Below are 57,671 nucleotides of genomic sequence, written 5' to 3'. Positions count from 1 at the left end.
AGGTGTTTTTTGACCGTCATTGGGTAGTACGTGCCGCCTTTTACCGTGGCATCATTACAGACAATCATACACTCAGTGCCGTTAATGCGGCCGATACCTGCAATCACGCCAGCCGCCGGAATCTCTTCGCCATACATATCATGTGCAGCCATCGGTGCCACTTCTAGGAACGGCGTGCCTACATCCAATAAACGCTCAACACGCTCACGTGGTAACAGCTTACCACGCGCTAGATGCTTGGCTCGTGCGCGCTCTGAGCCACCTTGGGCAACTTTACGCAAGTGTACATACAGGTCATCGACTATCTCTTGCATCGCGGCACTGTTTTGCTGAAAATCGCTTGAGTTTGGACTCAGTTTACTGGTTATGATAGCGCTCATGATATCCCTTTTTTTCTTATACATAGATAGATACGTAGATGTGAGTAGCTTTTTATATAAATCATACTAACTACTATTTTTAAGCGTTGCTCACATATAGTCGATTCAATTTAAAAGTAGTACAAGGCAACCGAGTGCAGATGTATGTGTGATACTTCAAGCGAGGTTAACGCTGTAATACTTTTATAGTGAAATGAATATGGTTAGTCTTTTGTTTTTTAGAGCAGATAAGTAAGCTTACTACAAACCCAACTCTTCTTTCATTTGCTCAATGATTTTATATTTTTGAATTTTACCAGTGATGGTCATTGGATATTCAGTCACAAAACGATAGTAGGTCGGCACTTTATAATGAGCGATATGCTCACTACAGAACTCGCGTACTTCTTGTTCAGTCAAGCAGCCAGGCTCTTTCGGAATAATCCACGCCGCGAGTACCTCACCATAACGCTCATCTGGTATACCCACGATTTGTACATCACGAATCTTTGGATGACGATAGAGGTAATTTTCAATTTCTACCGGATAGATATTCTCGCCGCCGCGAATCACCATGTCTTTACTACGGCCGACGATTTTTACGTAGCCATCTTCATCCATTGTGGCCAAGTCACCCGTATGCATCCAACCATCTTGGATAGCTTCACGCGTTTTAAAGCGGCTGCCCCAATAGCCTTTCATCACTGAATAGCCTCGTGTAAGCAACTCACCTGTCTCGCCTAGCGGTACAATTTCACCTGTTTCTGTATCGACGACTTTCACCTCAAGCGCAGGCTGTACCAATCCCACGGTTGATACTTGCTTATCAAGTGGCGTGTGCTCATTGGTCTGGCAAGATACAGGACTGGTCTCTGTCATACCATAAGCAATAGTAACTTCGCTCATGTGCATCTTATCGATGACGCGGCGCATAACCTCAATCGGACAGCTAGACCCAGCCATGATACCCGTGCGCAAGGTCGATAAATCAAAGTTTTCAAACTCAGGATGGTCAAGCTCAGCGATAAACATCGTTGGCACGCCGTGCAGACCTGTACACTTTTCTTCTTCGACTGCCTGCAATACGGTCAATGGCTCAAAGCCGTCGTTTGGATATACGATACAACCGCCATGCGTGAGAATCGCTAGATTACCAAGCACCATACCAAAGCAATGGTACAGAGGTACTGGAATACACAGTTTGTCCTCTTCAGTGAGGTTCATGGCTTCACCGATAAAGTAGCCATTATTTAAGATATTACGATGGCTTAAGGTTGCACCTTTTGGTGTACCTGTCGTACCACTGGTGAACTGTACATTGATAGCATCGGTGTTTTTAAGCTGAGCTTGACGCTCAGCAACACGCGGATCGTTGGCATCGCCCTCGCTCATCCACGCAGAGAACTTTTGCATAAAACCGAAGGTCTCATCCGACTCTGGCTCATCAATCCAAATGATACGTTCAATCGTCGGAATCTCAACCAAATCAAGCTGAGTGTAGTCTTTGTGGTAAATCTCAGGACATAGCTCACGAATTAAACTGGCATAGTCACTGGTTTTGAAATGACGCATCAGTACGAGCGCTGAACAGCCCAGTTTATTTAAGGCATATTGCAACTCAAAGGTGCGGTAGGCAGGATTGATATTAACGAGGATAACGCCGACTTTTGCCGTGGCTAATTGCATGAGCAACCATTCAGCATTATTGTGTGACCAAATACCAATACGATCGCCAATCTCTAGTCCCATCTCAATCATACTACTGGCTAGCTGATTCACTTGCTGCTGTAGCTCACGATATGTCCAGCGGATATTTTGATGACGGACGACCAGTGCTTCGCGCTCAGGATATTTGGAGACAATAGCATCAAAAAAGTCACCGATTGTCGCTTCAATCAGTGGTACATCAGGACCCTTGTCATAGCTTTTGGTAAGGGGTGCATTGGCTGAGCATGCGCCCATATTAATACTAGGAATGTTGTTTAAAATAGTGTCGCAGTCAATGCGAGTCGAATCGAAATCAGGAGTTTGAGTCATAACGAGTCCTTTCGTTTTACTTTTTATATTATTTATAAATAGCACTTATTGATAGCCTGCGTGCAAACCTTCTTCCTTGGGCAGGTCTTACATAGCATTCAGCTACTATAACGCCATCAATGAAAACCTGTCAACAATATCAATACAGTATGTATCATTTAATTAGACAGTCTGCCTTTCTACTTAGTAAAAGGTAGCATAGAATTATGGCAAATATTTGACACAAAAAAGCCAGCCACATCATAAATAATGGGCTGGCTCAATCATCGATACTGTCTTTTAACTGAATCTTATTGAAAGGAATCTAATAAAGGACATTACTTATAAATGATGTGCTTTCATTAGTTTTTCAAAAGACGGTATTGCAATCATTATGCCTTAGGAACTGCAGGCGCTTTAATCGTTACTGTTGCGCTAACGGCTTCATTATCATCGATCAAATCCATGACTAGCTCATCATCACTCTCAGTCTTTACTTGCCAATTACCCGCTGCTTGCGGTACGCCCGTCACCATCACAGAGATGGCTTTGTTCTTAAGGCGAATCATTGGCGGCTTATGATCATAGCCACTATGCTCATGACCTAAAATATCGTCAGCGATGGTCGCAGCCTGCGCGCGTAATGGCGCAACATAACGACAAGCAACCCCATTGATAGACATACAGTCGCCGATGGCATAGATATTCGCTGCATTGGTACGCAACGTCGCTGCATCCACCACGATACCCGTACGGCGATCGAATTCTACACCAGCCGCAGCAGGTAATTGCTCATCGACTGTCAGACCTGTACTGGCAATCACATGATCTACAATCAGTGGTTCGAGCGGCTGAGTATCAGTACTATCTGCATCCGATGATAATGGGGCATAGTCTACTTGTAGTTTCTCGCCATCTTCGCTGTCATTGTCATCGTCATTAACACGAGTGACAGCTGATACTTGATAACCACCTAAGAATTGAATGCCCTGCGACTCGATCGCTTTGGCGATACGTGCGGTCGCTGTGGCTGGTAGCATCTGTGAAAGCGGTGCATCGTTTAAGTCAATAAGCGTTACTTTATGACCAGCTTTAAGCAGGTCTTCTGCGATTTCTGTACCCACCATACCAGCACCAACGATCGCAACGTGCTGGCTACCTGTTGCTAGCTTTTCTTGTAGCTGACTAAAACGCTCGATATGATTGACATGCCAGACCAAATCTTGCGGCAGACTTTTAGGGAAGATAGGATGCGCGCCCATCGCTAGTACCATTTTCTCATAGCCAATAGTCGTCAGTGCGTCATCTGACTGCGCAGTAGAGCGCACCTGTACAGTTTGGCTCACTGGATCAATATCTGTCACTTGCGTATTGGCTAACAACGTCACTTCTGCTGTCTTAGCCGCTTCGCTACCAGATGCCCGTACCAAATCTGATGCTCGTTTGTTTTGGCTGATTGCCATTGTCAGCATTGGCTTATGATAACGGTCGGCACTATCAGCCGTGATTAATGTGATTGGAATCTCTGTGTCTTTGGCACGAATGGCATCAATGACATGCCAGCCTGCCAGTCCTGCACCAATAATGACCACACCTTTTTTTGATGCTGTGCTCGTTGCTACAGATGGATTTTCTACGCTCATATAAACTCCAAGATGGTTTATGAATTATTTTAATTATCAAAAATATTGACCGCTATTGTATCAGTAAACAGCCATTCACTCACCTATCTAGCAATTCACTTAGTCAATATCGAACTCCATGCGATGTGCTGTTGCACGCATGGTTTCACTATCTATTAATTTTTCTATACAGTATAGACTTGCATGGATGCCTGCACTTATCCCCGCTGATGTGATGATATTACCAGTATCATCACTGGCATCTACAAAACGCGTATGCGAGATCACATCGATATCAGGATAGGATGCTAAATTATCTAAATCCATCCAGTGCGTGGTTGCTGACTTACCAGTTAATAAACCTGCCTTAGCCAATAGCAATGCTCCTGTACACACTGAAAGCGTCAGATCTACCAAACTTGCTTGAGTGATAATCCAATCAATTACCACCTTATTATATATTTCTGTTTTTTCGGCACCGTACCCACCGGGAACGATTAATACATCAATGTCTGGATGATTGGCAAAACTATAGTCAGGAATGACTTGCAGACCATTCCTAGCGGATATTGGAGCTTGGTTCTCGGCAATAGTGATAACCTTAAAGTGCTTATTATCACTAACACTGGCAGCATTTTCAGCCAACGAAAACACCTCAAAAGGTCCTGCAAAATCCAATACTTCTACTTCATTGAACAGTAGTACGCCGACGGTTCGTTTTAGGGTCATAGTCAATCCTAATTAAGTTGATAGCGTTAAATTAAATTAAACTCATCTATATTATGACTACTATCTTTTCAAACTTTTTTGATTAATCAGATGAGCCATTTCATCTACCTTTGCCGTTTGCAACCTCTCTAATCCTGCGACTATTCCCGCTCTATTTTCAGCAGCTTTATAGTCTCAAAGATCTCTTCTTTAAATACCTTGAGAGTAAATATCATAGGCTCCAAATTGTTTTTCAAATAGCTATATAAAAAAAGCTCAATACAAAGCGCCCTATTAAAGATAGCGTTTAACTGTCTTTAATAGGGCGCTTTATATAATCATTAGCAGTAGAAAGAAAAATAAGCTTTAGAACATGTCTTTATCTTAGAAATACTGCTATAAACAATCGTAAATCAAAGTGTATTTAATGATTTAAAATCTTCGATAAAAACATCTGCGCACGGTCACTTTTTGCCCCTTCAAAAAACTCATCCTTACTACAGTTTTCTACGATATGCCCTTCATCCATAAAGATAATACGATTGGCCACCTGACTGGCAAAGCCCATCTCATGCGTCACGCACATCATGGTCATACCATCGCGAGTCAGCTCGACCATCACATCTAGCACCTCTTGAATCATCTCAGGATCAAGCGCCGAGGTTGGTTCATCGAATAGCATTGCCACTGGATCCATGGCCAACGCTCGTGCAATCGCAACACGCTGCTGCTGACCACCAGAGAGTTCTGCCGGATATTTCGTCGCTTGTACCGTCAGACCAACACGGTCTAGATAGGCCATTGCTTTTTGTTTGGCCTCAGACTCTTTACGGCCCAACACTTTGATTTGTGCCACGGTCAAATTATCGATAATAGTCAAATGTGGAAACAACTCAAAATGCTGAAACACCATACCGACACGGCTGCGTAACTTGGGCAAGTTGGTCTTTGGGTCACCGACAGAGATACCATTGACCATGATGTCACCTTTTTGAAAAGGCTCAAGTCCATTCACTGTCTTAATCAAAGTTGATTTACCACTGCCCGATGGACCACAAATAACAACGACATCACCTTTATGTACATGCGCCGTACAGTCAGTCAGTACTTGAAAGTCTCCATACCACTTACTGACATTAGATATCTCGATGACCATCTCATCACTAGCATGACCACTATTGGTAACCAGCCCGCCAAAGGCATTTAAGTACGTATCAGCATTGTTCATCACTGGCTCCTAACCACATTGTTTTCGATAATCGTTATTTAAAAAAGGTAAATCAAACGCTCAATCCAAGCTCTCAACACTCAAAATCGCAAGCGATAGCTCTATTAGAATACGCTCAATTAAAACCGCAAACGCTTTTGTAATTGTTGCACGCCGATAGAAGCACTTAAGCTAATCACAAAATAGACAGCACCAGCACCTAAGATATACGGCGTTAGTAAGCCCATTAGCTCACCGCGTACATAGGCTGCACGGAAAAAGTCTGTCAAACCAATGGCAAATACCAGTGTCGTATCTTGGAATAAAATAATACATTGCTGCAAAATCAGTGGCAGCATCTTACGAAAGGCTTGTGGCAAGATGACCAGACGCATGGTCTGCCCATAAGTCATGCCGAGCGCTTTTGCCGCATTGACCTGCCCGCTACCAATCGATTGAATACCAGCACGTACCACTTCTGAGAAATAAGCGGCCTCAAACATCATAAATGCGACCACACAAGAGGCAAACGCAGCATCGAGTTGCAGGTACTTACCCGCTACCCAAAGATAAATCATCGGTACGGCGAAATAAAACCATAGCAGTACTAGTAGCAGTGGCACAGAGCGGAAGTAATTGACGTATAGCTTGGCTGGAATCTCAAGCGCTTTGATACCTGACAAACGCATCAATGCCAGTACAGTTCCTAAACTAATACCGCCCAAAATAGCCAAAAACAGTACTTTTAAAGTGGTAAGCATGCCACCCATTAAACCAGGATAGGCTGTTGCCAATTCGGTCATATTCATTTCTGACCTCCCGCAATAAGCCCAGGCACACGCAGTTTACGTTCAATCAACCCCATAATAGCGATCAAGGATAGATTGAAAACCAAATAAATAATCGTTGCATAAGTATATATCTCGATACTATTTTGAGTGTATTCGCTGATGGTTTTGGTTTGGCTAATCAGCTCCATTACCCCCACTAGCGAGGCCACAGAGGCGTTTTTGAAGCAGTTAGTCAGCTCAGAGCTGAGCGGTGGCAAGATAATACGAAATGCTTGCGGTAGCAGTACTTCTTTATAGACTTGTGGAATGCTAAACCCTAATGCATAGGCCGCATTAATCTGTCCATCTGGTAATGACTCAATACCTGTCCGTACCTGTTCCACGATACGAGCAGCGGTAAATAGGCCAAGACCAATACTGGCTGATAGCATGGCTGAAGTATTCGGAGATAAATCCTTATACCACCATTCTTGTATCGTCGGCGTGAGCCAGCCAGGCGCGATATAAAACCAAAAGAACAGTTGAACAAGCAGTGGAATATTACGAAAAAATGTCACATAAGCCGTACCGATTGCACGAGCGGTCTTGTTGGGCAATGTACGCATGATACCGAAGATAGTACCGACGACCATCGCGATAACCCATGCGATACTACCAATCAATAGCAGCCAGCCAAGACCAGTGATCATCCAATGGATGTAGAGCTCGTTGCCAATACCAGTCTGCTCAAAGAGCACACCCCAGTTCCAGCTATAATTCATGGTTGTCTCTCCGAGCAACGATTGATAAGCCTATACGTCAAATAAAATACTGGCTATCTGAACGTATAGGCAAGCTATGTTGAGGGACAATGAGCGTTACTGCGCTGCTGCTTCTTTAGGCTGAGCGCTGTCATGCGGATTGGCAATCAAGGCCTTTAAGTTGTCTGACATCTCAAAGTTTAGATTGACGTTCTTTGGTGGGATTGGGTTCAAGAACCACTTGTCATAAATGCTATTGATTTCGCCTGAGCTAAACACATTGGCAAGGGCTTCATCGACCACAGCTTTGAATTCAGGGTCATCTTTGCGCATCATACAACCATAGATTTCAAACGATTGCGGTGTACCGACAATGACCCACTCATCAGGATTTTTTGCTTTGGCTTTTTCGCCTGCGAGCAATACATCATCCATCATAAAGGCATCAGCGCGACCATTCTCTAGCATTAGGAAGCCTTCGCCATGATCTTTGGCTGAGATGATGTTGGTATCCATTTTATTATCATCGTTGTACTGACGGATATAACGCTCTGAAGTCGTGCCTGCTGTCGTTACCAGAGTTTTACCTTTTAGGTCTTCAAAATCTTGAATACCAGAATCTTTTTTGGTCAACAGACGCGTACCGATTTCAAAGAAACCGTTTGAGAAAGCGACTTGCTTTTGACGTTCTTCGTTATTGGTTGTTGAGCCACACTCAAAATCTACTGTGCCGTTTTGTACCAATGGGATACGAGTTTGCGAAGTAATTAGGTTATAGCGAACGTTAAGGTCTGGCATGTTTAGCTTTTGCTTAACGGCTTCAACCACTTTCATTTCCAAGTCGTGTGCATAGCCAATCGGTTGGTTAGGATCATCAGCGATATAAGAGAAAGGAATAGAGGAATCACGATGACCGACGACAATAGTGCCAGAGTCTTTGATTTTCTGTAGCGTACCGTTAGTCGTGGTTTCTGTCGTCGCTGCATCATCTGCTGGCGCATCGGTGCTGGTCTGGCTGCTGTTATTACATCCGGCTAAGCCTAATGCCATAACAGCAGCTAAAGTCAACGGTTTGGAAAATGAGTATGTCATGAAATACATCCTTTTATCGCAAGATTGAGTGAGTGCTTGGACGACATAGGTCTGATTGACCAGAATGCCCCGCATCCGTACGGTTGTTGCTGTTGTTTATCACAATGCAACTTAATGTTACTGTACAACAAATTTGCAGTAGAGGGTGAATTTTTTTTGAGAGAGTACATATTTATGAATATATTTATATTCTAACTACAAGATGTTGGCTCATAGCGGTTATCTACTCAGAGTTTTGTACAAACAGCTGTTTGGGTGTTTAAGCTAATTATTAACCTTTACTGCTTATAATCGTCAAAACAGCCTACTAAGTGAGATTGATAAATCGGCAGTAATCCCCATAAAGCAAACAACTTCTCTATACTACAAATGACTTATGACTCAAGATATCCAAGTCCCAAATACGGACAGCCAAACTACTGGCAACCATGGCAGCAACGACATTCGCCAACGTTTCTTTGTTGAAGATTCTCCCGTGCGCGGTGATGTGGTACGCCTATCACGCAGCTATGCGAGCACGATTGCACAAAAGCCCTACCCTGAAGCCATCAAACGCTTATTGGGTGAGATGCTGACGGCAGCGAGTTTGCTAATCAGTACGGTAAAAATCAACGGCCGCCTATCTATTCAGTTGCAATCATCAGACAGTGACAGCTTACTAAACTGGGCGATGGCAGAATGCGATCAAGACGGTATCATTCGTGCGCTTGCTAGCTGGAAAGGCGAGACGGATGAGCAAGTACAAGCGTGGGACAATATGATCCATGCCAAAGAAGCGTTTGCTGAACTTGGTGCGATGGGACAAGGCGTATTGTTTATCAATATTCAGCCTGATGGCGGTGAACCATACCAAGGTATCGTTGAGCGTAGCCACGACAATCTAGCGGACTGCTTAGCACATTATCAAAAGCAATCAGCCCAGATTCCAACGTTGATTAACTTGGCATCTGACGGCCTGCAAGCCGGTGGTATCTTGGTACAAATGCTACCGCGTACTGCTGAAGAAACGTCTGAAGTTGAGCAAAACCAAGATGCGGGTATCGATGATGATTTATGGACACGCTTGTCTGTATTGACGCGTACGGTAAAAGCAGAAGAGCTAACGACACTGGATGCTAACGAAATACTCTATCGCTTGTATCACGAAGAAAACATTGTTGCCCCTGAGCCTGCGCCTCTATCATTTGGTTGCACTTGCTCACGCGAGAAGTGCGAGATGGCAATCGAGCAAATCGGCGAAGCGGAAGCGTTAGATATCGTCGAAGAGCAAGGCGGGACGTTTGAGATGGATTGTGGATTCTGCGGTGAAGTCTATAAGTTCAATAAAGATGATGTAGCAGCAATATTTTCTGAGTAAGTTTTCTTACTTACTATAAGTCAATGTTTATAAAAAAAACCCTCAAGCGTCATGCTTGAGGGTTTTTTTTATAAACATTAAATCACTACACCGCTACATCTAAACTTCTAGGATAAGAATGTATGCGCGGACGTCCGGCATAGTCGCTTCTACCATTATCAAGTAGCCATTCAACGACTTGCTCACGCACTCGTCTACTATGGATTAAGTTCATATGATTGACGCCATAAAATATGGCTTTGTGACCATCTGGCACAAACAAGGCATGCTCAGCGTCATCCTCACCCAACGCTGAAGCTACTGATACCAAGCTGTCTCCTAGCAGATCTGTCACCTTAGAATCATAATGCGTCTCGAGCAAAGCACTGGCGACAAAGTAAGTTTTAATACCACTTGGCAACCGTGCAGGGTGGCGAAAGTCTTGTGGTAGGACACTACGTCCTTCTAGTGCTTTCCAATCTGCATCACGAATACTGCCATGACGTAGATCAATGATACCGGCACTGCGCATATCACCGAGCTTGGCCAGTGAACCTGCAAACGGCAGCTTGGCGATGATGTCTTGCACATAATTACCGATACGCTCAAGCACTGCCCCATGATGCGGCGAACCTAGCGTGATGAGATTGCCCACGCGCTTGATCCAGTCTAGGCGATCTTGCTTACCATAGAACAGTGCACTGCGAGAGACCAAACCGCCCATACTATGTCCAACCAGATCTATCTGACTGATATTTGGGTTGTCATCGACCAGCGCTTGTAGTAATTGAGAGAACTTACGGCCGCTACGAGAGATACGGCGACCTGTGTTGTAATCCAAATACAGCACCGTGGTATCAGGCTGGCTGGTATGAATGGCCGCGCCTAAGTCATTATCCACTTGGGCTTGCCAGCTCAAATGACTCATACATAGACCATGGCACAAAATAACGATGCGACCTGATAGTACCTCACTTTGCGGCTTACCGTCTTGAGTGTATAGTATCATCGGAATGGCGAGCGCATTTTGATTATTGACCAGATGATCACCCATGACGCCATTTAAGACGTTGACCAGTTTTTTCAGTGAGTCTGGTAGTGGCTGCACTGACTTTTGGAGAATCAGGTTTTTATATATGCGTAGTACAGACGCCAGATTATTACCAACCATCTGCATGACATGACGTATCGTGCCATAGATACGTCCAGTAAATCCGCGCGACCATTTATTTAAATGTTTGTCATTGAAGCGGCCTAGCGGACGCAAGATAATTTCACGGTGAATGGCTTCTACGATTTCTGTAATCTCAACCACACCCATGGTGGCAAGCTGAGCCAATCCTTCAAAAAAATCAGCCAAAGACACAGGTGTTTTGTTGATTTCATCACTGTCATCCGAATCTGCTAGTAGCTTAACCAATTCATCCATGTCGATGGCTTCGAGTTGGTCGATTTGCTCATATAGATGACTGTGTAGCGGTACACTCGCATCTGGGACAAAATGCGCATCGAGCTCATGATGAGTACGAGTATAGCTGCTATCATTTTGAGCGTCGCTGTCACTAACACCGTCGTTATAAAACACCTTTGGACTGCTCATAATATTTGCACATTCAGCGAAAAAAGTAATGGTCTATATTATCCTGTAACGGCAGCAAATAGAAGTAAATGGTTTGACTTTAGAGCGGGATGACGACTAGCAGAGCCAAATGAGTGATAGACGGTCTCTTTAACCATCAAATCATTATTAAAATAAAAAATCCCAAGCCTTAACTTGGGATTTTTATGGTTGTGAGCATTTTGGTTGTGCCTAATATACGCCTACAGCTTATCTATCTATGTCGTGCTATCAGCTGTATCAAATGATTCTGCCAGTATGACATCACCATCCTCGCGAGTAATCATCACAGTCGCTGAGCGAGGAATACTACCACCAGCGACAGCGCCCCATGTATTGCCGGGATGCTGAATGTTGATAAACAGTGTCTTAAAATCTGGTGCCATGGTGATACCTGTTACTTCGCATCCTTCAGGACCAACAAAGAATCGTTTGATATTATCATTGCTAGCAGATGTGCCGACTCGGGTTGACTGCCCTGCCGATGTGGTCGTCATCGACCCATCACTGACTTTGCCTGGTAGAGCCGCGAGCAACATGCAGCTACTGGTATCGGTGTAAGCGCCGTCATCTGTCTGAATCCATAAGACACCGCGCGGGTCAAAATATAGCCCATCAGGTGAAGAGAAGTCATTATTGTCATTTAGCTGAGATAAGTTTTCTGCTGATAAATCACTTGGCGCACCAAACAGATAGATATCCCACTCAAAGCTCGTTGCAGCATGGTCGCCGCCCATTTCTGCCCAGCGAATAATGTGACCATTGTCATTACCAAGCGCTTTTCCGTTTGATTGATAGCTACGCGGATTGGAGGCTGAGACAGGCTGGTCGTCACGTACGCCGCGATATTTGTTATTGGTCAATGTCACATAGACATCACCCGTCATAGGGCTGACCGATACCCATTCAGGTCGATCCATCTTAGTAGCACCAGCAGCATCGGCAGCTGCACGAGCAAAGACCAATACCTCATCTTGTCCATTGAATGGCAATACGCTGTTGAAAGCATCTAATCCGTTTTGACCGTGGACGAGAGCTTTCCACTCGCCGCTACCATCTTCGTTAAATACCGCCACGTATAGCGTGCCGTCATTCAGATATTTGTCACCTGCTTTTAGTCCGCCGCCGATGTCCGAGTTTGACCACATCGCTTTGGAGACAAACTTATAAATGTACTCACCTCGGGCGTCATCACCCATGTAGAACACCACTGGCTTACCTTGCTCAACAGGAGCATACGCACAGTTTTCATGAGCAAATCGGCCCAGTGCGGTACGTTTTTGCGGTATAGAATTTTGGTCAAATGGGTCAATCTCAGTAATATAACCAAAAGTGTTGAAGCCGTAGCGATAATCTTCCGCAGCACTGGCACCGACTGCGGTCATATCCCAACGTGAGAACTCGTCTGCTATCTTGGCATCCTTTGCCTCTGGGGTATGCCATAAATACTCCCAACCTGGGAAGTCCTCCACCGCACCGTAGCGCTCGCGAGCATAGTTATCACCAGCGCTCAATTGACTGGCATCTTGACCACGGGCAAACACACCCAAAAAGTTCTCTTCGGTAGTCAGATAAGTACCCCACGGTGAAAGACCTGCGCCGCAATTGTTATTGATACCGCGAGTCTGATAGCCTGTCGGGTCAAACTTGGTCTTAACCAGAGCAGAGCCTGCCACAGGGCCAGCCAATTGTGCTGTTGTACTACTGGTAATACGGCGATTGTATTTAGAGTCAGGTACCATCTCATAACCCATACCATCTGCGCGGCGAGTTAATTCAACCACCGAGACGCCATGACAATTGACTTCACGGCGGACGTCGCTTGCGAGACGACGGTTTTGAAAAATAGGCGCAGCGTCGTTATCTTGAGTGACGTAATAGCCAAATGGGCTAAGCTCACTGCTATTAACGTATTCATGATTCATGACTAGCAAGCTGTTTTCTGACGCTTTGGCATCGTAAGCGTTACCGTTTTTGCCAAAGAACCACATCCCATCATGGTTGTCACCCATACGCCATTCAAATGACTCTGCTGATTGCTCGCGATTGTCTTTCCAATCCTCGATACCAGAGTTCAGCGGTGTACCCAGTGGTAATATCATCTCTGCCTTGTAGCCTGCTGCTACGGTCATCGTATCCGCTGTTGAATGCGCAACTGCTTCAAACTTTAAGGTATCAGGACGCTTCAAATCACCTTGTGCAGGGATAGCGGCATTATCGTCATTACCAACAATACTGCTATCGTCGTCTTCACTACAACCGACCAAAGGTAATGCGCCAAAAAATGCAGCAGCCGTCAACCCTGTGCCACCTTTTAGGATACTACGGCGGTTCAATCGACAATTGATAATCGTCTGAAAGTCAGTATTATTAGTAGGATTTGAGTCTTCAACCACTTCGTGGGCAAGCGTTCGCTCATTGTTCAATAATGTCATTATCAGTCACCTTGCTATTAGGCTAGATTGGCAGAGAGTTGATCGCGGCTTTATAATTACGACCACAAAAATACGAATTCCGCTTAAGTCTACTCAACCTTTATGACAGCACGCTGAACAATAGGTGACAAACTGATGACAATCGACAGTACTGATGATTCTTGAAAAATAGAATGATTAGATAGTTAGAGTTGTTTGGCAGTTAGCAAAGTCAAAAAGTAAATATAAAGGCTTAAAAGCAAAAACCCCAAGCAATTGCTCGGGGTTTTTAATATGCGTTTGTTATTGCAATCAAGCTTACTGTACTTGCGACACCCACTCATGAGCACCCAGTTTTAGTTTAAGCTGATCGCCTGCTTGCAACACACCAACGCCGCTTGGCGTACCAGTCATAATTACATCCCCTGCTTGCAAGCTAAAGGCGTGACTGATATTGACCAGCAATTCATAGACAGGAAATAGCATTAAGGCACTATCGCCATCTTGCGTTAATTTATCATTGATAAATAGCTGATACTGTACACTCTGCAGATTACCAAACGCTTGCGGGTCGAGCCAATCAGCAAGTACACAAGCTCCGTCAAAACACTTAGCACGCTCCCACGGATGACCTTTTTCTTTTAGCTTGCTTTGCAAATCACGCAAGGTCAAATCCAGTCCCAATGTCACGCCACCAATCGCTTGCTGAGCTTGCTCAATCGTCGCCATAGATAAATCAGCTGATAGCTGAATACATAGCTCGGCCTCGTAGTGAGTCTCGCCGAATAACTCTGGACTTGGGCGAACCACATCACCACGGATAGAGACCACTGAAGACGCAGGCTTCATAAACAGTATCGGCGTGGTTGGCACTTCATTGCCCAACTCTGCAGCATGTGACGCATAGTTGCGACCAACACAGACGACTTTACCAATAGAGGTACGTAATCTTTCATTATGATTGATAGCGCCCTGCTCGGCATTGACACCGGCTGCAATGGCATTCGCTAATGACTCGTGTGGCGATTGGCTCATACTAAACTCTCCCTGTAAATGATGGCTATTTTATCAGCAGTCCATACTATGTTGTCTACAGTGACTTTGACGATTTTTAGTTGCTAACTGCTAACTGCTAACTGCTAACTGCTAACTATGGAATCGTATTGGTCACAACGTCTGGCGGTACATAACTGGCATGACGGTTCATACGCTTTTCAAACATTCTAAAGCTAAATAAGATAACCCATGACAGCAGTAGATAGACGATACCAGCGGCAAAGAATAACTCCATCAAGGTATAGGTACGCGCACTAATCGTACGAGCAACACCTGTGATATCCATCAATGCAATAGTTGAAGCGAGCGCACTACCTTTTAGCATAAAGATAACTTCGTTACTGTATGCTGGAATCACAATACCAAATGCGCGCGGCAGCGTAACGCGTGTTAGCTTTTGCCATTTTGACATACCAAGTGCATCAGCAGCTTCAAGCTCTCCAATCGGAATCGTCTGAATCGCCCCGCGTATAATTTCGGCTAGATAAGCACTGGTATTGAGGGTAAAGGCGATGATGGCACACCAGTATGCTTGGCTAAGTACTGGCTCCCATAAGAACGACTCGCGTACGGCCTCGAACTGACCCAGACCATAATAAATCAGGAATATCTGTACCAGCAGCGGCGTACCACGGAAAAAGAAGATGTACAGAAATGGTAGTATCTGTACCACCCAATTCTTAGACAGTCGTAACAACGCCAAAACCAAACCAAACAGCAATCCAATCACACCTGAAAACAAGACCAGCTGTACGGTCAATACCGCGCCGCCTAGTAAATCAGGGATATGGTCAAAAATGACCTGCCAATTCCAATCCATAGTATCTCTCCTCTACCCTATGGTCGATTGACTGTGAGTGGATTGACGGCTTATCTTTTTGGCATAGCGTGCCGCAGGATTGGCGCGCCACTCAAGCCACATCATAAAGCCAGTAATCAACATGGTCAGACCCAAATAAATAATCGCTGCTGCCATATAAAAGGTAAATGGCTGCTGTGTAGATTGTGCCGCACGCGATGACTGATACATGATGTCTTTGAGACCCACGACCGATACCAATGCGGTATCTTTGAGCAGTACCAGAAATAAATTACCCAAACCTGGTAAAGCAATCTGCCACACTTGCGGCAACGTGATGCGATAAAAAGTCTGAAAAGGACGCATACCAATCGCTTGCGCAGCCTCTCGCTGCCCTACTGGAATCTCTTGAATGGACATGCGAAAAATCTCAGTCGCATACGCACCAAAAGCAATAGACAGCGCCATGACACCGCCCCAAAAAGCGCTAATCTCGACATAGTTGTTATAGCCGAACTTTTTGAGGATGCTCATCAATAAGATAGAGCCGCCATAATAAATAAAGAGCACCAATAGCAGCTCAGGAATACCGCGCATCGTCGCAGTATAGACAGTCGCAAGTTTACGCAGCAACCAGATATTGGACATCTTTGCGGTTGCGCCGAGCAAGCCTAAAGCCAGACCAATGATCAAACTGGTCACAGCTAGCTGTATGGTGACGGTAGCGCCGCTTAATAAAAGCGCGCCAAATCCTTGTAAGTCAAACACGATTATCCACTCAGTCTCTTTATATTAGCAATTTGCAAAATATGAGTTAAAAGAATCAGCATCAATAGCTGAACGCGGCGCAACACCGTATTTTATACCAAATCAATAGGGATGGTCAGCGTCAAAAAATGACGTCAGAAGAATACGATTAACGCTGCGATAATTGACACAGTAGAAATGAGCGCTGATTTTATCATATTCACTCGCCGTGATGTTAATCCTGACGCGTAAAAGCTGTGTCTAAGCCGTACTTAAACAGACACTTAGGCAAATACGCTTGAAACGAACTGACTAAATTTGAGTAAAGCGAATGGTGAATGACGATGACTATGCCATGACCATACGATACGTTTATGGAATAATAAAAAAGGACATCACCATGATGGTGATATCCTTTTATTAATCAAAACAATATTTCTTGACTGCTATCTTTGACTACTGTTAGCTATTAACTAGCGTTTTCTGTCGCTGGTTGGTCGGCAGTATTTGTATCTGTGCCTGTATTTGCGTCTTCATCAACTGTGCTCGTTGCAGACGCTGGCACCGCAAAGTACTTTTGATTGATTTTATCGTAAGTACCATTAGCTTTTATATTAGCAAGAGACTGATTGATCTTTGCTTGTAGCGGATCGCCTGGGCGTACTGCTATGGCAAAGTTATCATTGATATCGATCTCATCACCTTTAAGCGCATATTTGCTACCAGCATTTGAGCTCAGCCATTCTATGGCAGGCAGCTTATCAGAAATCATCGCATCGACACGATTTGAACCGAGATCCAAAAACGCATTGCTCAACGTATCATAAAGCTTCATATCGGCTTTTGGATACGTGTCTTCTAGCCACTGCGATGAAATGGTTGAACGCTGTGCAGCAATAGAATGCGAGTCGATATCGCTGTTGTTACTAGGGTCAAAGCTGCTGTCTTTTTTGGCCAAAAAGACCAAGGCATTGCTAAAGTACGGATCGGTAAAGCTCACCTGCTGCGAACGCTCTGGAGTAACGGACATCGCGGCCACGATTGCATCGTACTTACCCGCTTTTAGACCAGGGATAATACCGTCCCAGTCCTGCGCCACAATCTCACAAGTTACCTGCATATCCGCACAGAGTGCATTTGCTACCTCAACATCAAAACCACCCAGTGTCCCGTCGGCATTGGTATAGTTAAAAGGTGCATAGGCCCCTTCTGTACCGATGCGTAATACATCACCTGTAGACGCTGCCGTTGCTTCGGTAGCCTCTGGATTGGTATCAGCCGCACTCTCTTGGCTATTGCTACAGCCAGCAACGGTAAAGGCCGTCGCTAGTGCAAACAATGACATAGACAGACGACTGGCTACAGTAATGTTAGATTTGCCAGTCGTGGCACAGATTGGGGCACAATGGTTGCTCATGATCATCCTTGGTTTTTTCTTGAGTAAACAACACGTCTTTAAACAACAGCAGTCAAACTGCTAGATATCGTATTAGTTAGCTGGCGCTTCTTCTTCAGCGACCATTACTTCTTCGACACTATCAGTTGTTGCTACCGCTTTTTGTGCTGCAGCCGTTGAGCTAGTACCGAAATAGCTACCCGTGATTTGATCATAGGTACCGTTGTCTTTTAGTTCAGCTAATGCTGCATTGAACTTAGCAACTAACGGATCGCCTTTACGGAAGGCAATACCCATCGCATCATCATTGGTGCTGATTTCTTCACCTTTGACTTCGTAGCCTTTGCCTGCGTCTGTTTTTAACCAGTCGATACCCGTTACTTTGTCAGACATCATACCGCGCACACGGCCTGAGGTTAGATCTAGATAAGCATTGTCTTGCGTATCGTATAGTTTGATATCAGCATCTGCATGCTCGTCTTGTAGGTATTGCGAGGCAACAGTTGAGCGCTGTGAGGCAATTGGTAGACCTGTTAGCGACTCAACGCTTAAGTCATCACCCTTTTTGCCGATCAAGATGATACCGCTATGGAAGTAAGGGTCGCTAAAATCAACCACTTCTTTACGCTCAGGCGTGATAGACATACCTGCGATAGCTGCATCAAATTTCTGTGCGTTAAGCCCTGGAATCAAACCGTCCCAATCTTGAGAGATGACTTCACACTCAGCTTTCATTTGCGCACATAATGCGTCAACCAGCTCAATCTCGTAACCAATCAGTTTGCCATCTGCATCGGTATAACTGAAAGGCTTATAGCTTGATTCTGTCGCAATTTTGATATTTAAAGGTGCTTCAGTAGCGGTGTCAGCTTCAGCATTTTCTGCTGGTGCTGAGCTATTGTTACAACCTGCCAACATTAGCACTGCTGCGCTAAGCGGTGCTAGCCACAATACTTTTTTGCTCATTGATGATGTCATTGAAATTGTCATAAGTTTTATTCCTTAATATATTTACCAGCTGTATCGTCAATCACTGCTTGCTGATTTATGCTTATAAACACCGTTTATTTGAAACATGCTTGGTTTTAAGCATTACTCGCATCAAACGTTACTTGTTCTAAGCATAAATCTTCAGTGAGTCATTATTGACCAAAGTTCATTTGCTCAAGACGTGCAAGCTCACCGTTACTACGGATTTCGCTTAATGCTTTGTCAAAGTCAGCTTTGAGTGAGTCACCTTTACGTACAGCAATGGCAATATTGTCATCGTTATCAATTTCATCACCAACGATACCGAAGCCCGCTGCGTTTTCTGCTAACCATGATTTGGCAGAAACTTTTTCGGCCAATACGGCATCGCTACGACCAGATTTTAGATCTAGATAGGCATTGTCATAGTTATCATACAACTGAACTGTGTTGCCTTCTTTGCCTTCGTAGTTATCCTGTAGATAAGCACCTGGTGTAGTAGAACGTTGACCACCAAGCGTTGCGTCTTTAATCGCCATAGGATCAAAACCACCATCCGTATTGGTTAGCCATACCATCGTATTGGCAAAGTACGGCTCGCTGAAATCTACCTTTTCTTGACGCTCAGCAGTGATAGACATACCTGCAATCACGGCATCATATTTCTGCGCCAATAGACCTGGGATGATACCGTCCCAGTCCTGTGCAACGATTTCACACTTGGCTTGCATTTGATCACATAATGCATTGGCAACATCGATATCAAAACCTGCCAAGCTGCCGTCAGCATTAGTGTAGTTGAATGGAGGGTAAGCGCCTTCGGTAGCGATACGAATGGTTTTACCAGTGGTTTCTGCTGCAGGGGCGTCAGCGTTGGTATCGGTTGTTTCATCGGCAGGTTGGCTACAAGCGCTCAACATCAATGCAGCAGTAACGGTCATTGATGACCACAATAGGCGAGAATTCGACATCATACGTTCCTTAAATTCTGATGGGTTTTACATAAGTTTTTGACAGGATCTTCTGACTTAGGGTTCTGATATTTTGTTCTCTGACGTCCCTGCCAGACAAGCAATATAGATAGCAGAATAACAGACAGCCACGAGACGTGACGGCCTATAAACCTTTTGATAATACCTGAGTAAAATATCAAAAACAAACGTTTTGCATACTCATAGTTATCATCGGGCAATAAACAGTCAACAATGGTTACGTTACAGTGATTTAACGTTTGGCAGGGCAAATGGTGGCAAGCGTGTTGCCACCATCTGTATTAGACATGGTACTAGGCAAAAACTAATAACTAAGTAGGACGGTGAGATGCCATAAAGTCCTTAACGCGCTCAGAGGTAGGGTTATCAAAGACTTGCTCAGGTGTGCCAATCTCTTCGACCACACCTTGATGTAAAAAGACGACTTTGCTTGATACTTCACGGGCAAAGCGCATTTCGTGAGTAACGATAAGCATCGTACGCCCCTCTTCTGCTAGCTCTCGCATTACTGCAAGCACTTCGTTGACCAGTTCAGGATCTAGTGCAGAGGTTGGTTCATCAAATAATAGGACTTGTGGCTGCATAGCAAGCGCACGGGCGATAGCAACACGCTGACGCTGACCACCAGATAAGTTCGCAGGATAAGCGTCTTTTTTGTCGAGCAGACCGACTTTATCAAGCAGCTTTTCTGCATCACTAATTGCTTGGTCTTTTTTAACCTTTAAGACCTGCGTTGGCCCTTCGATGATGTTTTGTAGAATTGTCTTATGCGGCCACAGGTTGAAGTTCTGAAAGACAAACCCCACACGAGCGCGCAGGCTTTCTAGCTGCTTCACGTCTGCTGCTTGTAACTCACCTGATTTAGCAGGCTTTAGCATCAGCTCTTCGTTACCGATCAAGATACGACCATGATTGGGATTTTCTAGAAGATTAATACAACGCAGCAACGTCGACTTACCTGAGCCAGATGAGCCCAAAATAGAGATAACATCGCCATCATAGGCAGTCAGGGACACCCCTTTTAATACCTCTAATGAGCCGTAGCTTTTATGGATGTCTTGTAAGTCTAGGGCGATAGGCCGAGTCGGGTTTTTTGCAGTATCAAGCATGGTTCAGCAGACTTCCAATAAATATGAGTGAAAACACGAATAAAATAAGAGCTATATCTATATATAGTACAAGCATCTAGATGCATTATCGTAATATGCCTGATGAGGCAAAGAGAAAAATGCCATATTGTCTCTTATTACGCAGTAAAAAGGCAAATATTGTATTTAACCAACGGGTTAATCAGCTTCTAACAAACTACGAATACAAAAAAGCCCAGACTGCATTTATCGCTCTGGGCTTTATTTTATCACTTTAGAATACGAGGCGTTGTGTTATCTGATAACTGCCTATTTATAGTATGTGCTTAGTACATTTAATATGTAGCTAGTGCATTCTATAGTATGCAATTAGTACGTCGATACATGTTCTGAATCTTCAGTACCGTCCATCATATCCGCATCTTCTGCTGTCGCCACTGCCACATCATCGTTATTGGTAACGTCCATACCCTCATCATCGGCACTAGCCACGGCCACATCATCATTGTCGCTCGCTGTCGCACTTTCTTCTACAGAGGTTTGAGCATCTACAGTAGTATCAGCTTCAGTCTCCATCGGTGTGTCATCTTTTTTGCTACAAGCGCCTAATGCTAAAGCGCCTGCTACCAAGCCAACCGTTAACCAGTTTTTATAAGTTGTATTTTTCGTAGCCATGTTCGTTCTCCATCATTCATCATAATAAGATTAAGTACTATCTACTGATAGCCTTGCTGTTTTAATGCTTACTATACTGAGGATATCTCGCAGCTACCTTAGTATTTACAGCGCAATTCTGTTAAAAACACGTAAAGATATAGTGTAGTACTGATAACGCGCTTATCTTAAATAAATACTGCTTAGCATGAGTTAAATTGTTTTAAATAAACCCCTACAAGAGCGCTGTAAAGCGGATTCTGTTCACAAAATCATCTTTACTATCGTTCCAATCTGCTCTATGTTAAATAGCATAATGACCTATCGCTATTTCAGTAGGCATTCAAAACTTCTTTTTTTGCGACATTTTTCGCCTTTTTAGGTACTTTTACCTATATAAAATTTGGCGCTTTTAGTTATAAAAAACCTGTATCACATAAGGAAAATAATTTATGAGTCAATCGAATACTACGGATATTACGACCTATATGCAGTCTGTCGGCAAGCAAGCAAGAGCTGCTTCTCGCGCGCTCGCTGCTGCCAACACTGGCGATAAAAACTCAGCACTCTTGGCCATTCATGATGAGCTGGTCAATGCCAAACAAGACATCTTGGCTGCCAATAAAATCGATATGGACAACGGTCAAAAAAACAATCTTGATAGTGCCCTCCTCGATCGCTTGGAGCTAAACGAAGCACGTTTTAACGGTATGCTACAAGGTCTTAAAGACGTCGCTGGCCTTCCTGATCCAATCGGTGAAGTCACTGACATGACTTATCAGCCATCGGGTATTCATCTGGGCAAAATGCGGGTGCCACTCGGTGTGGTTGGTATGATTTATGAGTCGCGCCCTAATGTAACATTAGAAGCTGCCTCACTGGCGCTCAAATCAGGCAATGCTATTATCTTACGTGGCGGTTCTGAGGCATTTGAATCTAACCAAGCCATTGCTAAATGCATCATCAGAGGACTTAGCCATACTGATCTATCGGAACATAGCGTGCAAGTGCTACAGACGACCGATCGTGCAGCCGTTGGTGAGCTGATTACTATGACTGAATATGTCGATGTCATCGTGCCACGTGGTGGTAAAGGTCTGATTGCGCGTATCAGCAACGATGCCAAAGTCCCTGTGATCAAGCATTTAGATGGTAATTGCCATACCTTTATCGATAGTGATGCAGATCCTGAGATTGCGATTAAGGTCAGTGTCAATGCCAAAACGCATCGCTACGGCACTTGTAATACGATGGAAACGCTACTGGTCGATGAAGCAGTCGCTAATGAGCTATTACCTAAAATAGCAGAGGCCATCGTCGCGGCTGATGACGCAATGCAACTACGCCTTGATGACAAATCACAAGCTATCCTAAATGAGAATGCTAAGCTTAAAGGTCATCTATCAGCTGCCACCTCTGAGGATTGGGATACTGAATATTTAGCTCCTATCCTAGCGGTAAAAGTGGTCTCAGGTATTGATGAAGCGATTGAGCATATCAATACGCACGGCAGTCATCATACCGATGTTATCATCACTGATAACTATACCAAATCACAGCGCTTCATTCGTGAAGTGGACTCGGCCAGCGTGATGATTAACGCTTCTAGCCGTTTTGCTGATGGTTTTGAATACGGTCTCGGTGCTGAAATTGGTATTTCAACGGACAAAATCCATGCGCGCGGCCCTGTCGGTCTCGAAGGTCTGACTTCACAGAAATGGATTGTTTATGGTCATGGCGAAACTCGTGCTTAATCATACTAGCATCGACTATCAAAACGAGTAATCAGAAACGTCAGCAATTATGCTGGCGTTTCTTCGTTTAAATCATAAATATTTTAGTCAAAGCATTTAAATTATAGGGAGCGGTACGACCATGCAAAGTGGCAAGATTAAGCACTGGAATGAAGATAAAGGCTATGGCTTTATCGATGTAGATAATCAAAGTGAAGATGTATTCTTTCATATTAGCAAAGCACGACTGGCGAAGCCTATAACGGTTGGTCAAAGTGTCTACTTTAACAGTGGCCGTAACGACAAAAACCAATTGAGAGCCACTGAAGTGACCTCGTCTTCATTGAGCCTTGACCAAGATACTGTATCAGATGTTCCAAGCTATACCCCTACTAATGCTAATAGAAATAGCAATCAACGCACTCGTAACTCAAATCGTAGCAGTCAAAATAGCAAACCCAATAAAAGAAGCTTAGGCTCTACGCTTTTTAGCCTCATCGCCATAATCGCCGTCGCTTTCTATTTCTTTGGCGATTTAAATTCGACATTGCTTGCTGATAACATCGAGTCGACAACGGTATCGCAGGACGTCACTAATAATACGAGCCAAGTCGCCAGTGCTGGTATAACAGGTGATGCACAGGTCGATAATACGATTGCGCTTATTCAGCAAGGCGGCCCGTTTCCTTACCCAAATAAAGATGGCACGACGTTTTATAACCGTGAAGGCAGACTACCCGCCCAGTCACAAGGCTACTATCGCGAATATACCGTGCCCACCCCTGGTGTCTCTCATCGCGGCGCACGGCGTATCGTCACAGGTGGCAACCCACCTACTGTCTATTACTTGACTGTCGATCACTATGATAGTTTCCAAAGACTACAGGTGCCTTAATATGACAAAAGAAAGTATGAACCAAGCCATCCACTACGTTAATCAAAGCCACGTGAATCAAGACCACATTAACCAAAACGGTACAGCACTGGGTACTAGCATTCCTGCGCAGGCTGTTACTATAGCCGTAGGTGACACGCTCGAGAAAACTGAGCTATTGACGAGTTTGGCCAAGGCCTGTGACTTTCCTAGTTATTTTTCACACAACTGGGACAGTGCATGGGATTGTCTAACAGACAGTGAGGCAATTCATTTAAGGCTTGATTTAACAGACGTCAAGAAGATAAACACTGAGGACTTCAATGTCTTTAAAAGCATGATTGAGGATGCCTTTAGAGAATTTGGCAAACCACAATTGTGGATCATCGTGCCATCTGAGGATGAAGTTTATGCGTTAGAAACTTAGTCATTAAAAGCCTATATATTGCAAGCTTGACCGCCGATAGTCACCGATAATTATTCGTCATCATAGAAACCTGAATTCGAGATAAAGCCATATTTATCCCGAATTCAGGTTAATTTATTTTATAGAAAGGATTAACCTATGGAGATTACCTTAAACGGTTATTACACCCTGATATTGGCCACCCTAGTACTGCTTCTTGGGCGGTTTTTGGTGCGACGAGTCAAGTTTTTAGAAGACTTTAATATCCCAGAACCGGTTGCTGGTGGTTTGGTCGCGGCGATTGTTGTCTATGCTCTCAATATGGTTTGGGGATATAGTTTTAACTTTCATCAAGGACTACAGACCGCCACTATGTTGATGTTCTTTGCGTCCATCGGTCTGAGCGCTGATTTTAGTCGATTAAAAGCAGGCGGCACACCATTACTGATTTTTACCATCGTTGTTTCAGTGTTTATTGTATTGCAGGATGTCGTTGGTGTGGCCATGGCAAGTGCATTGGGACTTGATCCTTTGCTCGGTCTGGTAACAGGTTCTATCGCTCTAACGGGTGGTCACGGTACAGCAGGCGCTTGGGGCATTACGTTAGAACAAGACTACGGCGTGGTCGGTGCGACGACATTGGGTATCGCGGTTGCTACTTATGGTTTGGTCGCAGGTGGTATCGTTGGCGGTCCTGTTGCTCGTCGCTTGATTAATCGACTTGGCCTAAAACCAACACCAGCCAACCCTGATCCTAGCGATATCGAAAAAGTTGCTGGTGCACAGTCGTTATATAGCACCAAACACGATGAGGAGTCTGCAGGTAGTAATAAAGATATCTTTGAAAGACCTGATAGCATGCGCTTTATCACCGCTTCTTCTACTATCGAGACTTTGGCACTATTCGCAGGTGCTTTGGCTTTTGCCGATGTGATGGCCATAGTTGCTGAAGGTACATGGTTTGAGTTACCGACGTTTGTATGGGCACTGGCAGGCGGCGTCATCATTCGCAATGTGCTGACGATGGTCTTCAATTTTGATATGTTTGACCGCTCAATTGATGTACTTGGTAATGCCTCTTTAAGTCTATTTTTAGCGATGGCATTGTTATCTTTAAAACTTTGGCAATTGACCGATTTGGCAGGCCCTGTACTAATTATATTGGTTGTACAGACCATCATTATGATTATCTACGTTTACCTCATTACCTTTAAAATTATGGGTAAAGACTACGACGCAGCTGTATTATCAGCGGGTCATTGTGGTTTTGGTATGGGTGCAACACCTACAGCGATTGCAAATATGCAGGCAGTCACTGATCGCTATCTGCCTTCACCTAAAGCATTCCTAATCGTGCCAATGGTTGGTGCGTTCTTTGTTGATATCGTTAATGCTACGATATTGCAGATTTTTACGAAGTTGCCGTTTATGTAGACTGATGCTGTCACAGATCAAAACTTAATAGCCATCTAGCAAATACTAGCCATCGAAAAGCCCGCCAAGACTCATCTTGGCGGGCTTTTTTAATTATCAAGTTATAATAGAATGTTCAATCAAACCTATTATTTATACTTTTTAATTTCACCACTTTTCACACGAGCTATGAAAGAATTAACTTCTCTTTTCACAATTGGCATCAAGAAGTATAGACCGATGATGTTGAAGATCGCCATAGCGAACAGAGCCGCATCTGAGAAGTCGATAACGAAGCTGAACTGTACGATGGTACCGATAACAACGAAGATTAAGAAGATCAGTTTGTATATCATCTCGCCGCCTTTACCTTCACTAAAGAGGTAAGTCCAAGCTTTTAGACCATAATATGACCATGAAATCATCGTTGAGAAAGCAAACAACAATACCGCGACAGCTAGGAAATACTGGAAGATAGGCGCCGTTTCCATGAAGGCTGCACGGGTTAGATCCACACCAGTAAGCGCTTGGGTTTGTAAGTTTGCGACAGTGTTTACCCCAGAGATAGTAATAACCAGCGCCGTCATGGTACAGATAACAACCGTATCAATAAAAGGCTCAAGCAAAGCGACTAAACCTTCCGTAGCAGGCTCTTTGGTTTTTACTGCTGAGTGAGCAATAGCGGCTGAACCAACACCGGCTTCGTTAGAGAAAGTCGCACGTTTTAAACCTTTAATAAGTGCGCCAATAAAGCCACCAGCTACGCCTGCACCTGTGAAGGCACCTGTGAAAATCTCACCGAATGCGGCACCAATAAGATTAAAGTTAGCAACTAATACGATTACCGCCATAGTAATGTATAACAAGGCCATAAAGGGTACGACTTTTTCGGTAACGGTTGCAATGCGCGGCATACCACCGATGATAACCATACCAACTAAAACAGCCAAACTAATACCAAAGAATAAACTGTACTCTGTTGGAATGCTAAAAGTAGAGCTCATGACTGCAAAGGCTTGGTTACCCTGGAACATGTTACCGGCACCAAAGGTCGCCAATATACACATAAGTGCAAAACCAACAGCCAGAAACTTACCTAATCCGCCCATACCACGTTCAGCCATACCGCGGCTTAGGTAGTACATAGGGCCACCTGATACGACGCCAGATGGTAGTACCGTACGGTATTTGACACCTAGCGTACATTCTACAAACTTAGTCGCCATACCGAATAGGCCGACCATAATCATCCAAAAGGTAGCACCAGGTCCACCAATAGCAAGTGCTGCACCAACGCCTGCAATATTACCAAGACCAACAGTACCTGATAACGCAGTAGCTAAAGCTTGAAAATGGCTGACCTCGCCTTCTTCTTTGTTAGCAGGATTGGGATCGGTATATTTGCCTCTGACAATATCTAGAGACAAGCCTATTTGGCGAAACTGAATAAATCCAAAGTAAAAGGTGAATACGAGTGCGGCAACTAATAACCAACCTACAATGAGCGGGAAGCTGACATCCCCAAGAGGTACTGAAAAGAAAATAAGGTCGACGAACCAGCCAAATATATTGGCCATAAAGCCATCGAGACCTGCTCCAAATGCTGCTAAACCTGATTGTTCTGCTGCTTGCGCAAGAGTCGTGCTGAGTAATAGCATCGTTGCAACTAAAGATTATTTTTTCATGTAAATCCCTTTAGTGAAAATAACATTTATATAATTATTCAATCAATTACAGCGATACTAAGGCGTGTCTTCAATTCACCCGATAGTCATCTAAATGGGCTAAAAATGGCTAAATCTTGCCAAACATCGTCAAATAGCTGTTTAATATCCCGATATTATCTGCGCTATTTTTCTTGTTTGACGGCAATTTACCTCATTTTTATCACCATTTTTGAAATGAAGACACGCCCTAATACAAAGTGTAACTATTTATTATAATTTGTATTAGTATTATTACTAAATGTTCAATACTGACTATATACTAATATTTTTGTATAAACAAAGAGATTTACACATTTTTCTTAATTAAACATCAACTTAGCTTATTAAAACTAATAGCGAAACTCAATCAAGCTCACTACATTTATCAAAAAATGTCGGTAGTAATCTTCAGGTTAAATAACAGACTGAAATATAATTAAAAAGAGCTAAATAGCAATACCAATATAGTTTTGCGTTAAATGCTCTAATATTTATAAAGAGCAATAACAAAAAAACCGCTAAGCAAAAGCTTAGCGGTTTTTTTATTACCATTCTAAAGTTTACTGATTTTTAGCATAGACTGGTAATTCTGCACAAATAGCTTCTACTTTAGCGCGTACTTCAGTAGCAACCGCTTCATCACCGCGACTGTCTAGTACGTCACAGATCCAACCTGCCAATTCACCCGCTTGTGCTTCGTTGAAACCGCGAGTAGTAATAGCTGGCGTACCGATACGGATACCAGAAGTCACGAATGGTGATTTTGGATCGTTTGGTACAGCATTTTTGTTGACAGTGATGTGTGCTTCACCAAGCCATTTGTCTGCTTCTTTACCCGTCATTTCTTGCTTAACGAGGCTGATCAGCATTAGATGGTTTTCAGTACCACCAGAGATGACTTCATAGCCGCGCTCTTGAACCACTTTTGCCATCGCTTGCGCATTTTTCACTACTTGCTGCTGATACGTTTTGAAGTTATCTTCTAACGCTTCTTTAAAGCAAACCGCTTTTGCAGCGATAACATGCATCAACGGGCCACCTTGGTTGCCTGGGAATACAGCTGAGTTTAGCTTTTTAGCCAGTACTTCATCACGTGCCAAAATCATACCTGAGCGTGGGCCACGTAGGGTTTTGTGCGTCGTCGTCGTAACCACATCAGCAAAAGGTACTGGGTTTGGATAAACACCGCCAGCAACTAGGCCTGCAACGTGAGCCATATCAACCAATAGATATGCGCCTACTTCGTCAGCGATGTCACGGAAACGCTGCCAATCGACCACTTGTGAGTATGCCGAAAAACCAGCAATAATCATTTTAGGCTTATGCTCACGCGCCAAGCTCTCTACTTGATCATAATCAATAAGGCCAGTGCCATCTACCAATCCGTACTGTACGGCATTGTAGTTCAAACCTGAGAAGTTGATGTGTGCGCCATGCGTCAAGTGACCACCAGCGTCTAAGCTCATGCCTAGTACCGTGTCATTTGCCTCTAACAATGCTAAAAATACGGCTGAGTTTGCTTGGCTACCAGAATGTGGCTGAACGTTGACGTACTCTGCACCGAACAACTCTTTAGCACGGTCAATAGCCAATTGCTCAACTACGTCCACATGCTCACAACCACCATAGTAACGCTTGCCAGGATAGCCTTCTGCGTATTTGTTGGTTAGGTCAGTACCTTGTGCTTCCATCACTGCTTGTGAGCAGTAATTTTCAGAGGCGATAAGCTCGATGTGGTTTTCTTGACGAACGCTTTCTGCGGCCATCGCTTCAGCAAGTACTGGATCAAAATCTTTGATAGAAATATCTTTAAACATAGTGATGTCCTAAGTAGTGACTGTCATTAAAAAACGTCATTGAAAAGAAGCTTATAGCCTGCCCACAATAAAACAACTACTGCGTCAACGTCGCTGAAGTACGCTTGATACCTCTGCACGCTGTTTTTCTGCAGTCTGTTTTATGGTATGACCATTATTGTGAATGGAGTCTATTAGCAAAGATTGAAATAAGAATAAATACAGGCGACTGACCTGTTATTAACTTGACTGATTCGTCAATAAAATCGATGTACATTTGCATCGATATCATCGCGAAAGATTAAGTGTAACATGAAAATTTGTGCTGTGAGCGCAAAAAAACCTCACCTTAGGATGAGCGAATTAAATGACTATATAACACAGATAAATAGCCAATAAAATAAAGGATTTACCCGTTGAACTTTTTCTCTTGCCCGCCCTTTTATGCTGTTTTAGGCATAAAATATTTTTAAATGTGGCTAGATATAATCGATTCAATTTAAAAGTAGTACAAGGCAGCCGAGTGTAGATGTATATTAAATAACTCAAGCGAGGTTAACCTAGTAATATTTTTATAGGTCGCTAGTTAAAAACGCAGGTAAGAACGTTTCACTGATCATAAGCGTGCGACCATACCAGTCATAACGCGTTTGTCGTTGCCAACCGTCACCGGTATGACTGATAAAACGCTCATTTGGCAAAGTACGGCAACGCTTAAACAGCACATAGCCGATAGGGGTGTTTTTGAGTTGTTGAAGGCGGCGTGCTTGACCTTGCAAACTATATAGAGGGAAAATACTTTGGGCTTGTACCCATGGCGCGTCATCATAGCCATAGAGTTGTACCTCGCGTACCCATGCCAGCATCGGTCGTCCTAACATGCCACCTGTTATACCCAGCTGCTTTTTTTGACCTAAAGTCAGCGAACGATAGCCCTCAAAGCTGCGTTTTACACGCAGTGGCTGCCCTGCCTTCTCTTCTAATATCGCAGTGAGAGAACCTTCAGCAGTTAGCCAAGGTATGAGTTCAGTAGGAGGTAGATCATTGGTAGAACTAAAAGAATTGCTGGTCATAGTTTATGGCTAGTATTTTTTAGAGAGTATTTAACAGTTAAAAGGTACATACGAATAAAAGCAAAGTTAGTCACAGCTGACTACCGTTATAAATTACTGCTATGAAGCACTGCCATCAAATTCAGGCATATTGTCTGCATTAAAAGGCAAAGCCTCAAAGGCCTGCTGACGATACTGCGCCATATGCTCACGATCTCTAACACAAAAATCGCCAATCGCCGGTACAAAACGTGGATCATAAATACGATGGAGAGAATGGGTCGTCGTTGGAATAAAACCACGTACCAGCTTATGCTCGCCTTGCGTGCCTGGATCGAAGGATAACAGCCCTTGCTCGATAGCAAACTCAATACCTTGGTAATAGCATAGCTCAAAATGCAAGCTGTCATATTCACCTAATGCGCCCCAGTAACGACCATATAAGGTAGCATTATTATCGCCATCAGCCTTATCACTATCAACATTGTCGCTATCAGGTCTGTCATATAAGAACAAACTACTCGCGATAATATCACCACTGGCATCGAGTGCTTGCGCAAGCATTATATGCTCAGGCATGCTCACTGCCAATGCCATAAAAAAATCTATCGTCAAATAAGGCTGCTGTCCGCGTACTGCATAGGTCATCACATAACAGTGATAAAAAGCCTTCCAATCAGCATCGCTAATAGCATCGCCGCATTTTCGCTGGCAAATAATGCCTTGCTCGGCAACTTTACGGCGCTCAGCCCGAATGGTTTTGCGCTTTTTGGCTTTTAAGGTCATCAAAAACGCATCAAGATCTACAAATGGCTTACGGTCATTAAGCAAGTCTTTGTTTTGCCATAAGAACTGGCAACCTTGACGCTCAAATATCGGTAGCTCAATAACAGCTGACTCTACGCCACTTTCTTGAGACGCTATGGCAAGCTCTACATCAATTTCAGTTGGCATAGATGTAGTGGCAATAGAGGCAAGCACTGGTGTCACAAACAGTCCATGCCAGCTTGAGGCGCCCACTTGTTGAGCGATATCATCGATACCTGCGATGGCCGTTTTGAGGATAGCTTCATTCAAGGTTTCACCTTTGGCCAACCAAACTCTCTGACCAGTAATCGGTGTATACGGTGCGCTAGTGACCAATCGCGGATAATAATCAACGCCATAGCGTGCATAAGCTTCAGCCCATGCATGATCAAATACAAACTCACCGCGATGATGACCTTTTATAAATACTGGCATGACAGCCACAGGTTGCAATGTATTTTCTGCCGCGCTATCTACTAAGGTATCGGTGTTATCTTCACTATCGGCACTATTAGTAGCGCCTGTGACACGATGTACCAAAATAAATATTGGTAGCCACCCTGCCTGCTCACCAATTGCTCCGGTGTCAGTCAATGCTTGCCAAAAAGCAAATGACATAAAAGGGGTATCTGGCGTCTGCCACTCTGTTTGGCTCTGCCAGCTGGTATCATTAATCAGCGCATACTCTAAACTCATATTCACCGTCACTATTATAATCGCGATATATTTATCGATAACCAATCTATTGATGACCTAGACTAGCAAATTTTTACGTCATTGCTGTCACAATTTGCAAAAACTTATCTGCATCCAATAAAAAACCACCAACGATAACGCGGGTGGTTTGTAAAAATGCGCTCATGGGCAGTAAGATCAATATAAAACGTCATGAAAAAACAGTAGTTGTATGGAAAAGATGATATCGAAGCCGATGACTGGTAGAATAAGGTTGTTATTAGCTTAGTATAATTCGAAACCATAGGATACGAGCTAAAACAGTATACTTAGTTCATGGTATACGATTGACATCCTATCGGATTTATAGTGGATTGATTATAATGTAGCGTCAGTGATTCACTTTTAGGCAGTTTTGCACCGACCGTTAACGTGTTGCCTTTAAATGCTTTTTTCATGAATATTATTAAAAGAAAATGTCTGACCTGTCTTAAAAATTTCTAAGAAGCTACATATGAAGTACTTGTTCTAACCATATCATAGATTATTGCATAGTATCATTGACGCATATCCAACACTATATTTGAGCTTTATTATTAACTACAGCCTAAAGGAAGATCTAACTAAAATGTCAAAAATTATTTATACAAAAACTGACGAAGCCCCAGCGCTGGCGACTCTGTCGTTCTTACCTATTGTCGAAGCATTCACTAAAACAGCAGGCGTTGAAGTTGAAACCAGCGACATCTCTGTTGCAGCGCGTATATTGGCCGAATTCCCTGAATACTTGACCGAAGAGCAACGTGTTCCTGACAACTTAGCTGAGCTAGGTCGTCTGACTCAAGATCCAAATACCAATATCATCAAACTGCCAAACATCAGTGCTTCTGTACAGCAGTTAAAAGCCGCTATCAAAGAGCTACAGAGTAAAGGCTATGCTATCCCTAACTTCCCAGAAGATCCACAAACTGACGAAGAAAAAGAGCTACGCAAGCGCTATGGCAAAAGCTTAGGCAGTTCAGTGAACCCAGTACTGCGTGAAGGTAACTCAGATCGCCGCGCGCCTAAAGCCGTCAAAAACTATGCACGTAAGCATCCACACTCTATGGGTGAATGGAAGCAATGGTCAAGCACGCACGTATCACACATGCATGGCGGCGACTTCTACGATGGCGAGCAATCTATGACATTAGATAAAGCTCGTACAGTACGTATGGAGTTGTTACTTGATGACGGTACTCAAAAAGTATTAAAGCCTAAAATTGCTTTGCTTGATAAAGAAGTCATCGATCTGATGGTCATGAGCAAAAAAGCACTATTAGAGTTTTATGAGCGTGAAATGGAAGATTGCCGCGAAGCTGGTATCTTGTTCTCATTGCACGTAAAAGCAACCATGATGAAGGTCTCGCATCCTATCGTCTTCGGTCATGCAGTTAGAATCTACTACAAAGAAGCCTTCGAGAAACATGGCGCATTCTTTGATGAGCTAGGTATCAACGTCAACAACGGTATGGCAGATCTATACGACAAGATCTTAACGCTACCAGCTTCAAAACGTGAAGAAATTGAGCGTGATTTACATGCGTGTCAAGAGCATCGCCCACGTCTGGCGATGGTCGACTCTTCAAAAGGTATCACCAACTTCCATTCACCAAGTGATGTAATCGTTGATGCTTCTATGCCAGCGATGATTCGTTCAGGTGGTAAAATGTGGGGTGCTGATGGCAAAATGTATGACTGTAAAGCAGTGATGCCAGAGTCTACCTTTGCCCGCATTTACCAAGAAATGATCAACTTCTGCAAATGGCATGGTAACTTTGATCCAAAAACAATGGGCACCGTTCCTAACGTTGGCCTAATGGCTCAAAAAGCTGAAGAGTATGGCTCGCACGACAAGACTTTTGAGTCTAGCGATGCTGGTATTGCACGTATCGTCGATATTGATACTGATGAAGTATTACTCGAAAAACGTGTTGAGAAAGGTGATATCTGGCGCATGTGTCAGGTTAAAGATGAGCCTATCCAAGACTGGGTAAAACTTGCCGTACGCCGTGCTCGTGAATCAGATACGCCTGTTATCTTCTGGTTAGACCCATACCGTCCACATGAAAACGAGCTAATCAAAAAAGTTAGAACGTATCTAAAAGATCATGATACCACTGGCTTACATATCGAGATTATGTCTCAGGTTCGTGCGATGCGTTATACCCTAGAGCGTGTTGCTCGTGGTCTAGATACTATCTCTGCGACCGGTAACATCCTACGCGATTACCTAACTGACTTGTTCCCTATCCTAGAGCTAGGTACCAGTGCTAAGATGCTATCAGTTGTACCATTAATGAAAGGCGGCGGTTTGTTTGAAACTGGCGCTGGTGGCTCTGCACCGAAGCACGTTGAGCAGCTGACAGAAGAAAACCATTTACGTTGGGATTCACTCGGTGAATTCTTGGCATTGACGGTATCTTTAGAGCATCTAGCAAACAACGACAACAATGCTAAAGCTCAAATCTTGGCAGACACGCTAGATACAGCAACAGAAAAACTGCTACTAAATGATAAGTCGCCATCACGTAAAACTGGCGAGCTCGACAACCGTGGTAGCCACTTCTATCTAGCAATGTACTGGGCAGAAGAGCTTGCAGCGCAAGATAAAGATAGCGAGCTAAAAGCGCAATTTACACCATTTGCGCAAAAGCTAAAAGAGAACGAAGAAGCCATCGTTAAAGAACTTAACCAAGCTCAAGGCAAGCCAGTAGACATCAAAGGCTACTACTATGCTGATGAAGAATTGGCTAAGAAAGCAATGCGTCCAAGCGCTTTGTTTAACGAGACATTGGCATCGCTATAATTTTAAGCGACTGCTCTTAGACATTAAGCCTAATCGCTTTTGGTTTTTATACCCAGAAGCGATTATGCGAGTTTAAGTCTTAGTAAAAAACACCTCAACCGTCTTCGAACGTTGAGGTGTTTTTTTGTGTTTTCTAAAGTCTTTATAAAGAGTGAAATAAAAAAAGCCACCTATATAATCAGGTGGCTTTTAATAAACAGTAATAAAATAGAATGCTTAGAGTTTAAGTAGTTTTAGGCTTCCATATGCTTAATAATCGCCTTACCAAACTCAGAAGTACTCAATAAGGTAGCATCTGGCATCAGACGCTCAAAATCATACGTGACTGTTTTATTGGCAATCGCTCCTTGGATACCGCTAATGACAAGGTCAGCTGCTTCCGTCCAGCCCATATCACGAAGCATCATCTCAGCAGACAATATCAGTGAACCTGGATTTACTTTATTCTGACCAGCGTACTTGGGCGCAGTACCGTGCGTCGCTTCATAAACAGCAATCGCGCCGCCTTTGTTTGCACCAGGTGCGATACCAATACCGCCTACTTCAGCGGCCAATGCATCAGAGATATAGTCACCGTTTAGATTGAGCGTTGCTACTACAGAATAATCTGCAGGACGCATCAAAATCTGCTGCAAAAACGCATCAGCGATGACGTCTTTAATAATAATGTCATTACCTGTTTTTGGATTTTTCATAGTCATCCATGGACCGCCATCTAATAACTCTGCACCAAAACGCTCTGCCGCTAGCTCATAACCCCAATCCTTAAATGCGCCTTCAGTGAACTTCATGATGTTACCTTTATGCACTAGCGTCACATTTGGCAAATCATTATCAATGGCATGCTGAATCGCTTTGCGTACCAGACGTTGTGAGCCTTCTTTTGAGACAGGCTTGATACCGATGCCGCAGTCTTCAGGGAAGCGAATACTGGTCACACCCATCTCATCTCTTAAGAAATTGATAATTTTTTTGGCATCATCGCTGCCCGCTTTCCACTCGATACCCGTGTAGATATCTTCTGTGTTTTCACGGAAGATAACCATATTCGTTAGCTCTGGATGCTGTACTGGACTTGGTACGCCCTCAAACCAACGTACGGGGCGTTGACATACGTATAGGTCGAGGTTTTGGCGCACTGCGACGTTTAACGAACTAAAGCCACCACCCACTGGTGTGGTCAATGGACCCTTGATACTAATGACGTAGTCTTTTAGAATCTCTAACGTCTCGCTTGGTAAATAATCGCCATCATATACTTTCGCTGCTTTTTCACCAAGATAAGTCTCCATCCAAATGATAGACTTCTTGCCGTGATACGCTTTATCAACCGCAGCATTGACTACTTTTATCATGACAGGCGTGATATCTACACCGATTCCATCACCTTCCACAAACGGAATAATCGGATGATTGGGAACATTTAATGTTAGATCCGCGTTTACGGTCACTTTTTCGCCATCTCTTGGCACGATAACCTTATCATATGACATCGATGATACTCCTTGGTTGTATGTTGGACGTCGCAAGCGAACTTAACACTTTATTACGCTAACCGTTTTATTATAGTTATAACGCTCTGAGCGCTTATCGGCTAAGCAAAGCTTTTATGAGTACGACACTTACGACATTGGTTTGAACGATATGAAAAATAGCTCGAAGCTAAAAAAATTAAAATAAAGACCCAAGCAATAATTGTTGCTTGCAGATAGTAGATATTTCTCTATTAGAGATATAAACACCACTATTGCAATATGGAATTAGAATAACAGTAAATCTATACAAGCGCTGTCCTACTTTTGTAGCAGGTCATGTAGCATACAGCACATTAGATATATCGCCTTTAGTCTTGTCGCTTAATACTAGCTCTGCATTACAAAACATACGCTACAATGATTCATTGTCCATCACAAACTAGGAAACACCTTTTTATGTCTACTTCTAGTCTCATTCTATTCAACAAGCCTTATGGCGTGCAAAGTCAGTTTAGAGATGATAGTAACAACGACCACACCACCCTATCGCAATACTTTACCGATAAGGCCTTGCGAGTTGCTGGTAGGCTAGATGCCACTTCGGAGGGCTTGCTGATTTTGACTGATGATGGTCGCGTTAACAAAGCAATTACCCATCCGCCGAAAGCCAATGCAGGGCGCAAGCAAGGCAAAACTTACTTAGTACAAGTAGAAGGAATCCCTACTGCTGAGCAACTCAATAAGCTTAAACGTGGCGTGGTTTTAAAAGATGGTAAAACGCTACCTGCTGAGGTCAGACACGTCAGTGAAAATGAGCTACCGATGGTACTCTGGCAACGTAATCCACCAATACGCGAGCGTAAAAGCGTACCGGACTCATGGCTAATGCTAACAATATATGAAGGTAAAAATCGCCAAGTTAGACGTATGACAGCGCACGTTGGTCTGCCTTGTCTGCGTTTGATACGTTGGTCAGTGGCAGGGTTTGAGCTGGGTGAGTTAGCTGTTGGGGAGTTTGTACGCGTTCATCTAAATAGCGAACACTGTCGTCAGCTAGGTATTTCTAGCTAGTTTAGATGGTTTTAAGTTTATGTATTGTTGGTTAATTCACACTGTTTGGCTGTTTAGCCCCTAATATAAAGCTCTGACACTAATATATTACGACCTGTTAAACATAGTGTCTCGAATGGGTAAGGTTTATCTGCTAACATTCAGCACGTAATTGATTATGTATAATAGGTATTATCCATTTATCGTTTGGTTTTTTCACAATAGGGATATGTCATGATTGCTTCTCGTCGTTTTCTTTCGTTGGTCACTAGCATTTCTGCGGCGCTTGTATTGAGTGCCTGTCAGCCAACGACAGAGGACAGCCAATCAAATCCTGCGGAAGAAACCTCACCGCCAGTGACTGATATGCCACATGCTGAGCATGACGATATGGCAGACGATACTCTAACAAATGACAGCGATAATAATGTCATTGATGAGTCTCAAATAAGCGATATGCTCAGAGACTATACGAGATCGATGACTAGAATGCATGACGAGATGATGATTGGGATAGGGTATAACGATCCTGATACCGCTTTTGCTAAAGGCATGTTGGGACATCATCGCGGCGCGGTAGAGATGGCAAAAATAGAACTCAAGTATGGCACTGACGAAGCGATGCGCCAGCTTGCTCAAGACGTCATCACGGCCCAGCAAGCTGAAATCGATGTCTTAAACAAGTGGTTGGCTAGCCATCCTGATGTTGCCAAACCTAAGCCAAATACTGTGGCGATGCAGCAAGCATATGCTAAGAGTATGGAAAATATGCATGGCGAAATGACTCTGGGTGTGGCTGATCCCGTGCCTGATATGGCATTTGCACGCGGCATGCTACCGCATCATATTGCCGCTGTTGATATGGCAAAAGTTCAGCTCGAATATGGGACAGATGAAGAGATGCGTCAGTTGGCGCAAGACGTCATTGATACCCAGCAAACTGAAATTGATATAATGAAAAACTGGATTGCTGCGCTTGAGGCTGCAAATAGCAAAGAAGACGATAGCTCTGTAGATGAAAATATTGAGCCTGAAACTAAAAATAATAAGAACTCAGATAACCTAGATAACAGAGCTAAAGAGCAGTAAACGTATATTTTCTCGCCAACCTCTGACCTATCGAGCATTTAAGTTGCTTGGATATATCTACAATATTAAAAGTGATTTAAAAAAACCCTCTTCTAAGCAGTATTGCTCGGAAGAGGGTTTTTTATATGGAAGGGTTTTTCGTATGGAAAGGTATTTTATATAGCATTGAGGCTATCTCTTCATAACATTAAGCCATGTCTCCCAACCTGCCTCACCTTTCAATTGCTCATTATCATTCTCTAAAGTCTTATCTCCTTTTGCTAAGCGTAGGCTTACTTTATGAGGAGGTACTGCTCCAGTCATGCCAGTTGTCTCATCTCGCGGCTTAACTTTAGTTGTCGTTTCGGGTTGAACCTGAACACACATCAGCTCATCACGGCGGAACAAATAACATTCAACAGGATGCGCTGTATTAACCAAAGTGGTAAGTTGTTTCGTATCCGCTTTGATACCATCAATCGCGATAATAACGTCATGTGCTGAAATACCAGCTTTAGCGGCAATACTATCTCGCATCACACGATTTACCTTGAGTCCAGCTAGCGTTTCGTTACATCGCATACCCCAAGGCACATGCTTGTCAGCGGTTTCTTTAGTATTCGCCTGTATTTTGACACCATTTGCAATTAGCAACGCTTCAATTGGCAGATCTTCTACCCCGTTGACATAACGGCGTTCAAAATCTTCCCATTCTGCTAGCGGCATAAACTGCTCAATGACGGAGCCCATGTCAGCACTACTGATACCAATTCGCTTACTGTCGTTCTGCTTGGCTTGAGTATAAAAAGCTTTGACCACATCAAACAAACGATAACGACCATCACTATTTTTGAGTAAGATTAGATCCAGACATAGAGCGACCAACGCGCCTTTATTATAGTAACTGATACCCGCATTGCCTGTATTTTCATCGGTACGATACAGCTTAATCCAAGCATCAAAACTCGACTCTGCCACGCTTTGATTACCACGCCCTGGAGTCTGGTAGTAGCGATTGATTTGCTCGGCTAGCAGTCGCAGATAATTGGCTTTATCAATCACACCTGACGCTTGCAACATAAAATCATCGATATAAGACGTAAAACCTTCGAATACCCAAAGTAATGGTGTAAATGCCTCACGGCGCAAATCGACATCAATCATGACATCAGGACGTACCGTCTTAACCCACCATGAATGAAAATACTCATGACTGCATAAGCCTAAAAACCGCTGATAATCTGTACTTGGTAACTTTGGTTCATTGGCATTTGGCAAGTCATTGCGCGGGGTAATAAGGCTAGTAGAGTTGATATGCTCAAGCCCACCATAGTCTTGACCACTGGCAAAGGTCATAAACGTATAATCGTCAAATGGCGCATCGCCTAACCAATCTACGTAGGTCTGACAAATCTGAGTAATATCCTGCTGCAATCGACCTAGATTGGCACTCTGCTTACCTGACAGGTAAAAGCTATGATGTAGCGTCTGATGCTCATTATCATGAATAATAAAATCAAAATTTTCTTGTTCCGCGATTTCGAATGGATAGTCAATCAGCTCGTGATAATTGGCTGCCTGTAACTTATAAATGTGCTGACTATTCGTTTGCTGACTGTCTTTTTGCTGCTGATCAATATGCAGGTACGTAGCATTCAAACCACAGGCCAACAGTACTTTGCTACTTTCTTTGTCTGCAAAAAATGTCTCAGGAACGATTAAGCTAACGTGAACAGGCGCTTGCTCTTGCCCTTCGACGGCGAGCGCAAGTGAAGTGAAATTGCCATAAAGTCGTTGCTGATCAACATAGGCCGTACGCACGGACAAGTCATAGCAATAGACTTCGTACTCGACGATGACCGTCTGCCCTGCGTGCACCGCTGGCAGCTGCCATGTATTTTTGTCTATTTTTTGCGCGCGATAAGTCTTTGGCTGATCGTCACTGTCCGCTGTTTGAACCTCTCGTATTTGATAATGTACCGCAGTGATGTTTCGAGCAAACTCGCGCATCAAATAGCTGCCTGGTATCCACGCTGGTAACCAAAGCTGCGGCGCATCGGATACTGCTGTAAAGCTCAGGGATACATCGACCAAATGCTCGTAGAAACGGGCAAAATCAAATTGATAGCTTATATCAGCTATCGTTTTAGCCTTAGTAGCATGATGATTGGTTGAAACATTGCTCGCTGGTTGTTTAGTAGTGGTATTGGCAAATGCAGTCATCGTATCTCTCGTCCTTATTTTTATAATTATGCTAGAAGTCCTACTCTAAAAAAGCAACTCCTAAACCATGAATAGCCAATAGCTATGCATTAACTATAGAAAATAGCAGTTATTATTGTAAATTGTGGCATTAATTGGCATTTTTTATGTTTTTTGCCTTGAAAGTTATGTGGGCCATCTCAATTAAAGATGCTAACTGCTAAAGTTACTTTAATAAACTGATGATAATTGACTAATGACGTGGCCTTTTGGCTTGCAGATTGGCTTTTTTAGGTTTATTGCAACCGTATTTAATTTTTTACATAGATATATTTAGGATATTTTATGACTACTATCGCAAAAGACACTGCCGTCAAATTCAATTACACATTAAAAGACGACGAAGGCAATATCCTTGACCAGTCACCAGAAGGTCAGCCACTTGCTTATCTACATGGTCACAGCAACATTATCCCAGGCCTAGAAGCACAATTAGAAGGTAAGTCTGCTGGCGAAAAAGTTAATGCAGTCGTTGAACCTGCTGATGGCTACGGCGAATACCAAGAGCAAGCAGTACAGCATGTACCACGTGACAACTTCCAAGGCGTTGATGACATTCAGCCTGGTATGCAGTTCCAGTCAGAAGCTGGCGGCCAAGTAATGTTGGTTACCGTAACTGCTGTAAACGATCAAGAAGTTACTGTTGATGCAAACCATCCATTGGCTGGCAAGCGTTTGACATTCGATGTTGAAATCCAAGAAGTACGTGCAGCAACTGAAGACGAACTAAACCATGGCCATGTACATGGTGCAGGTGGCGTTGAGCACTAATCTCTTCTAGAGTGTAGTGACAATAGTTAGAGGATAATCTATTAAATCTATCATCTAATATAAAAGGCCAGTAGCTGATAAGGTTACTGGCCTTTTTTATGCTTACTTCATGGTAAGTTTCGAATTAATATAAATATCATCAACTTGAGTACTATCTATTTAAAGAATCCGCTATAAACATTATTAATATCCAGATGTAACAAAGCCGCATAACGACAAGCGTCATGCGGCTTTTATTACCAACCATCCATGTTAGCGTTACATGATACCTAATCCCGGGGTATCTCATAACTGACAGGCATCCAGCCTTATCATCCTTAATCAGCAAACTACTTATCCCTAGTGCGACCTTTAAGATACCAATCCCTAGTATCAATGAACCGTTTCGTTCAATCGTGCCGTACAGTTATAGTCGCAGATTGACCCTTCGTTGGTAAGAGGTCTAAACGTCAATCTATGTAAGCATATGCTTACATAGATTACGTAACGCTATAATAACTTAACATTATAGCTTTTCTTCAGGGCTAAGCATTGTCTTAGGTTCAGCGCTGAGCATCAAGTAAGCTGCCTCATTGATAAACGCTTCATCCTCTGGTAATTCTGGACGTTCAGCTGCTTTCATACGGCTACGTTCTTCAAATTTTGCATCCATCGCTGCCTGATAAGTGTTCCAATTAGAGTACGGACGCTCACCAGTTGCGATAAGGCGCTTGTTTTCTGCTTCTAATGAGCGTTTTTCAATTAGCTGCATTTTAGCTCGGCGGCTATTGATATCTAAACGAACAGGTTTCTTTTCATCATCCATGTTACGAATATCATTTAGCGTCGACAGATAAGTAAACTGCGGGTCTTTTTGTTGGCGAATCTTAGACTGTTGATTGAGCGTCGCCAAAGTATCACTGGTAAACTTCCCTTCAGGCTTGTACGGCGCCGTTCTGATAGTGTCCCAAGGCAATGCTTTTTTCTGAGCGCGCTCGCCAAAGGTTGCATCATCATAGATATTGACTAGCTCAACGTCTGGTACGACACCTTTATTTTGCGTACTACCGCCAGTGACACGATAAAATTTACGCTGAGTTAAGGTAGCAGAACCTAGCGCCAAGCTATCAAGTTGAATCTGCGCAGAGCCTTTGCCAGTTGTCGTACTACCAACCACTAATCCGCGACCATAGTCTTGAATAGCAGCAGCAAAAATTTCACTAGCTGAGGCCGATGCTAAATTGGTAATGACCGCCATCTTGCCATCATACAATTGCTCACCGCCATCATTGTCACGATACACTTGAATATTACCGCGATTATCACGAATCTGTACCAGTGGTCCACTCTTGATAAAGAAACCTAGCATCTTGGCAACTTCATCTAATGAGCCGCCAGGGTTGTTTCTCAAATCAACCACTAGACCATCGATATTTTGTTTATTCAGCTCTTTTAACGCCTTTTCAGTATCGATACTGACGCTACGATAGTCTTCACCATTGCGACGTGCACGATAGTTTAGATAAAAGCTCGGTATCTCAAGTACGCCAATACGCTTTGGTGTCTTATCAATATTAGGACGCTGCACTTCTACCACTCGCTGAGTGACGCCGGACTCTTCTTGCTGAATAATGTCTCGTACCACTGTGACCGTACGGGCGCTAGCATCTGGGGTGTTAGGTTGACGTAGTTTCAGTGTGACCGATGTACCGCGTTTTCCGCGAATCAAGCTGACAATTTCACGCGTTGACCAACCAACCACATCCGTCATGGTTTCGCCATCTTTTGCGATACCAACGATCAAATCATTGGGCTTGATTTGACCCGACTTGGCGGCTGGACCACCATCGACTAAGGTCACAATACGAGTATAGTCTGGATTTTTGCGATCTGGACGAATAGAGACACCAATGCCCTCTAACTGAAGACTAGACTGGATTTGCAATTCAGTCGCTTGAATCGGTGCATAGTAATTACTGTGCGGATCATAAGTGAGCATCGCCGTATTTAAGATGGTCTCCATGATTTCATCATCTTTGAGGCGTTTAAACTGCTCTTGTTGACGCGACAAACGATTTTGCAAAATCTCATTTGGTGTACGCTCATCGTTACGTACTAAGTCTTGCCCACGAGTGATATCTGGATTACTTAAAAATACTTTCTCTTTGGCTTTTTCGTCTTCTTGACCGAGCGTAATGCTCATCAACTGAAACTTTAGCTGACGTTCCCAGTAATCACGCTGCTCTTTTTTAGTTTTAAAATGGCCGAGTTTTTCACGATCAAGAATGATTGTGTCATTACCTGTCAAATCAATGTCTGTTTTGAGCATCTTGGTGGCCATCGCAAAGTACTCATTTGAGCGTTTGCGGTAACGATCAAACACCTCTACCCCTGCAGACAGATCACCTTGCTTTAGGCGAGCGCCAAAATCTTCAGCGTGTTTTTTCTTCAGCTCATCGACATCGGATTGCAAAAATAACGTATGGTTTGGGTCAAGGCTATCGATATACATTGATAGGATTTCGCTACCAGTCTTACTATCTAAAGGCTGATTAAGATAATGACTGCGATCCAGTAAAGCGGCTACTTGACGGGTGGTGACCTTTTGCTCAGGAGTCTGAACGAAACTGCCCGTGTTGGTCTCGGCGACTGCAGTACCGTAACTTTGGGTCAGGATAATACCGGCGATGCCCACTGACGCTGCACTGAGTAACCACTGTGCTGGTTGTTTTTTCATCATATGTACCTAGTTATTTGAAGTTAATAGTATTGGGTAATTCATCAGAATTAGAAATGCTCAAATCTGTTATGACCTATAAATGCTGTGTTTTATTCTTATACTTTATGCATCATTAAATACTGATATGTAGTCAAAAATCAATCAATATTATCACGCGCATAAATACTGAACTGTCTCAAACTGTATAAGCAATCTTACACGCTACCTCTGTACATACCAAACTTTCTATCACTTTTATCATACATAGTAATTGAGGGCTATCAACATCGATTTAATACCTAAAGCTAATGGCTATTAGCAAATTAATTTGACCCTAATAATCTGCCACATTATGCTCAGTTAATAATAACTGTCATAATAAAACATCTGAACAATGACTGATAAGCGATAAGACAGCCATAGATAGATAATCAGTCAACCTCATAATATAACCATATATAAAATAATAAGGAACACGCGATGTACGGCGTTTTAATGATAGATATCGATAGTACCGCTTTGACCGCTGAAGATGTCAGTTTGATTAAACAAGCACAGGTCGGCGGAGTAATATTGTTTGGTCGTAACGTCACAGATGCGGCCCAAGTCAGAGCACTATGCGATGATATACGTTATCACAATCAAGACATACTTATCGGTGTGGACCAAGAAGGTGGACGAGTCGCGAGGCTACGTGAAGGCTTCACGCCCCTACCTGCTATGGGGCGATTGGGTGAGCTATTCAATCAAGACCCAAGTCAAGCACTCAGCTGCGCCTACGATTGCGGTTATCTAATGGCGGCTGAAGTGCTGGCTGTAGGAATCGATTTGAGCTTTGCACCCGTACTGGATAGAGATGGTATTAGCCAAGTCATCGGTGACCGCAGTTTTCATCATGAGCCACAAGCCATCACTGCGCTTGCAACACAGTTCATGCGCGGAATGAAAGCGGTTGGTATGGCAACCACTGGTAAACACTTCCCCGGTCATGGGGCTATCGCTCCTGACTCGCACGTATCAGAAGCCATCGACACGCGTAGCTTAGATGAGATTATCAATAGCGATATGCAACCTTTTGCTCAAACGCTACATAGTCTAGACGCTCTTATGCCAGCGCATGTGATATTTTCGCAAGTAGACGACAAGCCAGCAGGATTCTCCAAAATTTGGCTACAAGATATCATTCGAGATGAGCTTAAATTTGACGGGGTACTTTTCTCTGATGATTTATCGATGGCAGGTGCAAAGGCGGCTGGTGATGTCAGTGCTCGCGTAAAAGCGGCCATTGATGCTGGTTGTGATATTGCTCTCGTATGCAACGACCGTGTGGCTGCTCATGAGGCAGCTAAAGCTGCGCAAGATCTGCCTTACCCTAACCAGCAACGTATCAAAACCATGCGTGGCAACATTCCAACATGGCAAGGCGACCTTGAATCTACCTGCCAGCAGTTTGAATACTGGCAGCAAGCCAAGCAAAATGTTACTCAGACTTTCTTTGATGCGCAAGCTGATGGTCAGACTGCTAAGCAATCAACAGATCCTACTCTATATAAACAATAGCTTGTTCAATTGTCATCGAGTAGCATACAAAAAACCGCATCTTTATAAGATGCGGTTTTTATCATTTGGCTACTATAATCAAAATAAGAACAAATAGATTAATTGGTTGGGTCTACCGCAGTACCTTGGGTAGCATCATCGCCATCTGGTAACAAATCGTCGTTGTTACTATCTAATGGGTTCATATCTGGATCTAGCGAATCACTGTTTATCATCATGCCATCATTTGCGCTGACCACTTCGTCATTGACCATAAATTCAATACGGCGATTGCGGAAGCGACCTTGTTCGGTTGAATTATCTGCGATTGGTTCTGATTCGCCCATACCTTTGGTAGCTAGTTTACTGGCATCAACCCCTTTAGACACTAGATACGCTTTCACTGACTCAGCACGCTCCTGAGACAGCTCCATATTATAGGTATCAGAGGCCTGACTGTCCGTATGACCGACGATCATCAGCTTCATATCAGGTACGTTGTTGATGATTTCTGCAGCACGGTCTAGTAGCGCCTTATTGACTTCAGGTATAACCGCTTCATCTACTTGGAAGTTAATCACCTGAATACTCAAAGCGCGAGCAACATCACGTGGATCTGGGTTATCACCCAGATTGGTCATCGCCACATCTGCAGCAGCCAGACTGTCATCAATCTCGCCTTGCAAGTCTAATGGGCCTTCAGCTTGCACGGTCATAGCAGGAGCAGCTGCTTGTAAATCAGCAACCAATTTGTCCAACGCGGCTTTATCAGGAGCATTGACAGTAATGTTATCGCCTTTGATAATCATGCTCGCATTCGGTACATTTTTGATAATTGGTAATATCGTTGCCAACTGAGCGGATGCTGGCATATCTACTGCAAAATTATCATCAACATCAGCACGGCATTTATTGGCTTCATCACCAAATGCACCAGTCAAAGCGTTCATAACATTGGTTTGTAGTGTCTCATCACCCACGCTCATACGACAAGCATACAGCTCGCTATTTTCACCAGTTGCGATACTCAGTGATGCAGGTTCAGTCGCGCCTGCAACCTCTAGTACCTCATTACCTTGTGCCCCTTGCTGTACTGTGGCTGCTGGCGTTGCTACAGGCTCAGGGTTTTCTTGACAGCCTCTGAGTAGTGCCCAAGCCAATGCACCTAGGATAATCAAACCAATAATAGGTAGCAGTGCTTTCATAAAGCTCTCTTTTGGCTCTTCTTCTTTTTGCAATGGCGCTGTGCTGGTGGTATCAGAAATTGGTGTGCCAGCCGCAGTAGAAGTGGCAGCGACTGCACTAGCAGGCAAAACAGTACCCGCCCATGCAGGGATATGATGCTGGTAACTGTTCAGGTTGTCATTCAAAAATTGTGGAACGGGCGTGGTACCAGCCAAGCTTTTGATCTCATGAAAAGCTAGAGGCGCTGCCATCGCAATCAGACCACGTGAAGCGGTTGCATCGACATTATGTTTGCCTGCTAATTCGCGAGAAATTTGGTCGCGGTGTGCCCCTTCTGTCCATACACGGTCATAAAAAGCATTGTCGTCACGGGCAATGTTTTCATTGGCAAAGCGGCTAAAAGTATCATTGTCTGCAAGACGAGCAGCAAAAATGGCATAAAACTGTTCTAATAGATTTTTCTTAGCTGGGCTACGATCATCTTCCAATACGGCTGGACTGACGGTGCGTGTCAAATGGCTAATAATATCCATAATATGGCTCTCCCCTTAATTTTTATTTATATCATTCGTTCGCTCAAAAAATAGCTATATCATTCTTTTGTATTCAATCGTTATAGTATTAGATAATCATGGTGGCGATAAATTCATCAAACTACTTTGTTTGGTTTTGATTATTATAAAATCCTTAAGCTGTTATTCACAGTCTGTACGTTGTTGTGCAAATGATACAGTAAGTAATGTTTCGGTTGGCACACGTAACTGTAGCTAAATTACATGAAAAGATAGGCCATATAAAAAGACACGCCCTATGAAACAGCGTGCCTTATAAAAACCTATCTTACTTGAGCTGGTTCAGCAACGATGACCGTGTTTGCCATCTCATCCACTTCTGAAGGTGAAAAAGGGCCTGGCGGTCTGGTCGTTTGATTATTCGAAGGAAAGTTGTTGGGAATATTACTCGCGCCATTGGTAGGCAGATTGTTGGGCGCATTATTAAAGCTATTATTGTTAGGCAAAGGAGTTGGTATCACACGATCTCCAGTATCATCATCTGATGCTTGGTATTCGCCAGAGTTACTATTTACCCCATTATTATTGAATTGATTATTAATCCCCGCCCCATCATCTACAAACTGGTTATTTGCGTTTGCCATATTGTTCGTAGCATCACCAATATTACTATTATCAGGCAATGGCAGTGGCGCTGTACTCTCGACCACCATCGCTGGTGCTAAGTTGCGTACTTCTGTGACCAGTTTTTGTAGCTGCATATTGTCTGGCGCCTCCAGTGTGAGACGGTCATTTTGCACATGCAAACGTGCAAATGGTGTTGATCTAAGCATCGTCAAGACATTGGGCAGTGCCTCCGCAGGCATATTAGCGATTGTGGTTGCTACCCCATCCTGTATGTTCAACTCACAAATACTGGCCTGCTCACCAAAGCTTGTATTAAGCGCCTGTTGCAACGTGCTTTGCAGCGCAGTATCGCCAACGGTCGCACTACAAGTGTACAAGTTACTGCCGTTGTCTACACCGACAATAAGCTCAACAGGAGTCGTTGTTGGTACAGGAGATACGGGTGCTGGCTGTGGTTCAACAGGTACTGTGGCCACAGGTTCTACTGGTATTTCATTATTGGGTTTCACTAATAATGCCCATGCTGCTAGTGCAAGCGCAGCAAGGGCTACTATTAATAAAAACACACGTATTAGTAGATCGTTTCGTTGATTGCGAGTGCGTACTTGTGCATGCTTCAAGTTACTGTTTTCTGCCAGATGATAGGCTGCTGGATTGGCATGAATAGCATCACTACTGGCAATTGTATCGTCATCTAATACTTCAGTGCTTACGCGCTCAGCAATTGACATTTGCTCTATACTTTCTGCATCAGTGTTCGTTATTGGTGCGACTATGCCAGCTATGCCAGTATCTAAAGTAGAGTCGTCAAGTCTATTCGATATGTCGTCACTTACTGGCACATGTACTGGTATATGGCCATCATCTGAATTGAAGCTTGTTTGTATTTGCTGACTAACGCCTTGAGTAGCAGTAATCACAGCTGCTGCCCAGATAGGTAAATATGGTCGTAAAGCAGCCTGTTTTTCTTGCAAAAATGCTGGCAAAAACTGCCCATTGGCCAATACTTTTAGCTCACGATATGCCAATGGTGTAGCACTAATTAGTAATTGCTCAGTTGTCTGCTCATCAATGTGATGGGTGGCTGACAATTCTTTGACAATAGTCTCTTGCAGACTTTTATCTTGCCATATTTGTTCAAATAAAGGGCTTTCATTATTGCTGCTAGTAATTACTTGGTCAGTACGCAGCAACTGTGAGTAAACCTGTGGCACAGCTAGGCGCGCAGCCAAAACAGCATAAAACTGCTCAAGTAGACTGACATAGGCGACATTATTGCTGTCATCATTACCCATTACAGCTGGGGTTACCGTTTGTTCTAGCTGGTCAATAATGTTCATATTTCACTGCCTCTATCAGCCTTATTTGTATGTGCAAGAACTAAGCACTTATTTTGTTTTTATGTACATCATTTGGAAATGTTACTTTTTTATCTAAGGCCGTACTCGTAACTAGTCTGAGCATTACCTTAGTTATTGGTGTCTTCATTACCATCGCTCTAAAAGTTTCACTTATGTTGCATGGTACACTGCTACATTATTCACTATAACCGCATAAAAAAGCATCGTTTTGTCACACAATAGGTATTCGCGTTATCGCAACTGCTGTTAGTATTAGTCTATTGCTAATGGTTAGTACCTAATACGGATCAGACGTCAAACTTACTTTTTAATCAGCCGTAACGCTTAGGCTTTGAATATTGTCATTTGTAGCTTGTCATTTGTAACATTGTCACATATCAGGCACGGCCTAAGGATTTTCCTTTGTTAAACCATACGACGCTTATTATCATTATTACCGTTATTGTCAGCTTATTGGCTTGGCAAAACAAGACGCTATTTAATCGATTGATTTTTTACCCGCCAGCAGTCAACAATGGGCAATGGGATCGTTTTGTCACGCATGGCTTTATTCATGCCGACAGTATGCATCTGCTATTCAACATGTTTACGTTGTACTTCTTTGGTCGAGCTATTGAAGGGCTATATCGTTCATTTTTGTTTGGCTATGGTTTTGTGGTTTTTTATATATTGGCTATTGTTGTAGCCATGATTCCAAGCTATCTTAAAAATAAAGACAATGCCAGTTACTTAAGTCTTGGGGCATCGGGCGGTGTATCGGCGGTCTTATTTGCCTTTATTTTGCTAGCACCGTGGGAGCGAATTTACTTATTTGCCATTATTCCCATTCCTGCGATACTGTTTGCCGTCGCTTATGTATTTTATAGTATTTATGCTGACAAACGTGGTGGCTCAAATATCAATCACATGGCTCATATGTGGGGCGGTACGTTTGGTGTTATCGCCACGATTGTTTTGGAACCAAAAGTACTACCGCACTTTATCAATGCGTTGCTATCACCGGGATTTTAGACATTTTTACGTATATTAAAGCTAGCATTTTAAAGGCAGCTGTACTTTATAAATACTATTTTGCGCACATTATATTTCTACATTTGAGATTTAGTAATACATTATGATTATAGATATTATCGGTGATATACATGGTTATGCAGACAAACTGGTCGGTCTGCTGCATCAGTTGGGCTATGAGCATAACGGTCAGTATTTCGTGCCACCGACAGGTCACAGGGCATTGTTCATCGGCGATTTGATCGATCGTGGTTCGCAGCAATTAGCCACATTAGAGATTGTCTTTGCAATGCTAGATGCCGATGTAGCCGATGCAGTGATGGGCAACCATGAATATAATGCGTTGGCATATGCCACGCGTGATCCTGATAATACTAGTCAATATTTACGCTCACACAATGATATCCATAAACGCCAACATGAGGCGTTTTTGGCAGAGATACCATTTGGCTCAGAGCAACATGAGTACTGGTTGCAGCGTTTATATGAAATCCCATTATGGATTGAGACCGACTACGCCTGCTTTGTACATGCTTGCTGGGATACAGATAGCATGGCGATACTAAAACCTCTTCTGACTGATGATAACTGTCTGACTCCAGCAGGTTTAATCGCAACGGCTAAAGAAAATACCTTTGTCTTTGACGCTTTGGAGCGAGTGTTAAAAGGGGTTGAAACAGGCTTACCTGATGGTATTGTGATGGTAGATAAAGAAGGTACTGAGCGCACGCGAGTACGAGTACGCTGGTGGCTAGATGAGCTAAATACACGTACCCTGCGTGAAGTGTCTCGTGCTCCATCGTCCGCATTGGCACAAATACCGCCTGATGCGTTGGCTGAAAATATTGAATTTGCACTAAAAACTCATAAACCTGTATTTGTCGGGCACTATTGGCTCACTGGCACACCTGAGCCACTCAGTTCACAAGTTGCCTGTACTGACTACTCTGCTGCAGTAGATAGCGGCTATCTAACGTGCTATCAATTGGATACCGAACAACCATTACCATTGACGGTCAATCACTTTGTTCAGCATTATCACGATGAAAAACATATATAAAATCGTGATATCGATGCAATTAGCGCCATACCAGTATTAAAAGTCAAACTTGGCTTTACGGCCATAGCAAAATTTTTGTATGATGGTCTTTTTGAGGATATCCAATCATGAGCACCACGAATACTGCTGCTAACCAGAACGGTCCAATCACCTCCCCTGCTGGTCAGCCGAAAGTCGGCATTATCATGGGTTCGCAGTCTGACTGGGCAACTATGAGTGCTGCTGCGCAATTGCTTGCAGACTTTGACATTGCTTTTGATTGTGAAGTGGTCTCTGCACACCGTACGCCTGACAGATTATTTGATTATGCCAAAAGCGCAAAAGATAATGGTCTACAAGTGATCATTGCTGGTGCAGGCGGTGCCGCTCATCTCCCAGGTATGTGTGCCAGTCAAACGCCGCTACCTGTTTTTGGCGTACCTGTAAAGTCATCTATGCTGAGCGGTTGGGATAGTCTACTGTCTATCGTACAAATGCCAAAAGGCGTCGCTGTTGGTACTTTGGCGATTGGTGCTGCTGGTGCTTATAACGCTGCCCTACTTGCAATTCAAGTATTGGCATTGCATGATGATACGATTGCTACTAAGCTCGATCAGATGCGCCAGTCTCAGACTGAGACCATTCTCGCTAGCCCAACACCAGGTATTATCAATCCTTAGGTAAATATAAATCGATCAGCTCTTATAGCAGCGTCTTTTAGATTGAAGGTTTAACGATTGAAGCTATCAATATATACTTTTAAGCAATTCTGAGTAGAGATAAGGTGCATACAGTGCACCTTTTCCTATTTTCACCCATTGAGTTTTAGATTTTAATAGACCAAACACCTTATTCACTTTTATTCAAAGAGCCTGCCATGACTACAGCAAACGCTTATCCTGTTACCCAAACCATTCGTACCATCGGTATTTTAGGCGGTGGTCAGCTTGGTATGATGCTTGCCGAAGCCGCCATGCCATTGGGTTACCAATGCGTATTCTTAGAAGACAATGCAGAATGCCCTGCCAGCTTATACGGTCGTGTCTTTCATAGCGATCAATTAGAAGACTTTATCGCAGCAGCGGATGTCTTTACGTTAGAGTTTGAAAACACGCCAACGTCTACGGTCGAGCAGCTGGTTAGCTTGTCAAAATCTGGCAGCAAGCAAGGCATGTTCCCACCACTGATTGCGCTTGATATCGCTCAAGATCGTCTAAAAGAAAAGCAGATGTTCAACACGCTTGATATCGCAACCGTGCCATTTATGGAAGTCAATTCTGAAGCTGAGCTCAAGCACGCTTGTAAAGAATTGGGCCTGCCTATCGTCCTAAAAACCAGCCGCGGTGGTTACGACGGTAAGGGGCAGTTCGTTATCAAGCAAGACAGTGATATTAAAACAGCTTGGCTAGATTTAAAAGACGCTGTCAGTGGTAAAGGCTCACTTACACCAACACCTGCGCCGTTAATTGCTGAAGGTTTTATTAACTTTAGCCGTGAAGTATCTATCATTGCAGCAAGAGCGCAAAATGGTCAGGTACGCTGTTACGATTTGGTCGAAAATCATCATCACAACGGTATATTAGCCAAAACTCAAGCGCCTGCTGTTGGCACGAGTCATCTGTTTCAACAAGCAACAGACGCCATTACCAAAGTCATGAACCATTTGGACTATGTCGGCGTTATGGCGCTTGAATTATTCGTCACCAAGGATGCTCGCGGTCATAACGCGATACTAGCGAATGAGATCGCACCACGGGTCCACAACTCTGGACACTGGAGTATCGAAGGCGCTATCACCAGTCAGTTTGAGAATCATATTCGTGCTGTGGTCAACTTGCCATTAGGCGATACAGACAACGTGCATCCTGCGATTATGGTGAATGTGTTGGGTCAATATCCTGATATCAGTGCAGTGCTAAACATCGATGGCGCTCATTACCATAGCTATCATAAGGCTGAGCGTGACGATCGCAAGATTGCCCATATAACCCTGATGCCTAACGACGTGACTGATTTAGAGCCTGCTATGGCAAAACTGGTTGCTATCTTGCCAAACAAGGTTGGTCTAGATAAAGAGTATGCAAGCGTGGATACTCAGCCTAGTAAAGCAGACGTCGATACTACGAGTAATGATAAAAATAGCGCTCAGAACAGTATTCAAAATGATGCCAAAGCTGATGACCTAGACAATAAAGACGGCCAAGCAGATAGCCTGACTACTCTGTCATCAAAATCTGAGAAGGCCAAGAAATAATGCAGATATGGGTGGACGCAGATTCGGTACCATTGATTGCCAAAGATTTGATTATTAAAACGGCTGAACGTACCAAGACCATGGCCATATTTGTGGCCAATCAGCCGATTAAGCTACGCAAGTCGCCTCTACTTGTTATGACTGTCGTGCCATCAGGATTCGACAAAGCTGATGATTATATCGTCGAGCAGATACAAGCTGGTGACTTAGCTATTACTAGCGATATCCCCTTGGCCAATGATATTTTGGATAAAGGTGGTATGGTACTGACAACGCGCGGTGTGGTCTACGATAAGAACAACATCAAGCAAAAGCTCAATATGCGCGACTTTATGGATACTATGCGCGGTACTGGTGTCCTAGAATTGCAGGAAATGAGCGGGCAAAAGCCCTACGGTGATCGTGATAAAAAAGCCTTTGCCGACGGTCTTAATCGCTTGGTTCGTTAGTGCTTTTTATCGTTCTATCTGACGCTTACTCATTCTGTCATCTGTGACACGATGTCATCTAATCAACGTTTGCTTCCTTGCAAACGGTATACACTCTATAACCAAACACCATTCAATCAGCACGCTTTATAACGAAGCGTGCTACCTATCTTTGTTACCCTATATTCGGATTTCAAGATAAATAAACTTACTGAATAATTCAAACAATAAAATTTAAATAAGAAATAATAGAACTTAAATAAAAATAGGAATGATTATGAAAATTTTAGTCGTTGGTGCAAGTGGCCGAGTAGGCGGTGACTTGGTTAAGCAATTATTGGCTGATGATCATCAAGTTATTGGCACGACTCGTCAGAAAGAAAAACTATTTGATAATGACAACTATACCCAGCTAGATTTAGACATTACAGCCAGTAAAGAGTCTATTGAAAAACAACTGGCTCAGGATATTGAGGCTGTTTACTTTGTAGCAGGATCTGGTGGCAAAAATGTCTTAGAAGTTGACTTGCATGGTGCTGTAAAAACGATGCAGGCTGCACAAGATAAAGGTATCAAACGTTATATTATGCTGAGTTCGGTCTTTTCATTAGAAACTGACAAATGGGATGAAAACCCTGGTATTGCAGACTTAAAAGAATACTATATCTCTAAACACTACGCCGATCACTGGTTAGTGAATAACAGCTCGCTTGACTACACTATCGTACAGCCAGGCGCACTAAAAGAGCGCGCTGGTACAGGAAAAATCACTATCAATGATACCAGCTCTGGTGAGAATGCAATCGAAGATGTAGCGACAACGCTAGCCTCGGTGCTAACCGCAGATAACACCATAGGCAAAGTCTTCAATCTACACAATGGTGATATCGATATTAATGAAGCAGTTGCTACCGTATAAATAAATTTAGCATTAGCAGAATTGATTGTGGACGCTAGATTTTAGAAGCAGCCAATACAAAAGGTCGTTATCGATTCGCCAATATCTAATTGGTAAATCGGCAACGATCTTTTTATTACGTATTTAGATTACAATTAATCGAAAAAAAGCTCTTTCAATCATGCTTGCCCACTGGGAAAAGGAATGACTTCTTCCAAGCTGCTTGCACCTGTCAACACCATTAGCAATCTATCCATACCGACTGCGATACCGCTACATGGCATCAAATCATTGGATGCGGCTAATAGATGTTCATCGATTAGCATTTGAGGTAGATCATGACGCGCGCGTAATTGATTATCCTGTTCAAAACGGTCACGCAATGCTTGACCATCTGCTAGCTCATCATAAGCATTGGCAATCTCAATGCCGTTAATGTATAGCTCGAAACGTTTTGCAATTTTATTACCGTCTTTATCCCTAGCTGTCTTCGCTAACGCAGCGGTCGCAGGTGGATACTCTATAATCAATGTCGGCAAATCATGACCTAGGTTTGGCTCTACGGCATGACTGAATAACAAATCCAACCAGCTCTGACGACGGTTTTCTTCGCTATCATCAGTATTATTAAAATCAAATCCTGTCAAACCCATATCTTCTGCCACGGCTTGCAATGCAGTTAAACTCGCTGTCAACGGATGTATGCCAACATAATCCATAAAAGCATCGACATAGCGATAATGACTCATCACAACAGAATGACCATAAAGTGCCTCTAACAACTCATTAAGTTCAGTGGCTATCTCATCCAGACTATAATTCGGTTGATACCATTCAAGCATCGTAAATTCAATATTATGACGCGTGCCTATTTCGTTATCACGAAAGACAGGACAAATCTGATAAATAGGTACTTGCCAGCTGGCTAATAAACGCTTCATCGCAAATTCAGGCGAGGTATGCAGATAATAAGTGCGTGGACGGTCCTGATAGGTCACATGAGCTGCTACAGACTGCAAAAAAGTGTCTGTATTGCCTGCTTGGGATAATAGCGGTGTTTGCACTTCTAGCACTTGTCGACTGGTAAAAAACTGACGGATATTGCTGACGAATTGCGCGCGTTGTTGCGCCATCGCAAGTGTCATGGTTGGTGCGTAGCTAGGCTGAGAAGTAATAGGCTGCGAAGAAATGTTATCTGCTTGAGTCATTGGGCTCTACTGCGACTGATGAATAATTGGTTGCTCAGTATCTTATTTAATTAAAACTGCCACTCACGGCGCAGGTGGTAATCACGTCTCAAACCGTCGAAGTCAGCACCATTTACTTGCCCATCCACTGCTTTATTTCGCAACGAGGCATCATCTTGCATGATGTCATAAAACTTTGGCAGTCTGTCTGGATATGATTTTAGTTCAGACCATAAGAACATATTTAGCGGTAGCAGATTGGACATAGATTGAGTTGGAGGTATCGATAATTTTTCACACAAGGCATCATAAATGATTTGTGTGCCACGCAGCTTACCTTCTAGCGTATAGCCAGCGATATGCGGTGTGGCAATAGCAAGTTTGGATAATAAGCTTGCTGCGACTTCTGGCTCATGCTCAAACACATCTAGCACCACTTGACGTCCAGTATGCTCAATGTCTGCTTTAAGCGCACTTTCCTCAATTACAGGGCCGCGCGCACTATTAATTAACATCGTATCGGCAGGCATCATTGCCAATGCAGCTGCGTTGATAATATGACGTGTTGGATAGTCACTACCTTTAGAATTCGTCGCATTCTTTTCATTGGTCAAAGGCACATGCAGACTAACCACGTCACTTTGGCTAAGTACCTGCTCCAAGCTAGCATTGTTAGTTTTAGAGGCTGGTAACAGGGGATCATAACCTAGCACCTGCCAACCCAACTCATAGGCATATTGAGCAAGCGTACTACCGATATTACCAAGGCCAATGATACCTAATGTTAATGACGCCGATTGCTGCCAGTACTGTGGACGCAAAGTGAAAACAGCCGTCAATACATATTGAGCCACAGAATGCTTGCTACAACCAGCCGCATTGGCAAAAGTAATATTGCGAGACGCTAGATAATCTTGATCTACATGGTCGGTCCCAATAGTCGCAGACCCAACAAACTGCACACTGTTATTGTCAATCAATAGCGCTTCGTTTACTTTCGTCACAGAGCGTATCAGCAATACATCTGGCTGTACTTCAGCAAGTAGCGCTGCATTAATATCTCGACCAGCGACAGTAATGATATCAACCGTATGCTCAGTCAGCTGACCAAGCGTAACGTCATTAAAAAAATCATTCAGACTGGCGATATTACTGTCCGCTAAAATAGTGATATTTGCAATTTTACCCATTTTATCGGTCTTATTATTCGTCGATTCTGTTATATTCTTATCTATCATTATTCATCGTCTCTATCGATAATTTTTTTGGTGGTGTTCTAAAAAGTATGCTGGCATCAGACGTAGCCATAATTGATATAAAAGAACACCAGATCGAATACTTTAAAGTGATTATCAAGCTTTTTTGAGAAGCAACAAGTCTTTCTAACCGCCC

General features: G+C 43.4%; 45 protein-coding genes (1 of these 45 running past the window's edge). 16 read left to right on the top strand and 29 right to left on the bottom strand.

Annotated elements, in window-relative coordinates:
- From JMX07_RS11060 to JMX07_RS11025, 8 genes are all read right to left on the bottom strand, one after another.
- On the bottom strand, positions 1-380 hold the 5' portion of the coding sequence (locus JMX07_RS11060) for a carboxyl transferase domain-containing protein (protein ID WP_201607957.1). The gene continues 1,231 nt to the left of window position 1, outside the view; the window shows 380 of its 1,611 coding nt (coding positions 1-380); the start codon lies at positions 378-380; its stop codon lies beyond the left edge, outside the window.
- A gap of 240 nt (positions 381-620) precedes the next feature.
- Positions 621-2,396, bottom strand: a complete 1,776-nt coding sequence (locus JMX07_RS11055; RefSeq protein WP_201607956.1) for an AMP-binding protein — start codon at positions 2,394-2,396, stop codon at positions 621-623.
- Between the two features lie 371 nt (positions 2,397-2,767).
- Positions 2,768-4,018, bottom strand: a complete 1,251-nt coding sequence (locus tag JMX07_RS11050) for an FAD-dependent oxidoreductase (RefSeq protein ID WP_201607955.1) — start codon at positions 4,016-4,018, stop codon at positions 2,768-2,770.
- Between the two features lie 99 nt (positions 4,019-4,117).
- Positions 4,118-4,726 (bottom strand): DJ-1/PfpI family protein, encoded by a 609-nt coding sequence (locus tag JMX07_RS11045; protein ID WP_201607954.1) that lies wholly within the window; start codon positions 4,724-4,726, stop codon positions 4,118-4,120.
- Between the two features lie 403 nt (positions 4,727-5,129).
- Positions 5,130-5,861: an amino acid ABC transporter ATP-binding protein gene (locus JMX07_RS11040; RefSeq protein ID WP_201607973.1), complete on the bottom strand. Its 732-nt coding sequence runs from the start codon at positions 5,859-5,861 to the stop codon at positions 5,130-5,132.
- A 191-nt stretch (positions 5,862-6,052) separates the two neighbouring features.
- Positions 6,053-6,721, bottom strand: a complete 669-nt coding sequence (locus JMX07_RS11035; RefSeq protein ID WP_101205580.1) for an ABC transporter permease subunit — start codon at positions 6,719-6,721, stop codon at positions 6,053-6,055.
- On the bottom strand, positions 6,718-7,464 hold the full coding sequence (locus tag JMX07_RS11030) for an amino acid ABC transporter permease (protein WP_102091652.1): 747 nt from the start codon (positions 7,462-7,464) through the stop codon (positions 6,718-6,720). The genes JMX07_RS11035 and JMX07_RS11030 overlap by 4 nt, the downstream gene beginning before the upstream one ends.
- Positions 7,465-7,560: 96 nt before the next feature.
- Complete coding sequence (locus JMX07_RS11025) at positions 7,561-8,535, bottom strand: glutamate/aspartate ABC transporter substrate-binding protein (protein WP_180958124.1); 975 nt, start codon at positions 8,533-8,535, stop codon at positions 7,561-7,563.
- Between the two features lie 376 nt (positions 8,536-8,911).
- Between JMX07_RS11025 and JMX07_RS11020 the strand changes: the two genes are divergently transcribed.
- A complete protein-coding gene (locus JMX07_RS11020) occupies positions 8,912-9,892 on the top strand; it encodes an Hsp33 family molecular chaperone HslO (RefSeq protein ID WP_201607953.1) in 981 nt (326 codons plus the stop codon).
- A gap of 85 nt (positions 9,893-9,977) precedes the next feature.
- On the opposite strand, the gene JMX07_RS11015 is transcribed toward JMX07_RS11020, so the two are convergent.
- From JMX07_RS11015 to JMX07_RS10970, 10 genes are all read right to left on the bottom strand, one after another.
- Positions 9,978-11,471 (bottom strand): alpha/beta fold hydrolase, encoded by a 1,494-nt coding sequence (locus tag JMX07_RS11015; RefSeq protein WP_201607951.1) that lies wholly within the window; start codon positions 11,469-11,471, stop codon positions 9,978-9,980.
- A gap of 236 nt (positions 11,472-11,707) precedes the next feature.
- The gene (locus JMX07_RS11010) at positions 11,708-13,924 is read right to left on the bottom strand and encodes a PhoX family protein (protein WP_201607950.1); all 2,217 of its coding nucleotides are present in this window, start codon (positions 13,922-13,924) and stop codon (positions 11,708-11,710) included.
- Positions 13,925-14,221: 297 nt separating this feature from the next.
- Positions 14,222-14,938, bottom strand: coding sequence for a fumarylacetoacetate hydrolase family protein (locus JMX07_RS11005; RefSeq protein WP_101205570.1), 717 nt, complete (start codon positions 14,936-14,938; stop codon positions 14,222-14,224).
- A 115-nt stretch (positions 14,939-15,053) separates the two neighbouring features.
- Complete coding sequence (locus JMX07_RS11000) at positions 15,054-15,779, bottom strand: ABC transporter permease (protein ID WP_101205569.1); 726 nt, start codon at positions 15,777-15,779, stop codon at positions 15,054-15,056.
- A 12-nt stretch (positions 15,780-15,791) separates the two neighbouring features.
- On the bottom strand, positions 15,792-16,526 hold the full coding sequence (locus JMX07_RS10995) for an ABC transporter permease (RefSeq protein ID WP_201607949.1): 735 nt from the start codon (positions 16,524-16,526) through the stop codon (positions 15,792-15,794).
- A 448-nt stretch (positions 16,527-16,974) separates the two neighbouring features.
- Positions 16,975-17,922: an ABC transporter substrate-binding protein gene (locus JMX07_RS10990; protein WP_201607948.1), complete on the bottom strand. Its 948-nt coding sequence runs from the start codon at positions 17,920-17,922 to the stop codon at positions 16,975-16,977.
- A gap of 72 nt (positions 17,923-17,994) precedes the next feature.
- Positions 17,995-18,891 (bottom strand): transporter substrate-binding domain-containing protein, encoded by an 897-nt coding sequence (locus JMX07_RS10985; protein ID WP_201607947.1) that lies wholly within the window; start codon positions 18,889-18,891, stop codon positions 17,995-17,997.
- 152 nt (positions 18,892-19,043) lie between these two features.
- Positions 19,044-19,844, bottom strand: a complete 801-nt coding sequence (locus JMX07_RS10980; protein ID WP_179799075.1) for a transporter substrate-binding domain-containing protein — start codon at positions 19,842-19,844, stop codon at positions 19,044-19,046.
- Between the two features lie 329 nt (positions 19,845-20,173).
- A complete protein-coding gene (locus tag JMX07_RS10975) occupies positions 20,174-20,971 on the bottom strand; it encodes an ABC transporter ATP-binding protein (RefSeq protein WP_201607946.1) in 798 nt (265 codons plus the stop codon).
- Between the two features lie 348 nt (positions 20,972-21,319).
- Positions 21,320-21,625: a hypothetical protein gene (locus JMX07_RS10970; protein WP_179799076.1), complete on the bottom strand. Its 306-nt coding sequence runs from the start codon at positions 21,623-21,625 to the stop codon at positions 21,320-21,322.
- Between the two features lie 431 nt (positions 21,626-22,056).
- On the opposite strand from JMX07_RS10970, the gene JMX07_RS10965 reads away from it, so the two are divergent.
- From JMX07_RS10965 to gltS, 4 genes are all read left to right on the top strand, one after another.
- Positions 22,057-23,358, top strand: a complete 1,302-nt coding sequence (locus JMX07_RS10965; protein WP_201607945.1) for a glutamate-5-semialdehyde dehydrogenase — start codon at positions 22,057-22,059, stop codon at positions 23,356-23,358.
- A gap of 121 nt (positions 23,359-23,479) precedes the next feature.
- Complete coding sequence (locus JMX07_RS13705; protein WP_201607944.1) at positions 23,480-24,232, top strand: ribonuclease domain-containing protein; 753 nt, start codon at positions 23,480-23,482, stop codon at positions 24,230-24,232.
- 1 nt (position 24,233) lies between these two features.
- On the top strand, positions 24,234-24,638 hold the full coding sequence (locus tag JMX07_RS10955; protein WP_227684796.1) for a barstar family protein: 405 nt from the start codon (positions 24,234-24,236) through the stop codon (positions 24,636-24,638).
- A gap of 138 nt (positions 24,639-24,776) precedes the next feature.
- Positions 24,777-26,051, top strand: a complete 1,275-nt coding sequence (gltS, locus tag JMX07_RS10950; protein WP_102078318.1) for a sodium/glutamate symporter — start codon at positions 24,777-24,779, stop codon at positions 26,049-26,051.
- 128 nt (positions 26,052-26,179) lie between these two features.
- On the opposite strand, the gene JMX07_RS10945 is transcribed toward gltS, so the two are convergent.
- The 4 genes from JMX07_RS10945 to JMX07_RS10930 form a co-directional block, all read right to left on the bottom strand.
- Positions 26,180-27,688, bottom strand: coding sequence for an alanine/glycine:cation symporter family protein (locus tag JMX07_RS10945; RefSeq protein WP_201607943.1), 1,509 nt, complete (start codon positions 27,686-27,688; stop codon positions 26,180-26,182).
- A gap of 608 nt (positions 27,689-28,296) precedes the next feature.
- Complete coding sequence (glyA, locus tag JMX07_RS10940; protein ID WP_057758295.1) at positions 28,297-29,553, bottom strand: serine hydroxymethyltransferase; 1,257 nt, start codon at positions 29,551-29,553, stop codon at positions 28,297-28,299.
- Between the two features lie 551 nt (positions 29,554-30,104).
- Positions 30,105-30,605 (bottom strand): chorismate--pyruvate lyase family protein, encoded by a 501-nt coding sequence (locus tag JMX07_RS10935; protein WP_201607942.1) that lies wholly within the window; start codon positions 30,603-30,605, stop codon positions 30,105-30,107.
- A 99-nt stretch (positions 30,606-30,704) separates the two neighbouring features.
- Positions 30,705-32,087: a GNAT family N-acetyltransferase gene (locus tag JMX07_RS10930; RefSeq protein WP_201607941.1), complete on the bottom strand. Its 1,383-nt coding sequence runs from the start codon at positions 32,085-32,087 to the stop codon at positions 30,705-30,707.
- A 607-nt stretch (positions 32,088-32,694) separates the two neighbouring features.
- Between JMX07_RS10930 and JMX07_RS10925 the strand changes: the two genes are divergently transcribed.
- A complete protein-coding gene (locus JMX07_RS10925) occupies positions 32,695-34,914 on the top strand; it encodes an NADP-dependent isocitrate dehydrogenase (protein ID WP_201607939.1) in 2,220 nt (739 codons plus the stop codon).
- 233 nt (positions 34,915-35,147) lie between these two features.
- On the opposite strand, the gene icd is transcribed toward JMX07_RS10925, so the two are convergent.
- The gene (gene icd / locus JMX07_RS10920; RefSeq protein ID WP_201607937.1) at positions 35,148-36,407 is read right to left on the bottom strand and encodes an NADP-dependent isocitrate dehydrogenase; all 1,260 of its coding nucleotides are present in this window, start codon (positions 36,405-36,407) and stop codon (positions 35,148-35,150) included.
- A 438-nt stretch (positions 36,408-36,845) separates the two neighbouring features.
- On the opposite strand from icd, the gene JMX07_RS10915 reads away from it, so the two are divergent.
- Both JMX07_RS10915 and JMX07_RS10910 read left to right on the top strand, forming a co-directional pair.
- On the top strand, positions 36,846-37,460 hold the full coding sequence (locus JMX07_RS10915; RefSeq protein WP_201607935.1) for a pseudouridine synthase: 615 nt from the start codon (positions 36,846-36,848) through the stop codon (positions 37,458-37,460).
- A 213-nt stretch (positions 37,461-37,673) separates the two neighbouring features.
- Positions 37,674-38,528, top strand: coding sequence for a DUF305 domain-containing protein (locus JMX07_RS10910; RefSeq protein ID WP_201607933.1), 855 nt, complete (start codon positions 37,674-37,676; stop codon positions 38,526-38,528).
- 171 nt (positions 38,529-38,699) lie between these two features.
- On the opposite strand, the gene JMX07_RS10905 is transcribed toward JMX07_RS10910, so the two are convergent.
- Complete coding sequence (locus JMX07_RS10905; RefSeq protein ID WP_201607931.1) at positions 38,700-40,730, bottom strand: M61 family metallopeptidase; 2,031 nt, start codon at positions 40,728-40,730, stop codon at positions 38,700-38,702.
- 324 nt (positions 40,731-41,054) lie between these two features.
- Here JMX07_RS10905 and JMX07_RS10900 point away from each other — a divergent pair, with 324 nt between their 5' ends.
- Positions 41,055-41,540 carry an FKBP-type peptidyl-prolyl cis-trans isomerase gene (locus tag JMX07_RS10900; RefSeq protein WP_057758283.1) on the top strand — a complete coding sequence of 162 codons (486 nt, stop codon included), beginning with the start codon at positions 41,055-41,057 and terminating at the stop codon, positions 41,538-41,540.
- A 505-nt stretch (positions 41,541-42,045) separates the two neighbouring features.
- On the opposite strand, the gene JMX07_RS10895 is transcribed toward JMX07_RS10900, so the two are convergent.
- Positions 42,046-44,256, bottom strand: a complete 2,211-nt coding sequence (locus JMX07_RS10895) for a carboxy terminal-processing peptidase (RefSeq protein WP_101205548.1) — start codon at positions 44,254-44,256, stop codon at positions 42,046-42,048.
- Between the two features lie 462 nt (positions 44,257-44,718).
- Between JMX07_RS10895 and nagZ the strand changes: the two genes are divergently transcribed.
- Complete coding sequence (nagZ, locus tag JMX07_RS10890) at positions 44,719-45,798, top strand: beta-N-acetylhexosaminidase (RefSeq protein ID WP_201607929.1); 1,080 nt, start codon at positions 44,719-44,721, stop codon at positions 45,796-45,798.
- A 98-nt stretch (positions 45,799-45,896) separates the two neighbouring features.
- Here nagZ and JMX07_RS10885 read toward each other — a convergent pair whose 3' ends face one another.
- Positions 45,897-47,495 (bottom strand): OmpA family protein, encoded by a 1,599-nt coding sequence (locus JMX07_RS10885; RefSeq protein WP_201607927.1) that lies wholly within the window; start codon positions 47,493-47,495, stop codon positions 45,897-45,899.
- Positions 47,496-47,797: 302 nt separating this feature from the next.
- The gene (locus tag JMX07_RS10880) at positions 47,798-49,441 is read right to left on the bottom strand and encodes a hypothetical protein (RefSeq protein WP_201607925.1); all 1,644 of its coding nucleotides are present in this window, start codon (positions 49,439-49,441) and stop codon (positions 47,798-47,800) included.
- Positions 49,442-49,864: 423 nt separating this feature from the next.
- On the opposite strand from JMX07_RS10880, the gene JMX07_RS10875 reads away from it, so the two are divergent.
- The 6 genes from JMX07_RS10875 to JMX07_RS10850 all read left to right on the top strand — a co-directional run bounded on the left by JMX07_RS10875 (position 49,865) and on the right by JMX07_RS10850 (position 55,113).
- Positions 49,865-50,473, top strand: a complete 609-nt coding sequence (locus tag JMX07_RS10875) for a rhomboid family intramembrane serine protease (protein ID WP_201607923.1) — start codon at positions 49,865-49,867, stop codon at positions 50,471-50,473.
- A 103-nt stretch (positions 50,474-50,576) separates the two neighbouring features.
- Positions 50,577-51,533 carry a metallophosphoesterase gene (locus tag JMX07_RS10870; RefSeq protein WP_201607920.1) on the top strand — a complete coding sequence of 319 codons (957 nt, stop codon included), beginning with the start codon at positions 50,577-50,579 and terminating at the stop codon, positions 51,531-51,533.
- A gap of 107 nt (positions 51,534-51,640) precedes the next feature.
- A complete protein-coding gene (gene purE / locus JMX07_RS10865) occupies positions 51,641-52,192 on the top strand; it encodes a 5-(carboxyamino)imidazole ribonucleotide mutase (RefSeq protein ID WP_082624535.1) in 552 nt (183 codons plus the stop codon).
- A gap of 197 nt (positions 52,193-52,389) precedes the next feature.
- Positions 52,390-53,766 (top strand): 5-(carboxyamino)imidazole ribonucleotide synthase, encoded by a 1,377-nt coding sequence (locus JMX07_RS10860; RefSeq protein WP_227684795.1) that lies wholly within the window; start codon positions 52,390-52,392, stop codon positions 53,764-53,766.
- The gene (locus tag JMX07_RS10855) at positions 53,766-54,215 is read left to right on the top strand and encodes a DUF188 domain-containing protein (protein ID WP_102093310.1); all 450 of its coding nucleotides are present in this window, start codon (positions 53,766-53,768) and stop codon (positions 54,213-54,215) included. Before JMX07_RS10860 ends, JMX07_RS10855 begins: the two co-directional genes overlap by 1 nt.
- Positions 54,216-54,471: 256 nt before the next feature.
- On the top strand, positions 54,472-55,113 hold the full coding sequence (locus JMX07_RS10850) for an NAD(P)H-binding protein (RefSeq protein ID WP_201607919.1): 642 nt from the start codon (positions 54,472-54,474) through the stop codon (positions 55,111-55,113).
- 158 nt (positions 55,114-55,271) lie between these two features.
- Here JMX07_RS10850 and epmA read toward each other — a convergent pair whose 3' ends face one another.
- Together epmA and JMX07_RS10840 are read right to left on the bottom strand one after the other, a co-directional pair.
- The gene (gene epmA / locus JMX07_RS10845) at positions 55,272-56,300 is read right to left on the bottom strand and encodes an EF-P lysine aminoacylase EpmA (protein ID WP_201607918.1); all 1,029 of its coding nucleotides are present in this window, start codon (positions 56,298-56,300) and stop codon (positions 55,272-55,274) included.
- A gap of 50 nt (positions 56,301-56,350) precedes the next feature.
- Complete coding sequence (locus tag JMX07_RS10840) at positions 56,351-57,460, bottom strand: 4-phosphoerythronate dehydrogenase (RefSeq protein ID WP_201607969.1); 1,110 nt, start codon at positions 57,458-57,460, stop codon at positions 56,351-56,353.
- Positions 57,461-57,671: the final 211 nt, after the last annotated feature.

The sequence above is a fragment of the Psychrobacter immobilis genome (genome assembly GCF_904846235.1).
In the GTDB taxonomy this organism is placed as follows: Bacteria; Pseudomonadota; Gammaproteobacteria; order Pseudomonadales; family Moraxellaceae; genus Psychrobacter; species Psychrobacter immobilis_C.
This window is presented reverse-complemented; position numbering and strand designations above follow the sequence as displayed.

Excerpts from the sequence above, each read along its gene's own strand:
- JMX07_RS10910 (WP_201607933.1), top strand. The coding sequence starts at position 37,674 with ATGATTGCTTCTCGTCGTTTTCTTTCGTTGGTCACTAGCATTTCTGCG.
- JMX07_RS11000 (WP_101205569.1), bottom strand. The coding sequence starts at position 15,779 with ATGGATTGGAATTGGCAGGTCATTTTTGACCATATCCCTGATTTACTA.
- JMX07_RS10970 (WP_179799076.1), bottom strand. The coding sequence starts at position 21,625 with ATGGCTACGAAAAATACAACTTATAAAAACTGGTTAACGGTTGGCTTG.
- JMX07_RS11020 (WP_201607953.1), top strand. The coding sequence starts at position 8,912 with ATGACTCAAGATATCCAAGTCCCAAATACGGACAGCCAAACTACTGGC.
- JMX07_RS11005 (WP_101205570.1), bottom strand. The coding sequence starts at position 14,938 with ATGAGCCAATCGCCACACGAGTCATTAGCGAATGCCATTGCAGCCGGT.
- nagZ (WP_201607929.1), top strand. The coding sequence starts at position 44,719 with ATGTACGGCGTTTTAATGATAGATATCGATAGTACCGCTTTGACCGCT.
- JMX07_RS13705 (WP_201607944.1), top strand. The coding sequence starts at position 23,480 with ATGCAAAGTGGCAAGATTAAGCACTGGAATGAAGATAAAGGCTATGGC.
- epmA (WP_201607918.1), bottom strand. The coding sequence starts at position 56,300 with ATGACTCAAGCAGATAACATTTCTTCGCAGCCTATTACTTCTCAGCCT.
- purE (WP_082624535.1), top strand. The coding sequence starts at position 51,641 with ATGAGCACCACGAATACTGCTGCTAACCAGAACGGTCCAATCACCTCC.
- JMX07_RS10855 (WP_102093310.1), top strand. The coding sequence starts at position 53,766 with ATGCAGATATGGGTGGACGCAGATTCGGTACCATTGATTGCCAAAGAT.
- JMX07_RS10955 (WP_227684796.1), top strand. The coding sequence starts at position 24,234 with ATGACAAAAGAAAGTATGAACCAAGCCATCCACTACGTTAATCAAAGC.
- JMX07_RS11015 (WP_201607951.1), bottom strand. The coding sequence starts at position 11,471 with ATGAGCAGTCCAAAGGTGTTTTATAACGACGGTGTTAGTGACAGCGAC.
- JMX07_RS10965 (WP_201607945.1), top strand. The coding sequence starts at position 22,057 with ATGAGTCAATCGAATACTACGGATATTACGACCTATATGCAGTCTGTC.
- JMX07_RS11035 (WP_101205580.1), bottom strand. The coding sequence starts at position 6,721 with ATGAATATGACCGAATTGGCAACAGCCTATCCTGGTTTAATGGGTGGC.
- JMX07_RS10905 (WP_201607931.1), bottom strand. The coding sequence starts at position 40,730 with ATGACTGCATTTGCCAATACCACTACTAAACAACCAGCGAGCAATGTT.
- JMX07_RS10935 (WP_201607942.1), bottom strand. The coding sequence starts at position 30,605 with ATGACCAGCAATTCTTTTAGTTCTACCAATGATCTACCTCCTACTGAA.
- JMX07_RS10975 (WP_201607946.1), bottom strand. The coding sequence starts at position 20,971 with ATGCTTGATACTGCAAAAAACCCGACTCGGCCTATCGCCCTAGACTTA.
- JMX07_RS10930 (WP_201607941.1), bottom strand. The coding sequence starts at position 32,087 with ATGAGTTTAGAGTATGCGCTGATTAATGATACCAGCTGGCAGAGCCAA.
- JMX07_RS10880 (WP_201607925.1), bottom strand. The coding sequence starts at position 49,441 with ATGAACATTATTGACCAGCTAGAACAAACGGTAACCCCAGCTGTAATG.
- JMX07_RS10860 (WP_227684795.1), top strand. The coding sequence starts at position 52,390 with ATGACTACAGCAAACGCTTATCCTGTTACCCAAACCATTCGTACCATC.
- JMX07_RS10945 (WP_201607943.1), bottom strand. The coding sequence starts at position 27,688 with ATGCTATTACTCAGCACGACTCTTGCGCAAGCAGCAGAACAATCAGGT.
- JMX07_RS11010 (WP_201607950.1), bottom strand. The coding sequence starts at position 13,924 with ATGACATTATTGAACAATGAGCGAACGCTTGCCCACGAAGTGGTTGAA.
- JMX07_RS10985 (WP_201607947.1), bottom strand. The coding sequence starts at position 18,891 with ATGACAATTTCAATGACATCATCAATGAGCAAAAAAGTATTGTGGCTA.
- glyA (WP_057758295.1), bottom strand. The coding sequence starts at position 29,553 with ATGTTTAAAGATATTTCTATCAAAGATTTTGATCCAGTACTTGCTGAA.
- JMX07_RS11050 (WP_201607955.1), bottom strand. The coding sequence starts at position 4,018 with ATGAGCGTAGAAAATCCATCTGTAGCAACGAGCACAGCATCAAAAAAA.
- JMX07_RS10885 (WP_201607927.1), bottom strand. The coding sequence starts at position 47,495 with ATGGATATTATTAGCCATTTGACACGCACCGTCAGTCCAGCCGTATTG.
- JMX07_RS10915 (WP_201607935.1), top strand. The coding sequence starts at position 36,846 with ATGTCTACTTCTAGTCTCATTCTATTCAACAAGCCTTATGGCGTGCAA.
- JMX07_RS10850 (WP_201607919.1), top strand. The coding sequence starts at position 54,472 with ATGAAAATTTTAGTCGTTGGTGCAAGTGGCCGAGTAGGCGGTGACTTG.
- JMX07_RS11055 (WP_201607956.1), bottom strand. The coding sequence starts at position 2,396 with ATGACTCAAACTCCTGATTTCGATTCGACTCGCATTGACTGCGACACT.
- JMX07_RS10870 (WP_201607920.1), top strand. The coding sequence starts at position 50,577 with ATGATTATAGATATTATCGGTGATATACATGGTTATGCAGACAAACTG.
- gltS (WP_102078318.1), top strand. The coding sequence starts at position 24,777 with ATGGAGATTACCTTAAACGGTTATTACACCCTGATATTGGCCACCCTA.
- icd (WP_201607937.1), bottom strand. The coding sequence starts at position 36,407 with ATGTCATATGATAAGGTTATCGTGCCAAGAGATGGCGAAAAAGTGACC.
- JMX07_RS11045 (WP_201607954.1), bottom strand. The coding sequence starts at position 4,726 with ATGACCCTAAAACGAACCGTCGGCGTACTACTGTTCAATGAAGTAGAA.
- JMX07_RS10980 (WP_179799075.1), bottom strand. The coding sequence starts at position 19,844 with ATGATGTCGAATTCTCGCCTATTGTGGTCATCAATGACCGTTACTGCT.
- JMX07_RS10900 (WP_057758283.1), top strand. The coding sequence starts at position 41,055 with ATGACTACTATCGCAAAAGACACTGCCGTCAAATTCAATTACACATTA.
- JMX07_RS11025 (WP_180958124.1), bottom strand. The coding sequence starts at position 8,535 with ATGACATACTCATTTTCCAAACCGTTGACTTTAGCTGCTGTTATGGCA.
- JMX07_RS11030 (WP_102091652.1), bottom strand. The coding sequence starts at position 7,464 with ATGAATTATAGCTGGAACTGGGGTGTGCTCTTTGAGCAGACTGGTATT.
- JMX07_RS10895 (WP_101205548.1), bottom strand. The coding sequence starts at position 44,256 with ATGAAAAAACAACCAGCACAGTGGTTACTCAGTGCAGCGTCAGTGGGC.
- JMX07_RS10925 (WP_201607939.1), top strand. The coding sequence starts at position 32,695 with ATGTCAAAAATTATTTATACAAAAACTGACGAAGCCCCAGCGCTGGCG.
- JMX07_RS10990 (WP_201607948.1), bottom strand. The coding sequence starts at position 17,922 with ATGAGCAACCATTGTGCCCCAATCTGTGCCACGACTGGCAAATCTAAC.
- JMX07_RS11040 (WP_201607973.1), bottom strand. The coding sequence starts at position 5,861 with ATGGTCATCGAGATATCTAATGTCAGTAAGTGGTATGGAGACTTTCAA.